Origin of the sequence: Streptomyces sp. NBC_00252 (assembly GCF_036187565.1) — a bacterium.
Lineage (GTDB): Bacteria > Actinomycetota > Actinomycetes > Streptomycetales > Streptomycetaceae > Streptomyces.
This window is the reverse complement of record NZ_CP108087.1, coordinates 7,778,552-7,835,298: the sequence shown is the minus strand read 5'-3', so window position 1 is coordinate 7,835,298 and position 56,747 is coordinate 7,778,552. Positions and strand designations below refer to the sequence as shown.

Genomic DNA, 56,747 nt, shown 5'->3' with positions numbered 1-56,747 from the left:
CGGCCCGCCAGGTTATGGGGACCCGACCGGCCGAAAGGTAGGTTGACGAGCGCCCACTCTTCCTAACCGCACAGGGAGCGCACAAGGTCGACTTCAGGTCGTGCGGGGAACGCGGTTGCACGCCCCCCTCGCTTTGACTGTTCACTGTCAGCCCAGGCCATTCGCACTGCAAACACTCCGTGCGAGTGACGCTCATCAGCCGGTGAGGACTAGTCCTGTCTTGAAATCGACCCCTCGGAGTCCGGATCCGACTGGGGCTCCGCGGGCGGAAGTTGCTCCTGCACCGGTTGCGGCGCCACAGCGGCAACCGGCGCCACGGGTGCCGCGGGCACGGCGGGCGCCGCGGGTGCGGCAGGCGCGGCCGGAGCCGGGGCCGCCCGCTCGAGGAACCGCAGCAGCTCGACCGGGAACGGCAGCACCAGCGTCGAGTTCTTCTCGGCAGCGACCGCCACCACCGTTTGCAGCAGCCGGAGTTGGAGCGCGGCGGGCTGCTCGGACATCTGCTCGGCGGCCTCGGCGAGTTTCTTCGAGGCCTGCAACTCGGCGTCCGCGTTGATGATCCGGGCCCGCCGCTCACGGTCCGCCTCGGCCTGCCGGGCCATCGACCGCTTCATCGTCTCGGGCAGGGAGACGTCCTTGATCTCCACCCGGTCGATCTGCACGCCCCAGCCGATGGAGGGGCTGTCGATCATCAACTCCAGTCCCTGGTTGAGCTTTTCGCGGTTGGAGAGCAGATCGTCGAGGTCGCTCTTGCCGATGATCGACCGCAGCGAGGTCTGCGCCATCTGCGAGACGGCGAAGCGGTAGTCCTCGACCTGCACCAGCGCGTCCGCCGCGTCGACGACCTTGAAGTAGACGACCGCGTCCACCCGGACCGTCACGTTGTCCCGGGTGATGCCCTCCTGCGCGGGCACGGGCATCGTCACGATCTGCATGTTGACCTTGCGGAGCTTGTCCACGAACGGGACGACCATGGTGAACCCGGCCCCGCGCACCTCGGGCCTGAGCCTGCCGAGCCGGAACACCACCCCGCGCTCGTACTGTTTGACGACCCGCGCCGCCGCCATCGCGTACACCGCTCCGACGGACGCGAGTGTCACTCCCGCCGTCACCAGCTCCTCGACCATCACGGCCCCCAGGGTCCGACGTGGCGCATCAGGTGCTTGCTCCGATGCAACGACGGTAACTCCGCGCTCGGCACAAGAGCGAGCCCCCGCACGCCAGTTGCGTACGGGGGCTCACCCGCTGCCGGCTGCAGTCCGGAGCGGAGGACGTTCAGACGGGCGTCAGCCGACGCTCACGCCGTAGTAGCTCAGCGCCTCGGTGACCGGCTGGAAGAAGGTCGTACCGCCGGAGGTGCAGTTGCCACTGCCGCCCGAGGTCAGACCGTAGGCCACGGAACCGCCGTAGAGCGGACCGCCGCTGTCGCCGCCCTCGGCGCAGACCGTGGTCTGGATCATGCCGTAGACGACGTCGCCGCTGCCGTAGTTGACGGTGGCGTTCAGAGCGGTGACCCGGCCGCTGTGCGTGCCGGTGGTGGAGCCGCGGCGGTAGACGGTCGTGCCGACGCTCGGCGTGGCCGCGCTGGAGATGGTCTGGCTGCCGACCGCGCTCGGGTGCGCGACCGAGCTGTTGGTGTACCTGACCAGCGCGAAGTCGTTGGTCGGGAAGCTGTAGCCGACGTTCGTGCCCAGCACCGTGGTCTTCGCGGAGTTGGAGTACCAGGTGGAGGCGACCTCACCGCAGTGGCCGGCGGTCAGGAAGTAGTACGTGCTCCCGCTGTGCACGTTGAAGCCGAGCGAGCAGCGGTAGGCGCCGCCGTAGATGGCGTCACCACCGGTGATCAGCTTCTTGAACTGACCGGCCGTGTGCTTGATCGTGATCGCGTCGGCGGTGCTGCCCGCCTGCGACTTGATCTTCGCGATCTCGGCCTGGGAGACCGTGCTGTCGACGGTGACGACGACACGGTTCGTCTTGCTGTCGACCGCCCAGGCGGTGCCCGGGACATCGGCCTTCAGGACGGACGAGTTGGCCGCGGACAGCTGGGTCGCGCTGAACGTCGGGGAGTCGCTCGCGCTCGCGGTGGGGACGGCGAACGCGGCAGCGGCGACGAATCCGGTGGCCACGGCGATCAGCCTGGTCCGTCTCGCGATTCCGCTGCGCGGGGTGGTGCGCTTGATCCTCACGTTTCGTTCCCTCCTAGGGGAAGTCGGGGGCCCGCGTGGGGTCGGGGCCCGTGAGGCGCAGTCAGGGTCGGGCGTCCGGTTTTCGAACACGCCGTGCCCCTGACAAGCGCTGTGGGGGAGTATTCGGCCGCCCGCCCGATGGGCGCAAGGGCGCCTTTCGGCCGTACGACGTTCAACTGGCCCACAATCTACGCGAGTTGATCACCCGGACGCGGTGGCCCGGAACCCGGCCCGCCGCAGGTCAGCGCCTTGCCTGCCGAAGGGTGCGCTCCCCCGCCTCGATCGCGACGCCCAGCGTATTCCCGGGCGGCGGGAAAGGGCAGATGAAATGTTCGGCGAACGCGCACGGTGGGAGCACGGCGCGGTTGAAGTCCACCGTCGTACGCCCCCTCGGCGTCGGTCCGTCGAGAATCCGTCCCCCGGGGATGTCCGGAAGTCACCCGTCCGGATAGTCCTCCGGCCGGACCGCGGGTCAGCCCTGCCACGCCGGGTCGGGCAGGCCGAGGTGCGAGCGCAGGGTGGTGCCCCGGTACTCCGTGCGGAAGACGCGGCGTTCCTGGAGCAGCGGCACCACCCGGTCCACGAACTCGTCGAGGCCGCCCGGGGTGAGGTGCGGGACCAGGACGAAGCCGTCGGCGGCGTCCTGCCGTACGAAGGTCTCCAGGTCGGCGGCGACCGCTTCCGGGGTGCCGATGAAGGACTGGCGGGCGCTCGCCTCGATCACGGTCTGGCGGATGGACAGCCCCTTGTCGCGGGAGAGCGACCGCCACTTCTCGGCCAGCGCGACGGTGTCGCCGCGCCGGGTCCTGCCCTGGGTGAGCGTCGGGTCCGGCACCGGGTCGAAGTCGGGGAACGGGCCGTCGGGGTCGTAGGAGGAGAGGTCGGTGCCCCAGAGCTGTTCCAGGGCGAGGATCGCGTTCTGCGGGGAGACCTGCTGGCGGCGGATCTCGGCGGCGCGCTCCTGGGCCTCGGCCGCGGTGTCGCCGAGGACGACGGAGACGCCGGGCATGATCCTGAGGTCGTCGGGGTCGCGGCCGTATTTGGCGAGGCGTCCCTTCACATCGGCGTAGAAGGCGCGGCCGTCCTCCAGCGTGCCGTGCCGGGTGAAGACGACGTCGGCGGTCCTGGCCGCGAACTCCCTCCCCTCCCCCGAGTCCCCGGCCTGGATGACGACCGGGTGCCCCTGCGGTGAGCGGGGCACGGTGAACTCGCCCGCGATGTCGAAGTGTTGACCCCGGTGGGCGAAGGGGCGGGGCAGGCCGTCGGGGGTCCAGGAGTCCCACAACTCCCGTGCCACGTCGACGAATTCGGCCGCCCGGGTGTAGCGGTCCGCGCGATCCAGGTATCCCCCGCGCCGGAAGTTCTCGCCGGTGAAGGCGTCGGACGAGGTCACCACGTTCCAGGCCGCCCGGCCGCCGCTGAGGTGGTCCAACGTGGCGAGTCTGCGGGCGAGTTCGTACGGCTCGTTGAAGGTCGCGTTGACCGTGGCGGCCAGCCCGATCCGCTCGGTGACGGCGGCGAGCGCGTTGAGGACGGTGAGGGACTCCGGGCGGCCGACGACGTCCAGGTCGTGGATACGGCCCTTGTGTTCGCGCAGCCGGAGCCCCTCGGCGAGGAAGAAGAAGTCGAAGAGGCCGCGTTCGGCGGTGCGGGCGAGCTGCTCGAAGGAGGAGAACGCGATCTGGGACCGCGACCGCGGATCGGCCCACACGGTGGTGCTGTTGACGCCGGGGAAGTGCGCGGCCAGATGGATCTGCCTGCGGGCGGAGCTCCGTACGGTCATGACGCTCCCCCGGTCACCGCGTACCGGTTGGCGGGCCGGGCCAGGCCGAGGTGCTCCCTGAGGGTGCTGCCCGGGTAGAACGTGCGGAACAGGCCCCGGTGCTGGAGCAGCGCGACCGTGCCGTTGGCCAGCCGCTCCAGGTCGCGGCGGGGTTCGACGGGCGTGAGGTGGAAGCCGTCGACGGTACGGTCGCCGTGCCAGCCCGCGATCAGTTCGGCGAGGTCGACCGGGCCGCCCCGGTACAGCGGGCCGTGCGCGGTCTGCCGGGGGCCGCCCCCGCCGTGGCCCGGTTCGGCCGCGTGCTCGCCGTCGCCGAGGTCGACGACGAGGCTCGCGAGGACCCGCAGGGTGTCGGGGTCGCGGCCGAACTTCTCGGCGGACGCCCGCAGTTCGGCCCGTACGGCGCCGGCCTGCGCGGAGCTGGCGGCGCGGACGAGCGCCACATCGGCGTACCGGGCGGCCGTCCGCCGGGCCTGGCCCTCGGTCGCGTCGACCACGCGGACCGGGTGGCCCTGCGGCGGTCTGGGCACGATCGAGGGACCCTTGACGGAGAACTCGGAGCCCTGGAAGTCGACGTGGTGCAGCTTGTCGCGGTCGACGAAGCGGCCGGTGGCCGTGTCCCGGATCTCGGCGTCGTCCTCCCAGCTGTCCCACAACTCGGCCGCCGCCTCGGCGACTTCACCGGCCTCCTGCCACAGCGCGTCGGCGGCAGCCGCGTGCCGGCGGCCGAAGAGGCGGGCCTCGCCCTCGGTGGTCGACACGTCGAGCCGCCAGCCGGCCCGGCCCCGGCTGACCCAGTCGAGGGTCGCGACCGCGGCCTGCACATGGAAGGGCTCGGTGTGCGTGGTGGTCACGGTCGGCACCAGGCCGATCCGGTTGGTCGCCGGGGCGACCCGGGACAGCACGGCGAGGGCGTCGGGTCCGGGCCGCGCGAAGGTGTCGTCGAGCGTCACGAAGTCGAGGCCGCCGCTCTCGGCGAGCCGCGCCAACTCGACGTAGGAGCCGGCGTCGTAGGCCGACCGCTGGTCGACGGCGGCGGCCAGATGCAGACCGCGGCCGTGCGAGGAGGTCATGTGGGGAGTCCCTTTCTGCGCACGTCACAGCACCTTGGAGAGGAAGGCCCGGGTGCGTTCGTGCCGGGGTCGGTCGAGTACGTCGGTGGGGGCGCCCTGCTCGACGATCCGGCCGTCGTCCATGAAGACGACGGTGTCGGCGACCTCGCGGGCGAAACCGATCTCGTGGGTGACGACGATCATCGTGGTGCCCTGGTGGGCCAAGTCCTTGATGACGTCGAGGACTTCACCGACCAGCTCGGGGTCGAGCGCGGAGGTCGGTTCGTCGAAGAGCAGCAGCTTCGGCTCCAGGGCGAGCGCGCGGGCGATCGCGACCCGCTGCTGCTGGCCGCCGGACAGCTGCTTCGGGTAGGCGTCGGCCTTGTCGGCGAGCCCCACCCGGTCGAGGAGCAGGCGCGCGCTCTCAAGTGCCGCCTTGCGGGGGCGTTTCAGCGCGGAGACGGGCGCCTCGACGATGTTGTCCAGCACGGTGAGGTGCGGGAACAGGTTGAAGTTCTGGAACACGAACCCGATCCGGGTGCGCTGTTTCAGGACCTCGCGCTCGCGCAGTTCGTACAGCTTGTCGCCGGAGCGGCGGTAGCCGACGAGGGTGCCGTCGACGCTGATCGTGCCCTGGTCGACCTTCTCCAGGTGGTTGATGGTGCGCAGCAGCGTCGACTTGCCGGAGCCCGACGGGCCCAGGATCACGGTGACTTCGCCCGCGCGCACCGCGAGGTCGATGCCCTTGAGCACGTCGAGCGGTCCGAAGCTCTTGTGGACGGACCTGATGTCGACCATGACGGTCATGGTGTGAATCCCTTGTGCTGGCAGTGGAGTTGGCGGTCGGGGGCTACACGGAGGCCCGACACGCGAGGTCGCGCAGGAACGCCAGCAGGGCCCGCGCGGTGGCGTCGTTCTGCCGGAAGGCGGGCCCGCCGGTGCGCGGCCGGGTGAAGGCACCGGGCGTGCGGACGTCGGTGTAGGGCCCGAGCGCGAACCGCCGGGGATGCGGCTGCCCGGACCGGTCCAGCAGCCGCCCGTCGGTGCGGTCCACCCGCAGCAGCCCCTCGGGGCTCTCCACGGCCCCGTCGGCGTGCAGATCCCGCAGCAGCGGGTCGACGGTCCGCCCGACCGTGGGCTCCGGCAGCCGCGCCTCGACCAGTGCCCGCGCCTCGACCGTCACCCCGGGCACGGTCGCGCTCGACGCCCGGAACACCCCGTCCTCGGCCGCTACGGCCATGTCGGCGCCGACGAACCGCACGATGCCGGCCCGGGACAGCGCGAGGAGCTGACGCAGCCGGGGTCCCGGCGGCCCGGACGCGAGATAGCTGAAGAACCCGTGCCACCAGGGTCCGACGTCACCGAGCCGGATCAACTGCCCGTAGACGGACAGCAGTCCGAGGAAGACCGCCAAGTCGGGGCTGTTGGACGGGTCGTGACGGCGGCTCAGGTCACCCTCGACGTAGGCCCGCAGCCCGTCCTGGAACTCCTCCTGGGACGCGTACGTGACCCCGGCCAGCGGGTGGTCGAGGGCCGCGAGGTCGAGCCGGTCGGCGGGGTCGGGCACCGCGGACGCCACGAGGATCTCGCGCTCCGCCGGCTCGCAGGCCGCGTACTTCTCCTCGAAGTCGGGCCAGGCCATGCCCGTCCGCTCGGGGTGCACACCGAACAGCCGGTGGTAGTGCGCGAACCCCAACTCCTTCTCGATCAGCGGCCACACGTCCCGCCGGAAGTCGAAGCCGTCCGGCCGCGCGAGGACCGCGTCCACCTCGGCGGGCCCGAAGAACCGTGGCAGCGGCGGCCGTTCACCGCTCCACTCGTAACCGATCTTCGAGTGGTACGGCACGCCGCGCCGCGACCCGACGTACAGCACCGGCTCCTGCCCCGAGGGGACGTAGGTGTCGCCGTCGTAGCGTCCGCCCCTGCCCTCGGTGAGCAGGACCATCAGGTCGACGAAGGCGAGGCCGAAGCCGCGGACGAGGACGGGCTCGCCGGGGGCGAGGGCGGAGAGGTCGCTGTCGGCGGTGAAGTCGGGCGGCAGGTGGACCAGGTCGTGTTCGCGGGCGTATGCCGCCAACTCGCTCTGGTCGATGTCGAGTTCGGCGTCGAGGTGGCCGAGGGCGAGGACGACGAGGTCGGCGAGGAGCGGGCGCGGGCGGCCCTCCAGCCACACCTGCTGGCGTCCCTCGCGCGGGCCGCTGACCCTGAGGGCGCGTTGCGGGTGGTGGTGGACGGCGACGCCCGGGGGCAGGGCGGCGACGGCCTGTTCGTGCACCCAGCGCAGATAGGAGCCCTGGAGCCGGCGGTCGGCGAAGGTGCTGCCGTCGATCTCCGCCCATTCGTGCAGGGTGGGTCCCGGGCGTACCGGGCCCTCCATGACCACCGTCTCGTCGGTGAACATGGTGACGTCCTCGGCGTGCGAGTTCATCCACAGCAGCGGGGACTGGGCGGCGCGCCAGATGCGTCCGGCGCCCGGCGGATGGGGGTCGACGAGATGGATGTCTAGGCCCGAACCGTCGTACAGCTCGGGCGCGTTGGCGGCGATGCGCTCGATGAGACCGGTCCCCCGCGGCCCGGCCCCGACGATCACCAGGGTGCGTCTCGACGTGCTCATCGGGTGCGCTCCGAGCCGCGCGCGTAGTGCTTCTCGACGTAGTACTGGCCGACGCCGAGCACCGAGGTGACGACGGTGTACCAGATGGTGGCGACCATCAGCAGCGGGATCACCTGGTAGGTGCGGTGATAGATCAACTGCGCCGAGAACAGCAGGTCCTGTACGGCGATGACGCTGACGATCGACGTGCCCTTGAGGGTGCCGATGAGCATGTTCCCGGCGGGCGGCACGATGGAGCGCATCGCCTGCGGCAGCACGATCCGCCACCAGCGGCGCCACCGGCTCAGCCCGAGCGCCTGCGCGGCCTCGACCTGGCCGCGGTCGACGGAGAGGATGCCGCCCCGGACGACCTCGGCGGCGTAGGCGGCCTCGTGCAGGGTGAGGCCGATGATCGCGACGGCGATCGGTGTGAACAGGTTGACGGTCTTCACACCGAGCAACTCGGGGTACAACGCGCCGATGTTGAACCACAGCAGCAACTGCACCAGGATCGGGATCGACCGGAACAGCCAGACGTAGCCCCAACTGACGGCCCGCAGCACGGGGTTGGCGGACAGCCGGGCCGCCGCGAGCAGCGCGCCGAGGACGAAGCCGAGCACCATCACCACGGCCGTCAGCCACAGGGTGAGCCACAGGCCGCGCAGGACGGAGTCCGAGGTGAAGTAGTCGCCGACCACGCCCCATTGGAACGCCTTGTTGCGGACGACGGAGGCGACGGCGAACCCGAGCAGGACCAGGACGGCGACGGCGGCCGTCCACTGCCCGAGACGGCGCTGCGGGACGATCCGCGGGGAGCCTGCCAGCTCCGGTATGTCCGGTGCGGCGGCTGACTTGGCGAGGGTGTCGGAAGACATGCGAAGACTCCGTGACGTCGGTCGAACACGGGTGGTGCCTTCACACGGGGCGCCTCGCGGCGCGGTACGGCCTAGCCCCTCAGCAGGGCCGTCCACCGAGAGTACGGCGCCGTTTCCCCCCGCTGTCAAGGCTGTCCATACTGTGAGCGGTACGTCTCAAGTCGGTTGACGCCCAACCGGATGCCTGTTCCACTTACCCCATGCATCCACAGCAGTGGCTGGTCAAGCGCTCCCACATCGACCTCGGTCGAGTGTGGTCCTCTTCCTGTTGAGCTGACCCACTGCGCGCCCTGATCTCTTGATCCCTTGATCGATCGGGCGCTTCTCGCGTTCTCCCCCGCACCTTCTCCGTCGCCTTCACACGCGCACTCCTCACCCTCCCCTCGGGTCCTCTTCACTCTTGCTCTCAGGAGACCGCACACGATGCGTACGTCCTCGCGCACCCGTTATCGGCATTTTGCGCCTTTTGCCCTGATCACCTCGGCGGCCCTGCTGCTCACGGCCTGCGGCTCCGGCTCGGACGACGCGTCCGGCACCACGGCGAACGCGGCGGCGGCCAAGGCCGACAAGATCCCCACCACGGACGTCGTCTCGGCCATCCCGAAGGACGCGGCGGCGGCGAAGCTGCTCCCGTCCGGCACCACGAGCCTGACCGTCGCGGTGTCCGTCGGCGGCCAGCCGCCCGGCACCACCTACCTCGACGACGGCAAGACGCTGACCGGCCAGGACGTCGACTTCGCGGACGCCGTCGCGAAGGTCCTCGGCATCAGGCTCACGACGGAACAGGCCAGCTTCGAGGCGATCCTGCCCGCCCTCGACAGCGGCAAGTACGACTTCGGCGCCAGCAACTTCGGCGTGACCGACGAACGGCGCAAGACGATCGACTTCGTCACCTACATCAACGACGGCCAGGGCTTCGCCACCCGCTCCGACAGCAAGCTCGCCAAGGTCACCGACCTCAAGCAGCTCTGCGGCCTGAACGTCGCCACCGGCGCGGGCACCACCTTCGAGGCCACCCTCGAGGAGAACAAGAAGGTCTGCACCGACGCCGGCAAGAAGGCGTACAGCGTGCAGACCTACAGCGAGTCCGGCGCGATCTGGTCGTCCCTCCAACAGGGCCGCAGCGACGTCGTGATGTCCACGATCAACGGCCTGCGCTACGCCGTCGCCCAGCAGACCGGCGTCAAGTTCCTCAACGAGTTCCACCGCCTCGACGTCGGCTTCGCCTTCAAGAAGAACACCAAGCTGGCCCCGGCCTTCCAGGCGGCCGTGAACAAGCTGATCGCCGACGGGACGTACGACAAGATCCTGAAGAAGTGGGGTACGACGGGCTCGGCGATAGCGAAGTCGCAGATCTCGCCGCCCGAACTGAAGAACTGACCGGGCCTGGAGGGGGCCGAGTTCACGGGCCGGCCCCCTCTTCCCGCTAGCGCGACAGGGCGGCCGTACGACGACGCGGGGTGGCCCTGACCCCGATCACCCGGTCCATCAACGCCCCCAACACGTCCCGCACGGAGTCCCGTTGGCGTGCGTCGCACTCCAGCACCGGCACGTCCGCGCCCAGCCCCAGCGCCTCCCGGACCTCGTCCACGTCGAAGCGCTCGGCGCCGTCGAAGCGGTTGACGGCCAGGACGAACGGCGCGCCCTGCGACTCGAAGTAGTCGACCGCCGGGAAGCACTCCTCGATCCGCCGGGTGTCCACCAGGACCACCGTGCCGAGCGCGCCCTCCACCAAGTCGTCCCAGAGGAAGGAGAACCGGTCCTGCCCGGGCGTGCCGAACAGGTACAGCGCGATCGTCGGGTCGAGGGTGATCCGCCCGAAGTCGAGGGCGACGGTCGTGGTGGTCTTCGCCTCGACACCCACCAACGAGTCGACGCCGACGGAGACTTGGGTGATCGCCGCCTCCGTGTCGAGGGGTTCGATCTCCGAAATGGCCCCGATGAACGTGGTCTTGCCGACCCCGAGGCCGCCGCTGACCACGATCTTCACGGCCAGCGGCACGATCTTGTCAGAGCGCCCGGACATGGTCCCTGATCCTTTCGAGCATCGGGAGCGGCAGCTCCGCGGGTTGCCGGCAGGCGAGTTGCCCGGCGACGACGAGGTCGGAGATCAGCACCTTGGCCACTCCGAGGGGTACGCCGACCCGGTGCGCCACCTCGGCGACGGTCGTCGGCTGTTCGCACACCGCGACGATGTGGCGCCGCTCGAACGCGAGCGACGGATCCGGCACGCCGACGGCGACGACCAGCGTCTCCAGCCGCAGATCGGCCTGGAGAGGCTCGGACCGGCCGCCGGTGATGATGAACGGCCGGACGAACGTCGCGTCCTCGTCAGGTTCTACGTCCCTGGGCTGTTCACCGTTCACCGGGGCAACGCCTGCCGCAGATCGGCGATGAGCGCCGGGGTGAGCAGATCACCCGCCCGCTCCGCGAGCACCGCCATCTCGTAGCCGACCAGGCCCAGTTCACCGCTGCTGTCGGCGAGGACGCCGAGACAGCTGCCGTCCCGGATCGCCGAGACGAGCAGGAAGCCGCGGCCCATCTCGATCATGATGAGCTTGACCCCGTCGAAGCTGTACCGCTTGGACGCGCTGCGGGCCAGACTGCTCAACCCCGAGACGATCGCGGCGAGATGGTCGGCCTCGGTGCGGCCGAGCCCGTCCGAGACGGCGATGAGCAGCCCGTCGGAGGAGACGGCGACCGCGTCGCGCACGCCGTCGGTGCTCTTGACGAAGTTGGCGAGCAGCCAGTTGAAGGTCTGCGAGTCCTGCGGGGTGTCGACGGTGGTCACTTGGCGGCACCCTCGTTCGTCTCGACGTTCTTCGCGGCGCTCTTCTCGGACTTGTGCTGCTTCTCCTTCTCGACACTGATGCCGCCCCGCATATGGGCGCTGCGCAGGGTGGAGAGCATCCCGGAGACCTGTTCAGGGGTCCGTTCCGGGTTGGCCGGTGCGGCGGGAGCGGTGCGGCCGCTCAGATCGGTCTCGCTCACCGCCGCCGCGATACCGCTGCGCTGCGGCCGCTTGACCAGGCCGTTGCGGGTGCGTGCGGCGGACGAACCGCCCTTCGCGGCGACCGGGGAGGCCACCGCTTCGGTCTCCGGGCTCGCCGTCTTCTCCGCCTCCGCCTTCCTCGGGGCGGGAAACATCGGCGCCTCCTCGGCCCCCTTCTCCGTCAACAGCCCCGCGGGGATGAGGACCCGGGCGACGACACCGGCCGCCGGTGCCTCGCCGAGCCGTACCTCGATGCCGCACTTGCGGGCGAGGGCGCCGACCACGAAGTGGCCCAGGAACCGGGTGGGTTCGGCCATGAAGCTGGCGGTGCCGGACAGCCGTACGTTCGCCTCGGCGAGTGCCTGGGTGTCCATGCCGAAGCCGTGGTCGACGATCGCGACCAGATACCCGGCGCTGGTGCGCCGCCCCTCGATCTCCACGTCGGAGTCCGGCGGCGAGAAGCTCAGCGCGTTCTCCACCAACTCGGCCAGCAGATGGGCGATTTCGACGACGACGGAGCCGGTGACGAACGCGGGCTCGATCCGGCGCAGGGTGACCCGGCGGTACTCCTCGACCTCGGACAGCGCGGCGCGCAGCACGTCGTTGACGGAGAGCGGGGTGGACCAGGGGCGGGGGCTGGACTCTCCGGCGAGCACGAGGAGGCTTTCGGCGTTGCGGCGCATACGGGTGGCCAGGTGGTCGAGTTCGAAGAGGTTGGCGAGGGTCGCGGGGTCGGCGTCCTCGTGCTCCAGCTTGTTGATGAAGCTGATCTGGCGGCGCACCAGGTTCTGGTTGCGGCGGCCGAGGCTCACCAGGGAGTCGGTGGCGTTGCGCCGCAACACGGCCTGTTCGGTGGCGAGTTCGAAGGCGGACCGCTGCACCCGGTCGAACGCGTCGGCCACCTCCCGGACTTCGGCCCCCGCCCTGTCGGCGACGGCGAGCGGAGCGGGCGGCTTCGGCGCCGCCCCGGACGACCCGTCCTGTACGGCGGCCACGGCCTGCGGCAGCCGGCTGCCGGCCACCTCCCGTGCCTGCTGGGCGAGTTCGACGAGCGGGGTGGACACGGACCGTACGCAGTCGAGGGCCAGCGCGGCGAGCGCGACGACCGTGCCGAGGGCGAGCAGCAGGAACAGCAGCAGGTCGCGCTGGGCCGAACTCTCCAGCTGGGCGGCCCTGTTCTCGACGTCGGTGCCGAGGGTGATCTGGACGCTCCGCATCCCGTTGATGGTGGAGGTCATGGAGTCCCACCAGGCCATGGGCGGGATCGAGCTGGACTTCAGCTTCCCGGTGCCGTGCACCGCCTTGCTCTCGAACGCCAGCGCGCGTTCGGCGTCGGGCGTGGTCAGGGCGGTGTTCAGCCGGCGTTCCTGCACGGCGGTGGCCGACCGGGGGAAGGCGTCGAGGGCGGCGAGGCGTCCGGCGCGGATCTCCATGAAGCGGCTGTAGTCGTCGCCGCGGAACTTCCCGGCGCGCACCGAGCCGAGCACGATGGCGCGCTCCTCGCCGGTGAACTCCTTGGCGTTGCCCAGGACTTGGAGGGCCTGGTAGGCGTCGCGCAGGGGGCCGTCGTGGACGTCCTCGAGGCCGAGGTCGAGCCGGTCGAGGACGGTGATCGTGGTGGTGAAGTAGTCGAAGGTGTCGTTCACCACGCCGGAGCCGTCGTCTGCGTCCTTGCGGATGTCGGCGAGGCCGTCGAGCCGGCCGAGGGACTCGCGCACCGAACCGGCGGCGGAGTCCTCACGTCCCTTGAGCGCCACGTCCAGCTGCCGGCGCGCGGTGTCGGTCGCCTTGCGCTGCGCGGGCAGCTTGGCGCTGAACTGCTGGACTCCGCCGACGTATCCGGTGGTGAGTCCGCGTTCCTTCTGCAGTTCGTGCACCAGTCCCTGAAGGGTGATCTCCAGGCGGGCGTTGTCGGCGGTCGCGGAGGCGTTGCGATAGGCGGAGATCTGTTCGGCGGCCGCGATACCGAGCAGGACGAGCAGCACCGCGAGGGCGAGGATCAGAATCCTCAGCAGCCTGACGCGGATGCTGGTGGTCGCTTTTGTTGTGACGTCCACTGAAGTGCCTTAAGTGGGTGGCGAGTTGGGCGGGGGGATCGAACCTGGGGCAGAAATGGTTCTGCTCCCGCCCAACGACACTCACGGCGCACCGGTCACCGGATCATGTTTTTGTTTTACCGCGGTGAAACACGGTCGCCCGTCCCCGCAGGTCACCCATGATCCGGATACGGCGCGTATACAACCGTGGTGACGGCCCGTCACCGCCATCGGCCGCCGACAAACAGCCGTGGTTCAGCAGGCGTTGATCAGCAGCCGTCGATCAACAGTCGCAGCACGACACGCATTCACAGCACTCGCAGCATTCGCAGACGTCGCAGCACGAGCAGTCGCAGCTGGAGCAGCAGCCCTCGCGCCGCCGCCGCGACCACGGCCCCTCGAACTCGTCGGCGCAGCACACCTTGCAGGTGCAGCAGAGCCCGAGGGCGGCGGCGCACCCGGCCAGGAACCCGCGCTTGTCGGGCCGCGGGGGCTCACCGCCGTAGGGATTGCCGCCCTGGCGCGGATCGCCCGGCAGATAGGGAGTCCGCGGCGGCCCGAAGGCGGCCTCGGGTCCGTGTCCGCACGACTGGGTGCCGAAGGCCCGGTCGACCGAGCGGGCCAGTTCGTGCGCGAGGAGCAGATGCGCCAGCTTGCCGTCGGTGAACTCGGTCTCGCGCAGGGCGAGGCGTATCCCGTGCAGCGCGTCGTCGGCGAGGCGGCGGGCCTCGGCGAGCGGGGTGCCGGTCGCGGTGAGCGGGTTCCAGGCACCCGACGCGGCGTCGGCCTCCTGGTCCTCCACGGCGTCCAGGAGATGCGCGAGCCGGCCGAAGAGGCGCCCGGCCTCGGCGAGGGGCGCGGCGTTGGCGGGCCGTCCGGCCAGGATCGCGGTGTGCGCGAACGCGGCGGCGGTGGCGGTCTCGGTCGGTTCGGTGACGGTCAGGATCGGCGTCCCGGGCCCGGCCAGGGACTCGATGCCGAACTGCCGCTCCACCGCGTCCACGAGCACGGCGGCGTCGAACCCGACATCGGCGCCGGTCCGCGCCCCGGCCCGCCCCCAGCTCCCGGCGACCCGGCGCGCGGCGAGCGCCACCGGCCTGCGGGCCAGCAGCCCGTCCCCGTCGGCGACATGGTCACGCACCTTCGCCGAGGCGAGCACCAGCGAGACGGCCGCCGCGAGCCGCGCCCCCTCGCCCTGCGCGACGGACGCGGTCCGCATCCCGCGCAACGGGCACGGGCCGGCCGTACGCCGCCATCCTCCGCCCGCCCGTTCGACCTGAGCCTCCGTCAACACCGAAAGGATCAGGCCGTCGTAGTTGGTGACCACTCTCGCGAGCTGACCGTGATCTCCGCGCAGTGCGAGACACAGCCCGCACAAATGCGCCATCCACTGCGTCTTGAGACTCTCACCGAGCCGATGTGAGCAAGGCCGGACCATTCCGAACACGACAACCCCCCGTGGCGTGAACGACAACTGACTGGGCATCCGAAGATCGATAGGGCAGCTGACCGGGCGTTGAGCAGACGCTTCACTTCGACCACTCCGTTCACTCGTACGCACCAGCCGTCACCCGGACGCCGTGAAGAATCATATTTCACTCTCAGTCAGCAGCCGTATCAAGCAACACCCTTGATACACGGGGGCCCTCGACGTATTGGCTGTGCACCAGTAGCGTCACAAACCCCCCGCGCGGCGTCTATCCACTTGGCGCGCGATCCGCATCATGGATGACCATAGGGATGCGGAAAGCAAGAAAGACCGCTGTGAGAGGAGGCGTCCATGGGATCGGTACGCAAGGCGAGTGCCTGGCTTGGGCTCGTTGACGACAACGATGACGAGCGCTACTACGACGACGACTACTCCGAAGGGACCGAGCAGCCCGGGGATGCCTGGGTCACGGATCCGCGGGTGAAGGTGGCCGAGGACGTCGCCGAGGTGAAGGGCCGCCGGATCGGCACCGTCACCCCGGACAGCTTCCGCGACGCCCGCGCCATCGGTGAGCTGTTCCGGGAAGGTGTCCCGGTGATCGTGAACCTCACGGCGATGGAGGCGACCGACGCCAAGCGCGTGGTCGACTTCGCGGCCGGCCTCACCTTCGGCCTGCGCGGCACCATCGAGCGGGTCGCGAACCGTGTCTTCCTGCTGACCCCCGCCAACACGGAGATCGTCAGCGGCGACCCCGCCGTGCGCCGTGAGGACGGGTTCTTCAACCAGAGCTGAGGCAGGGCCGCTCATCGGCCCTGCCTCCCGCAGGGTTGTACGGGACGTCGGGTCTTCCTAGCGGAAGGCGTCGAGTCCGGTGAGCGCCTTGCCCAGCACGAGCTGGTGCATCTCGACGGTGCCCTCGTACGTGAGCACCGACTCCAGGTTCGTCGCGTGCCGCATCACGGGGTACTCCAGCGAGATCCCGTTGGCACCGAGGATCGTCCGCGCCGTACGGCAGATCTCGATGGCCTCCCGTACGTTGTTCAGCTTGCCGAAGCTGACCTGCTCGGGACGCAGGCGCCCGGCGTCCATGCGCCGCCCCAGATGGTGGGCGAGCAGAATCCCCTTGTGCAGTTCGACCGCCATGTCGGCGAGCTTGGCCTGGGTGAGCTGGAAGCCGCCGATCGGCCGCCCGAACTGCTCCCGGGTCTTCGCGTACTCCACCGCGGACTCGAAGGAAGCGCGCGCCGCGCCCATCGCACCCCACACGATTCCGTAACGAGCGTGCGACAGACAGCTGAGCGGACCCTTCAGTCCTACGACCTCCGGCAGCACGGCATCGGCCGGCAACCGCACGTCGTCGAGGACGAGTTCGCTGGTGACGGACGCGCGGAGTGACCACTTGTGCTTGATCTCGGGCGCCGAGAAACCACTGCTGTCGGTCGGTACGACGAAGCCGCGGATGCCGTCGTCGGTCTGCGCCCATACGACGGCCACGCCGGCGACCGACCCGTTGGTGATCCACATCTTGCGGCCGTTGAGGACCCAGTCGCCCGCGTCGCGCTTGGCGTAGGTGCGCATGCCCGCGGGGTCGGAGCCGTGGTCGGGTTCGGTGAGGCCGAAGCAGCCGATGACCTCGCCGGAGGCCATGCGCGGGAGCCAGGTCTGCTTCTGCTCCTCGCTGCCGAAGCGGTGGATGGCGTACATCGCGAGGGAGCCCTGCACCGACACGAGGGACCTGATGCCGGAGTCCGCCGCCTCCAACTCCAGGCAGGCGAGGCCGTATTGGACGGCGGAGGCGCCTGCGCAGCCGTAGCCGTCGAGCGACATGCCGAGGGCGCCGATGCCGCCGAGTTCCCGGGCGAGGTCCCTGATGCCGGGCAGCTCCCCCTTCTCGTACCAGTCGGCGACGTACGGCAGGACCCTGTCGGCGGCCCAGGTCCTGACCGTGTCCCGGATCGCCAGGTCCTCGGGGTCCAGGAGGTCGTCGAGGCCCAGGGGGTCGGTGGGGTCGAAGGGGGGCAGCTTGGGGGACGCAGCCATGACAGGGCCTCCGGCGTTTTAACTATCAGCGCTAGTTATGGGGACGGGTCGACGTTACGGCGACGGGTGTTCCGCGTCCAGCGTGTCCCCTCACCGCCTTTCTCACCCGCCCGCCTGTGCGGGGCGCGGAGAGGTGGGCGTTTGCCGTGGGGGTGTGTCGCCGTTGGCGGGTGCGGGTGCGTTCGTCGGCATCCGCGTCCAGCGTCCGCACCTGAAGCACCCGTCGGTCAGGCGGAGACTCGGGGTTGGGTTGATTCCCGGGGGGCCGGGACCGCCGCCAGCGAGGCCTCGCAGTGCATGATCCGGGGGAGGCGCAACGCCATCACCGCGCCCAGCAACAGCAGCGCCGCGCTCACGAGGAGCGTGACGTGGAGGCCGTGGACGAAGGCGTGCCGCGCCGCGTCGCGCAGGGCGGCGCCACGGGCCCCGCCGAGCCGCCCGGCCACGTCGTACGCCTCGCCCAGCGAATGCCCCGCGGACGCCGACGCGGACGCCGGTACACCTGGAACGGACGACAGCCCGGGCGCGTAGGCCGCGTTCATGACGCTGCCGAGGAGCGCGATGCCGATGCCGGCGCCGAGTTGGTAGGAGGTCTCCCCTATCGCCGCCGCGCCGCCCGCCTGCGCGGGGGGCGCCTCGCTCAGCATCGACTCGTACGCCCCGAAGAGCGTCATCTCCAGACCGAACCCGAGCAGCAGGAACCCGAAGAGCAGCAGCCCCGTGTTATCCCGCTCGCCCATCGCGATCAGCGTCAGCACCGAGAACGCGGTGAGGCAGAACCCGAAGCACACCATCCGGCGCGGACCGAACCGCCGGAGCATCCGCGCCCCGAACAGCCCCGCCGCCATCGCCGCGAACGTCAGCGGCAGCAGTCGTAGACCCGTCTGGAGGGGCGACAGGCCGAGCACCAGTTGCAGGTACTGCGCCGCGATCAGCTCCAGGCCGACCAGTGCCAGCATCGCCAGCACGATGCAGCCCACCGACGTGCTGAACGCCGGCCTGCGGAACATCTTCAGGTCCACCAGCGGATGCGTACGGCGCCGCTGCCGTCGTACGAAGAGGACCAGCAGCACCGCGCCCACCAGCAGCGGGGCCACGGTCCACGCGCTCTCCACCGGCTCCCCGCCGCCGAGCCGCTTCACGCCGAAGACGACGCCGAAGAGACCGCCCGCGGCCATGAGCGCGCCGACGACGTCCCACGGGCCGTTGCGGTCGCCGCGGGACTCGGGGAGCAGGAGCCGGCCGATCGGCAGGCTGATCAGCATCAGGGGGATGTTGACGAGGAAGACCGAGCCCCACCAGAAGTGTTCGAGCAGGAAGCCGCCGAGCAGCGGGCCCACCGCCGCGCCCACCGCGGCCACCGCGCTCCACACGCCGATCGCCACCGCGCGCTCGCGGCGGTCGGGGAAGACCTGGCGGAGGATCGAGAGCGTGGCGGGCATGATCATCGCGCCGCCGACGCCGAGGAGGGCCCGCGCGAGGATCAGCACCTGGGCGTCGTGCGCGAGGGCGGCCAGCCCGGAGGCGACGCCGAAGAGGCCGTAGCCGAGAAGGAGAATCCGTCTGCGGCCCACTCTGTCGCCGAGCGTGCCGAAGAGGATGAGGAGCGAGGCGCAGACCAGCGGATAGACGTCGACGATCCAGAGCAGCTCTATCGCGCCGGGTTTGAGGTCCTCGGTGACGGCGGGCACCGCGACATGCAGCACGGTGGCGTCGAGCGCGACGAGGAGCAGGCTGACGCAGAGGACGACGAGGACGACCCAGCGGTTGGCACCGGCCCCGGCCGCCCGACGGCGCAGCGCTGCGGCGGCCGTGGTCGTCCCGGACATGTACTACCTCCCAGATGTTCCCTCGCGTTCGGCGGGGCTCACGGGGTGGGGACTCCCCGTGACTGCGGCCGGAGAGGAGCGGTGTCTCCGACCCGCGCAACGAAGGCGAGTGAGCCGTCAGCGTACGCGAGTTCACGCCAATGCCACGTGGCGGACCTCTCACACTCCCCGGAGAACACGTGTGGCGTACACCACTCGCCCTTCCGTGGACCACGCCCCCGCCCGGCCGGCCGGTTCCGGGGTCCCTCGATAATCGGGTCCGTGACCGATCTTGCAGCACCTCTGCGCCGGGCGGCCCCGGCCCTCCTCGGGTACGCCGCCGTCCGCACCCTGGGCCTGGTGGTGCTCGCGGTGTGGAGCGCCGCGCGCGGCAAGAGCGCGTACACCCTGCTGACGGCCCGCTGGGACGCCCTCTGGTACACCCGCGTCGCCGACCTGGGGTACGGCTACGAGGTCCGCCTCCCGAACGGCGACGTCCACTCGAACCTCGCCTTCTTCCCGCTGCTGCCCTGGCTGGAAAGAGCCCTGCACGCGGTGTCCCCGCTGTCGTACGCCGACGGCGGTTTCGTGGTGAGCCTGCTCGCCTCGCTCGCGGCGGCCTGGGGGATCTTCGCGGTCGCGGAGCACGTGTACGGCCGCAGGGCCGGGGTGTGCGCCGTGCTGCTGTGGGCCGTGCTGCCGGTGGGGATCGTGCAGTCGATGGCGTACAGCGAGTCGCTGTTCACGGCGCTCGCCGCGTGGTCCCTGTACGCGGTCCTGACCGGCCGCTGGCTGACGGCGGGCACGCTGGCCCTGCTGGCCGGGCTGACCCGGCCCGTGGGGCTCGCGGTGGTGGCTGCGGTGTGGGTCGCCGGCATCACGTCGTTCACCGGATTCGGCTCGCGCGCGGGGACATCCACGGCCGTCACCCCTTCCGCTTCCACGGCCGCCCCCTCTTTCGTGCGGGACCGCAGCGCGGCGCCCGCACCCGGCGCGCGCAGCTGGCGATGCGCCCTCGGGATGCTGATCGCGCCCCTGGGCGCCGCCGGGTACGTGCTGTGGGTCGGGCATCGCACCGGCAAGGGTCCGCTGGGCTATCTCGACGTGCAGGCGGGCTGGCGGAACGGTTTCGACGGGGGCGCGGCCTTCGCCCGTTTCGTCGGCGAGAAGTTCACGTCGTTCCCGTCGGCGCTCGCCGGGGTCGGCCTGATCGTCGGAGTCGGCCTGGTGCTCTGGCTGTACGTCGTGGGCGTCCGGCAGGGCCAGCCGCCGCCGCTCCTCGTGTACACCGGGGTCGTGACCGCGCTCGCGCTGTGCGCGTCGAGCTACTTCGGCTCGAAACCGCGCCTGCTGATGCCCGCCTTCCCCCTGTTGCTCCCCCTCGCGCTCGCCCTGGCGCGGGCGCGTACGTCCAGGTCAGCGTGGGTGGTGGGCGGTGTCGCGGTGGCGTCGGCGGTGTACGGCGCGTTCTGGCTGAACGGCTCCGGTCCACCATGATCGACCCGGGTACGGTCGATGAGCGCCCGGCCAATTCCACCCCAGCATTTGGTGAACTAATTCATAAGGGCCATAAAACTCGACCCCGGCATGATCAAAGGAATTGAAGGACGGAGCCCTCCGGGATTGCGGAATCCTCGGAAATAAACCTGCTCCTGAGAGCTTTCCCACATCACATCGTCATCACAAAGCCGCTGATTCGACGGGGATCCACACTCACTCGCTGTAACGTCGATTGGGTGCGTACCGAACGAAACCTCACCCGTCTGGACCGGGTGTTCGCGAGGCTGGACCGTGAACCTGAACGGCCGGCCCACATCGATGTGCCGAGGATGAGCCGGCACAGGGTCGTGCTGTTCGCGGCGACCCTGGCCTTCTATCTGGCGATCGTGTGGCTCGTCGTGACCACGTCCTGGCTGGTCCGGTTCGACTGGCAGGTCATGTTCTTCCGGCCGTACCAGCAGTGGGCGGGCATCCACTGGTTCGTGGACTACTACGTGGTCCTCGGCCAGCGCGGCCCGACCGCGGTGATGGTCGCGGCCTGGCTGGGCTGGCGCTCGTGGCGGCAGCACACGCTGCGCCCGCTGCTGACCCTGGGCACCTCGCTGCTGCTGCTGAACATCACGGTCGGCGCCGCCAAGCTCGGCATGGGCCGGCTCGGCCCGCACTACGCGACCGTCATCGGCTCGAACGAGATGGGTCTCGGCGGCGATATATTTCCCAGCGGCCACACCGCCAACGCGGTCGTGACCTGGGGAATCCTGGCCTATCTGGCCTCCACCCCGGCCACCCGCCGCTGGCTGTCCGCCGCGTCCGCGGTGACCTCGCTCGGCGTCGGTCTCGCCACGGTCTACCTGGGCACGCACTGGCTGAGCGACGTGCTGCTCGGCTGGGCCGCCGGTCTGCTGATCCTGCTCGCCCTCCCGTGGTGCGAGCCGCTGATCGCCCTGGCCGAGACCCGGATCTTCGACCTGCGCGACCGCTGGCGCGCCCGCAGCGGCCGTACGGCACCCGCTCCGGCGCCCGCGTCCCCGGTCACCGCGCCGGTGCTCCTCAAGCCCCGCGCCTCCTCCGGCGAGGAGGTCCCGGCGGCCCGCGAGACGGTCGGCGCGAGCCGATCGGCGCGGCCTGCCGCCCATCTCGCCCCGGGCCCGCACACGACCCGCTCGGAGCGCACCCCGGTCACCCCGATCGGCAGCCGCCGCCCGCCGCACCCCGACCGGGTGGCGCGCGGCACCAGCACCGCCACGGCCCGCCCGGCGACGGGCGGCTGACCCCACCGAGCCGCGGGGCCGGTACGCACACTCCCGCCCCGCATCACGAAGGCCCCGGTTCCTCCAGCGGAACCGGGGCCTTCGGCGTGTCCGCGCTCAGCCCTTCCAGGCGCGCGCCACCGTGCCGTCCTTGACCTCGAAGTTGAGCCGTCCCACGCGGAACTCCATGGTGATGATCGCCCCCGGCGGCAGCGACCGCACGGTCGGCCACCCGCGCTCGCGTGCGAGCCGCTCGGCCTCTGTCGCGTCGAGGCCCACATAGCTGTTCGGACTGTCCTGGGGCTCTGCCGGTGGAGTCGGAATGGATGCCATGCCCGCCACGCTAGCCCCTCTCCCGCTCTCTCCGTCCCTCTCCGGTCACACTTCTGTCACAGGATCAGGACGTGTGTTTTGTTCGGCCTCCCTCACACGTATGAGCGGTTCCGTACGCCTTCCGGAGGCATTCGATCGTAATTCCCGTCTGTCGGTCCGGCCGGACGAATAGCCCGGCGGAAAGTGCCGCGAGAACCGGCCGCGCGTCCCATTCCATTCCGATTCCGTGCGGTACGGCGGGAGCTGACGCAGCATAAGAGTTTCACTGTTCCGCCACAGAATCGCCGTCGGCTCCCGGGGCCCGCTCCCGGTCCAGCGCCCGGGTCAGCCGGTCCCTGGCGGTCCTGATCCTCTCGGTCAGCCCGGCCGGTTCCAGGACCTCGAACTCGAAGCCCGTCATCATCACGTGGACCACCATCAGGTCGAGGTTCGGGGCCCCGGTCCGCAGCAGGCAGGCGTCCGGTCCGTCGGCCTCCAGGGTCCCGGCGGACGGTGAGATCCGTTGGGCCGCCTCCTGGAGGGGCACGAGCAGCCGGACGAGGGCGTGTGCGGCGTACGCGCGCGTGGAGATGCCTTTCGAGACGTGTACGGCGAGGTCCTCGGCCGGGGGCTCGCGCGGGGTGAAGCGCGGCCCGTGCGGCGGCCTGGGCGTGATGCGGTCGACGCGGAAGGTGCGCCAGTCGGCGCGCTCCAGGTCCCAGGCGACGAGGTACCAGCGCCGCTCGGTGCAGACCAGGCGGTGCGGTTCGACGCTGCGGCGGGTGGGGGTGCCGTCGTGGCTCTCGTAGTCGAAGCGCAGCCGTTCCGCGTCCCGGCACAGCGCGGCCAGCTCGGTCAGCACGGCCGGGTCGACGGCGGACGGCAGCGCGTTGTGCAGCATCGGCACGGTGAACGCGTTGAGGGCGCCCACCCGGCGGCGCAACCGGTTCGGCAGCACCTGTTCGAGCTTGGTGAGAGCGCGTACGGAGGTCTCGCCGATGCCCTCGATGCCCTGCCCTGCGGCGGTGCGCAGACCGACCGCCACGGCGACCGCCTCGTCGTCGTCCAGCAGCAGCGGCGGCAACTCGGCGCCCGCGCCCAGCTGGTAGCCGCCCCCGGTGCCGGGGCTGGCGTTGACCGGGTATCCCAGCTCGCGCAGCCGGTCCACGTCCCGGCGGACGGTCCGCGCGGTGACCCCGAGCCGGTCGGCCAGGTCGGCGCCGGACCACTCGCGGTGGGCCTGGAGGAGCGAGAGGAGGCGCAGGAGTCGTGCCGAGGTCTCCAACATGGTCGAAGTCTCCACCAAGGCCGGCCGGTATCGGGGGCGTCCTTGTGGTGACGGCGATCTGTGTCAGGGGCTGTAGGGCAGTTGCGGCACCTCGAAGCACGTGCGGTTCATGTCCCCTTGTGGGACCCACCCTTTGCCGTCCTGCCAGCGGGCGACCGAGAGACACGTCCTGTGTGTCCTCGGCGGTGCGGCGAGCCGCTCGAAGGAGACGGGGGCCAGCAGGCCGTCGGCGGTGTAGTTCTCGCTCCGGTCCATGTAGGCGTCGACGCACGCGCGTGTGACGCCCGTTTTCGCGCACGACCTCGCCGCGTCCGTGAACCACATCGCCGCCGCCCACCCCTCCACCTGCCACTGGGAGTGCGTCTTGAGCCCCTTGGTCGCGTCCCGGAAGTCCCGTACGGCCGCCTGGGAGGTGTCGTCGAAGTCGCGGCTGGAGCCGGTCGCCCAGAGGGCGTTGCGGCAGCGCGGTGAGTTCTTGTAGTCCTCCGGGACGGTGGATGTCCAGTTCTGGACGTTCGTCACCTTGGCGACCACGTTCGCGCCGACCTCGTCCATCGCCCGGCACAGCTGGGCGTTCCCGTGGGTGTCGATGGCGTCGAAGACCAGGTCGGCGCCCTGCTGCTTCAGGTCGGCCGCCGCGGCACGGAAGTTGGGCAGCGCGAAGTCGACCTGCTCGGTGACGACCTTGTACCCCTCGGCCTTCAGCCCCTGTTCGACCAGCCGGGCGTAGGCGGCGGACGCGGCTTGGTTGTACGACACGACGGCGGCGGTACGGGCGCCCTGCTCGCGCTTGAAGTATCGGTAGACCTCGGTACCGCCGTACAACCGCCCGCCCCAGCCCGGGGTTCCGGCGCGGGGCGCGAGGCTGCCGTAGATGCCGTAGAGGTGCGGGTACGTGTCGTAGGCGGCGCCGATGGGCTGGCCGCCGATGTCGGGCACGCGCGCGTGGGAGACGCGGGAGGCGCCCGCGTAGTCGAGGGCGGTGGTGGCGACCAGGGCCACGACCTTGTCCTCGTCGATCAGTTGGTGCACGCACGCGTTGTTGCCGACGCCGCTGCCGCCGTCGTCGCACAGGCGCACCTCGACCGGGTGGCCGTCGATGCCCCCGCGCGCGTCGAGGCGGTCGAAGTACGCCTTGGCGCCGTCGCGGGGGCCGGTGAAGGTGTCGCCGCCGACCGGGCTGGTCGCGCTGGTGATGATGCCGACCCGGATCGGCGTGCCGCCGGCGACCGTGGGCGTACGGCTGTCGCCGTGATCGAAGTCGCTCTCCGGGAGGCGGCTGCCGCAGGCCGCGCTCCCCAGGAGCAGCAGCACCGCGGCAGCGGCCTCAGCAGCCCGAACCCGGCGACTGCGAGGCATCGCCGCTCAACGCCACCAGCGCGCACAGGGTGTTGACGGACACCTTCCAGGTGCCGCCCTGCTGGACGCTCGTCCCGGAGGCGTTCGGGAGGGCGGTGGCGCCGTTCAGGGTGAGGCTGTAGGTCACGGTCGCCTGGGTCGCGGAGGTGAACTCGACCTTCTGGACGTCCGCTTGAACCTGCCCGCCGCGTTTGTCACCGCTGAAGGCCTTCAGCACCGGGCCCATTTTGTCGCCGTTCTCCAGGACGGCCTGTTTGTCCGTGCTGGAGCTGGCCGGGTCGAAGAACTTCTTCCAGTTGGCCTCGATCTGAGTGGTCGCGGCGGCCGGGTCGGCGGGCGCGGTGGCCGGTGCGCTCGCCGTCCGCTCGACGGACGGGGTGGGCGGCGGCGCGCTGCTCCCGCCGCCGCTGTCGTCGCTGCAGGCCGCCAGTGCCGGGCCGAGCACGAGGACCATGGCCGCCGCGACTACCGTGCCCCGCACGCGCCTTGTGTTCCTTCGCCTGAGGTCGCTCCCGAGAACCATGTGGCTCACCGCCGGGTGTCGTTCCGGGCCGTGCACGCCCGGTGTTTTCAGGTCAGGTGTCAGAAGGCATAGTGCAAGCCATTGGCTGGCATGGACAGACACATGACATGTGGGAGCCGGAAATGCGGACACCCCGACTGCGGACCGTGCACCCCGCCCTGTGGGCCGGCTGGACCGCGCTCGCCGCCGGTGCCGTCCTGTGCGTGCTCGGCTGGTACGGCGTATCCGGCGAGCGCTACGCGGAACGCCAACTCCCCTACCTGGCCTCCTGCACGGTCCCCGGTGCCGCCCTGATCGTCGCCGCCGCGATCCTCCTCACCCACGGCCGCTCCGCCCTCGCCGCGTCCCGCGTGGTGGAGCTGTACGGCCTTCTCGTGGCCGCGGGACCCGCCGACACCGAGGAGTCCGCGCGGGCCGCCGTCGCGCCCCTGGCGGTCAGCGGGGACCTGCTGATGGTGCCGGGCGGCACACTGTGGCACCGGGCGGACTGCCCGTTGGTCGCCGGGAAGCCGGAGGCGGTACCGGTGGACGCGAAGCTCGTGGCCAACGGCGAGTTGAGCCCCTGCCCGATCTGCGAGCCCGCCGAAGCCGACGACTGATGACCCTGATGTCGACCTTCACCTACGACCTCACCCTCGCCGGGCTCTCGGTCGGCAGCGCCGCCGCGCTCACCGGGATCGGCCTGATCGTGACGTACCGCGCGACCGGCGTCCTCAACTTCGCGCACGGCGCGGTCGCGATGGTGTGCGCGTACGTGTTGCGGCAGTGCGTGGTCGGGTGGGGCTGGCCGCTGTGGCTGGGCGCGGTGGTGACCCTGCTGTTCCTGGCCCCCGGCATCGGGGTGGCGCTGGAACGGTTCGTCTTCCGGCCGTTGGCGGTCCTGGGCGGCGATCCGGCGCAGACCCTGGTCGCGTCCATCGGGGTCTTCGTGCTGCTGGTCGGCGGGGCCGCGCTGGTGTGGGGGCAGGGGGCGCGGGACGACGCGCCGGAGCTGGTGTCGGCCGATCCCTGGGGGCAGTTGGCGGTGGTGCTCGTGCTGGCCGCCGGAGTCGGGGCGGTGATCCGCTGGACGCGGTTCGGGCGGGAGCTGCGGGCCGTCGTGGACGATCGTCAGCTCGCGGTCCTGGGTGGGGTGGACGCCGACCGGGTGGCCGCCGCGGGCTGGGCGTTCGGGTCGTTCACGGCGGGGCTGACGGGCGTGCTCCTCGCGCCGTCCGTGCGCCTGGACCCGTACGGTCTGCCGCTGCTCGTCATGGAGGTGATGGCGGTCGCCGTGGCGGCACGGATGCGGAGTCTGCCGGTCGCCGTGGTGGTGGCGCTGGGGGTCGGGGTCGGGCAGAGCCAGTTGACGCGGCTCCATCTGCCGGGCGACGAGGGCCGGTTGATGCAGGCGGTGGGCGCGAACCTGTTCGTGGTCGCCCTGCTGGTCGCGGCGCTGGTGCTGCCCGGTGTCGGCACGAAGGACGCCCTCCCGCGCACGGCGACGGCCCGTGTCGCCACGCCTCCCGGCGCCTGGATCGTGGCCGGGGTGCTGTTCCTCCTCCCGCTCGGCTTCGCCGGCTCGGACCTGCACACCTCGGTCCAGGTCCCGGCGCTGGGCGTGGTGCTGCTGTCGCTGGTGGTGGTCACCGGGCGCGGCGGGCAGCTCTCGCTGGGGCAGGCGGCGTACGCGGGCCTGGGTGCCCTGTTCACCGCACTGCTGGCGGCGGGCCGCTTCCCGGGGCTCCCCCGCGTCCCTGAACTGGCCGCGCTCGCGCTCGCCGTCCTCCTGGTCGCGCCCCTGGGCCTGCTGACCGGCTGGCCCGCGATCGGCCGCCACGGCCTGGCCCTCGCCCTCGCGACCTTCGCGGTCGGCGTCGGGGTCAGCCGCTTCGTCTTCGCCCAGCCGTACGCCACCTCGGGCCTGTCGCTGGCCCGCCCGTCCGGCTTCGACGGCGACCGCGCCTACTACGTCCTCGAACTCGCCCTCCTGGCAGGCGCGTTGCCGGCGGTCCACGCCCTGCGCCGGGGCCGTACGGGCCGCGCCCTCGCCGCCCTGCGCGACCACGAACAGGGCGCGTCGGCGGCGGGCGTCCAGGTCCCGTCCCTGAAACTCCTCGCCTTCGTCGCGGGCGCCGCCCTGGCCGCCCTGGGCGGCGGCATGCTCGGCATGGGCCTGCGCGCCTTCGACCCCTCGGCCTACGACCCCGTGCGCGGCCTGCTGTGGTTCGCGGCGGTGGTCGTGCTGGGCGCCGACAGCACGCTCGGCGCGCTGGCCGCCGCGGCTCTGCTGGTCGGGCTGGACGCGGGGGCGCGGGGCGGGGTGGCGGCGGCGCTGGTCGGGGTGTTGGCGGTGTGCGTGGGAAGGTTTCCCGGCGGTCCTTACGAGGCGGTGCGCGCTGCGGCGGGACGGCTGCGGCCGCAACGGAAGGCGCGGCTCACCGAGTTGGGGATGGGGGTGCGGAGGAAGATACGGCCCGCAGAGGGGCGCACAGGCTCAACGGCGGCTGCCGGTACGGATGTTGCACACCGGCCTGCGGCCACCCCGCACCCCCGTCCCCGCCCCCTCCCTCCCGCCGTCCTCACCGCCCACGCCCTGCACGCCCGTTACGGCGGCTTCACCGCGCTCGACGGGGTCGATCTCGTCGTGCGGGCCGGGCAGGTCACCGCCGTCGTCGGGCCCAACGGGGCGGGAAAGAGCACCCTGTTCCACTGTCTGGCCGGGACCGTGCGGCCCGCGCGGGGGCGGGTCCGGCTGGGCGGACGGGACATCACGCGGCTGACCGCGCACGCGCGCACCCGGCTCGGGATCGCCCGGACCTTTCAACAGCTCGCCGTGTTCCCCTCGTTGACCGTCGCCGAGAACGTGCGTGTCGGCGCCGAGCAGGGCCGGGTCACCGAACCGGGCGCCGTGGAGCGGGCGTTGCGGTTGTTCGGGCTGGACGGGGAGGTGCGGTCGCTGCCCGCCGCCGGACTGCCCACCGGGACGCTGCGCCGGGTCGAACTGGCGCGGGCGTTCGCCGGCGGCCCGCGCATACTGCTGCTCGACGAGCCCGCCGCCGGACTCGACACCGCCGAAGTGGCCGCGCTGACGCAGGTGTTGAGGGCGCTGGCCGCCGAGGGCACCGCCCTGCTCGTCGTCGAGCACGACCTCGACCTGGTGGCCGACCTCGCGGACGTGGTCCATGTGATGACCGCGGGCCGCATCGTCGCCTCCGGCCCACCGGATCACGTCCTCGAGCACGGCGCCCTCAACGCCCCGGAGGCCGCACGGGAGTTCCCCGCATGACCATCTCCCTCCGCCGCGCCCGCGTCCGCTACGGCCCCCTCGAAGCGCTGCACGGCGTCACCCTCGCGGCCCCGACCCGCGGACTCACCGTCCTGCTGGGCCGCAACGGCTCCGGCCGTACGACCGTGCTGCGGGCCCTCGCCGGTACGGTCGCGCTGTCGGGCGGGGCTGTGGTGTGGGACGGCGCCGAGGTGACCCGTGTGCCCGCCTATGAACGGGCGCGCCGGGGGCTGTGTCTGGTGCCGGAGCGGCGGGCCGTGTTCGGGTCGCTCACCGTGCGCGAGAACCTCGAACTCGCCGCGCGGGACTGCTCCGTGGCCCTCGACGCGTATCCCCAGCTGGTCCCGCTGCTCCCCCGCCGGGCGAGCACGCTCTCCGGGGGTGAGCAGCGGATGCTGGCGCTGTCGCGGGCGTTGCTGGCACAGGCGCGTGTGGTGCTCGTCGACGAGCCGGCGCAGGGCATGTCACCCGCGGTCGCGGCGCACACGTACGAGGTGCTGGCCGGGCTGGACGCATGTGTGGTCGTGGCCGAGCAGCGGTTGCCGCCCGTGCTGCGCGGCCGGGGCGCCCTGGTGTACGAACTGCGGCGCGGGACGGTCGTGTTCGGCGGCGAGGCGGCCGAGCGGGAGTGACGCGCGCCCCCGCCCGGTCGAGGGACCGGACGGGGGCGGCGCGGGCGGTGCTGCTCAGAGGTCGAGCTGCTGCCCGGGCACGATCAGATCGGGGTCACCGCCGATGACGGCCTTGTTTGCGGCGTAGACCTTCCGCCAGGTGGTCCCGTGCTGGGCGGCGATGCCGCTCAGGGTGTCGCCCTCGCGGACGGTGTAGTCGCCGCGGGACGTGCCGCGCGAGGCGTTGTTCGTCCCGCGGGCCGGCGTCTTCGCGGGCTTCGACGGGGTCGCCTTCTCGGTCGACTTCCTCGTCGTCGACTCGGAGGTCGATTCGGTGGTCGACTTCTTCGTCCCGGTGGACTTCTCGCTCACCGTGCCGGACGAGCCCGCGGGTGCGCTGCCGCTCGCTCCGGCCCGTACCGAACAGACCGGCCACGCGCCCCATCCCTGGGCGCGCTGGACCTTGCCGGCAACGGTGATCTGCGCGGACTTGGACGCCTGGTCGGCGGTGGCCGCGTAGGCCGAACCACCGTAGGCGCGCCAGGTCCCGGCGGAGAACTGGAGTCCTCCGTAGTAGCCGTTGCCGGTGTTGATGTGCCAGTTGCCGCCGCTCTCGCACTGGGCGATGCGGTCCCACACTCCACTGTCGGCCGCCGCGGCGTTGCCGCTTGCGGCCAGCAGTCCGAGGGGGGCGAGCAGAGCCGCCCCGGCGAGGACCGCCGTCGTACGCGCCTGCCCCATGGGGGACTTATGAGCGTTCTCGCGAGTGGTATCGGCACATTCGGACATGTAGTTCCCTCTCCAACAACCCGGGGTCCCCCAAGGCGGTCCGCGGCTCCCACGCATCGACGTGGTTTCCGCGCTCCTCCCCGTCCGTCGGAAGTGGTGCTGTTTGCTGGCTTGTTCGGCCGACGGACGTGTCCCGAGCGGTGCTCGCTGCACACGGCGGAGGAATGTACGGAGGTCAACGAGCCGGTGTCGACCAACTGCCTGTCCCCGCAGGCCAGTTCACTGTTACCGGGGGTATCGGCACTTTTCGGCCACCCACTACATCCACCGATTTCACGATTTTGCGACCAGTTGCCGACACGCGCTGTGACCCGGTTCACGCAACCAACTCCCTTGACCTTTCGTGCAGTTGACATGGAGTGCTCGATTCCGTACGCGTTGTGACCGTCCGCGTCGGTTGGTTCGATTCGGTTCGCTCTGAAGCGTGACTCCCGCCACAGATCCTCCGTTGTCATCTTCATGAGCCCGGGACCCACCGGGCACCGCATTCCGAGGGAGCCACCCGTGCCGCGCATGCTCGACGTCAGCGACGACGTACGCGCCGAGATCGGCGACGATGAAGCCGACCGGCTGCTCGCCGGAGACAACGCCCCGGGCAGTTACGACTGCACGTCGTGCCGCACCCAGGGCGACTCCGCACAGGAGCGCACCAGCACCGTCCTGTTCATCGGCGACGAGACCGCCGTCCTCGCCTTCGCCCACGCCACCTGCCTGCCCTCCCAGGTCGTGCAGGTCACCGAGGAACAGCTGCAGGGCGCGGTCCGCTCCATCAGCGGCAACGCGCACGCCCCGGCCGGCGAACCGGAGCTGGCCGTGCCCGAGCAGGCCGTGCTCGGGGTGACCAGCGGACTCGTCCTGATCTCAGGGGAGTTGCACCCCGCCCTGGTCGTCGAGCCGACCGCGCCGATCGTGCGGCCCGGCTCGACCGGCGTCGGTGACGACTTCCTGCCGCTGCTGATCGAGCAGGGCTTCATGCCGCTCAGCGAGATCACCACCGTGCCGCCCGTGCTGCACGGCTGGTCGGTGCTGCTCGCCGCGGGCCAGCTGCACGCGGTGCTCCAGCCGAGCGCCAACGGCGGTTCCCCGGTGGCCTGGTGGCAGGCGCACCAGCCGCTCCAGGTCACCGACAGCTGGCGGGCCGCCGCCAACAAGCACCAGCAGGTGCTGATGTTCGCGGCACCGGTCGGCTCCATCGGCCGCCAGCCCCGCGAGGACCTGCTCCGCGGCGCCCTCGACAAGGCCGCGGCAAACGGCCAGCTGGTCGGCTCCGCACTCCCGCTCGCGGGCACCTGAGCCGCATCCCTTCAGGTCACGTGTCGTTTGGACATACGTGCACGCATACGACGTACCCCGCAGCCGGAACTACCAGCCGATCCCGTCCTCGCGAACGGACCGGGACAGCCCCGGCGGTCCCTCGGCCACGCCGATCTACGACCGGCTCTACTCGGAGTGGGTCAAGACCTTCCGTTCGCTGCCGGGCGACCGCAGCGGCGAGGAGGAGCTGGGCTTCACCGCCTTCGGGCACAGCCCGCACAGCACCGGCACGTTCGGCGGGGGTTCCCTGGGCGGGGGCTCGTACAGCGCGTACAGCGCGGGGGCCTACAGCGCCCGGCAGCAGTCCCAGTGGCAGCGCGTCGGGCAGCTGAGCCAGGTCGCCCAGCAGCACCAGCACGGCCACACCGGGATGCACCACATCCCGGCGGCCCTGCCGCCCGGCCCGCGCCGAGGCATCTGACGTCACGTACGAGGAGGGCGGCCCCAGTGGAGACTGGGGCCGCCCTCCTCGTCGTAGAACGGTCGTGAACAGCCGTACGGCTGCGGCTACTTCTTCTTGCCGCGCTTCTCGCGGACCCGGACCGAGATGTGGATCGGGGTGCCCTCGAAGCTGAACTCCTCGCGCAGACGGCGCTCGATGAAGCGGCGGTAGCCCGCCTCGATGAAGCCGGAGGCGAAGAGGACGAAGCGCGGGGGCTTGGTGCCCGCCTGGGTGCCGAAGAGGATGCGGGGCTGCTTGCCGCCGCGGATCGGGTGCGGGTGGGCCGCGACCAACTCGCCCAGGAACGCGTTCAGCCGGCCCGTCGGGACGCGCGTCTCCCAGCCCGCGAGGGCGGTCTCGATACCCGGGACCAGCTTCTCCATGTGGCGGCCGGTGCGCGCCGAGATGTTGACCCGGGGCGCCCACGCGACCTGGGCCAGCTCGGTCTCGATCTCGCGCTCCAGGTAGTAGCGGCGCTCCTCGTCGAGCGTGTCCCACTTGTTGAAGGCGAGGACGATCGCGCGGCCCGCCTCGACGGCCATGGTGACGATGCGCTGGTCCTGCACCGAGATGTTCTCGGAGGCGTCGATCAGGATGACCGCGACCTCCGCCTTCTCGACGGCGGCGGCGGTGCGCAGCGAGGCGTAGTAGTCGGCGCCCTGCTGGAGGTGGACGCGCTTGCGGATGCCCGCCGTGTCGACGAACTTCCAGGTGACACCGCCGAGTTCGATCAGTTCGTCGACCGGGTCGCGGGTGGTGCCGGCGATCTCGTTGACGACGACGCGCTCCTCGCCGGCCACCTTGTTCAGCAGCGAGGACTTGCCGACGTTCGGGCGGCCGATCAGCGCGATCCGGCGGGGGCCGCCGACCGCGGTGCCGAAGGTCTGCTCGGGCGCCTCCGGCAGCGCCTCCAGGACGGCATCCAGCATGTCGCCGGTGCCGCGCCCGTGCAGCGCGGAGACGGGGTGCGGCTCGCCGAGCCCGAGGGACCACAGGTAGGCGGCGTCGGACTCACCGCTGAGACCGTCCACCTTGTTGGCGGCCAGCACGACGGGCTTGCCGGCCTTGCGCAGCAGTCGTACGACGGCCTCGTCGGTGTCGGTGGCGCCGACCTTGGCGTCGACGACGAAGACGACCGCGTCGGCGGCCTCGATCGCGTACTCGGCCTGCGCGGCGACGGAGGCGTCGATCCCGAGGACGTCCTGCTCCCAGCCGCCGGTGTCGACGACCTTGAAGCGGCGCCCGGCCCACTCGGCCTCGTAGGTCACACGGTCACGCGTGACGCCGGGCTTGTCCTCCACGACGGCCTCGCGGCGGCCGATGATGCGGTTGACGAGAGTCGACTTGCCGACGTTCGGGCGGCCCACGACGGCGAGGACGGGCAGCGGCCCGTGTCCCGCCTCGTCGATGGCGCCCTCGACGTCCTCGATGTCGAAGCCCTCCACGGCGGCGAGCTCCATGAACTCCGCGTACTCGGCGTCGCCGAGCGCCCCGTGGTCGTGCTCCGCGCCGGAGCCGTCGGGCTGGATCTGGTCGTTCATGAAGTCGGTACCTCGTTCATCGTGGTGATCGGTGGAGCCCCCGGATTTCGGGTGATCCACTACTCAAGTGTCTCTTAGCGCCCGGTGAGGCGCCTGGCGTCGTCCAGGTGGGCGGCCAGCTGCTTCTGGATGCGCTCGGTCGCCTCGTCCAGTGCCTTGCGCGTACGGCGGCCGGAGCCGTCGCCCGCGTCGAACGGGTCGCCGAAGACGACGTCGACGCGGGAGCGCAGCGGGGGCAGCGCCTTTATCAGTCGTCCGCTCTTCTCGGCGCTGCCCAGCACGGCCACCGGCACGATCGGGGCGCCGCTGCGGACCGCGAAGTAGGCGAGCCCGGCGCGCAGCGACGCGAAGTCGCCCTCGCCGCGGCTGCCCTCGGGGAAGATGCCGAGGACCCCGCCGTCGGTCAGGACGTCCAGCGCCCGGGTGATCGCCGTACGGTCGGCGACCGACCGGTCCACCTTCAGCTGGCCGATGGCGAGCAGGAAGGGGTCGAGCGGGCCGACGAACGCCTCCTTCTTGATGAGGAAGTGCGTCGGCCGGGGTGCCACGCCCATGACCATCGGGCCGTCGATGTTGTGCGAGTGGTTGACGGCGAGGATCACCGGGCCGGTCGCGGGGACCTTCCAGGCGCCCAGCACACGCGGCTTCCACAGCCCGTACATCAGGCCGACGCCGATGCGCCGCCCGACGTCGGCGCCGCGCTGTGAAGGTGCGGTCACTTGGCGGCCCGCTTCTCCCCGACGAGGGTGACGACGCACTCGATGACCTGCTGGAGCGTGAGGTCGGAGGTGTCCACCTCGACCGCGTCGTCCGCCTTCGCGAGCGGCGAGGTCTTGCGGGAGGAGTCGGCCGCGTCGCGCTTCAGCAGCGCCTCGCGGGTCGCCTGCACGTCGGCGCTCTTCAGCTCACCGCTGCGGCGGGCGGCACGCGCCTCCGGGGACGCGGTGAGGAAGATCTTCAGGTCGGCGTCGGGCAGCACGGTCGTCCCGATGTCCCGCCCCTCGACGACGATCCCGTGCTCGGCCTCGGCGGCCAGCGAACGCTGCAGTTCGGTGATCCTGGCCCGCACCTCGGGCACCGCGCTGACCGCGCTGACCTTGGAGGTGACCTCCTGCGTCCGGATCGGACCGGCCACGTCCACGCCGTCGACGCTGATCGTCGGGTTCGCCGGGTCGGTGCCCGAGACGATCTCCGCCTTGCCCGCCGCGTCGGCGATGGCGGTGGGGTCGGTGATGTCGATCCCGTTGCTCACCATCCACCAGGTGATCGCCCGGTACTGCGCGCCGGTGTCGAGGTAGCTCAGCCCGAGCTGCGCCGCCACGGCCTTCGACGTGCTCGACTTGCCCGTGCCGGAGGGGCCGTCGATGGCGACAATCACTGCCGGAGCGGTCCGGGCGGCGCCGTTTTCCACGGGAGGACACCTTCCTGGTGCGGGGTGGTGAGCGAGGCGGAGACGCGAGTGCGCCCCGCACAAGGTTACTGGGTGCGGGTCACTCGTCTGGCCGGACGGTGACCGCTGGAGGCGGGCGGACACGATCGAGCGCTTCGCGCGGTTGCTGAGGGGGCCTGTCCGGTGCCATTCCAACCCAGGCCGTCCAGCACCTCTCGACGCCGGTCGGCGAAATCCAGCCCGTCCGGCGTTTGAGGACGAGGCCCCTTCAGGGCCGAAGCGGGGGCCTGGGGGCGCAGCCCCCAGAAGACGCGAACCCCCACACACCCGCACCACGTCTACTGCCGGATGGCCCAGCCCCGCTCCCGCAACGCAGCCGTCAACACCGGCACAGCCTTGGGCTCCACCCACAACTGCACAAGCCCCGCCTGCTGCCCCGTCGCATGCTCGATCCGCACATCCTCGATATTGACCCCCGCCATCCCCGCATCCGCGAAGATCCGGGCCAACTGCCCAGGCTGGTCATCGATCAGCACAGCCACAACCTCGTACACCCGCGGAGCGGACCCGTGCTTGCCGGGCACCCGGACCTGCCCCGCGTTCCCCCGCCGCAGCACGTCCTCGACACCCTTCGCCCCCGCGTGCCGCTCCCCCGCGTCGGAGGACTGCAACGCCCGCAACGCCCGCACGGTCTCCTCCAGATCCCCGGAGAGATCCGTCAGCAGATCGGCCACCGGCCCGGGGTTCGCGGAGAGGATGTCGATCCACATCCGGGGGTCCGACGCGGCGATCCGCGTCACATCCCGGATTCCCTGCCCGCACAGCCGTACGGCGGCTTCCTCGGCGTTCTCCAGCCGCGCGGCGACCATGCTGGACACCAGATGAGGCATGTGGGAGACCAGCGCAACGGCCCGGTCGTGCGCGTCCGCGTCCATGACGACCGGCACCGCACGGCAGTACGACACCAGTTCCAGGGCGAGGTTCAGCACCTCGGTGTCGGTGTCCCGCGTGGGCGTCAGTACCCAGGGCCGCCCCTCGAACAGATCACCGGTGGCGGCCAGCGGCCCCGACTTCTCGCGCCCCGACATGGGATGCGTACCGATGTACGAGGAGAGGTCGAGCCCGAGCGCCTCCAGCTCCCGGCGCGGCCCGCCCTTGACGCTGGCCACGTCGAGGTAGCCCCGGGCGGCCCCCCGCCGCATCGCGCCGGCGACGACGTCCGCGGCCAGCGCGGGCGGCGCGGCGACGATCGCGAGGTCGACGGGCCCGTCGGGCTCCTCGTCGGTCCCGGCGCCGAGCGCCACCGCCATCCGGACCTGCTCGGGGTCGTGGTCGGTGAGGTGCACGACCACTCCGCGCGAGGTGAGGGCGAGCGCGGCGGACGTGCCGATGAGCCCCGTCCCGATGACGACCGCGGTCCTCACTGGGCGATGTCCTTGCGCAGGGCGGCCGCCGCACCGAGGTAGACGTGCGCGATGTCGGCACGGGCCCGGTCGGACTCGATGTGCGCGAGGACGCGGACCACGCGGGGCATCGCGCCCTCGATGTCGAGCTCCTGCGCGCAGATCAGCGGCACGTCCGCGAAGCCGCTGCCGAGCTTGCGGGCGGCGGCGGCCGGGAAGTCGCTGTGCAGATCGGGCGTCGCCGTGAACCAGACGCTGATCAGGTCGTCGGCGGTGAGGCCGTTCCGCTCCAGGACGGCGGTGAGCAGCGCCCCGACCTGCTCGTCCATGTGGCCGGCCTCGTCCCTGTCCAGTTGGACGGCGCCCCGGACCGCTCGTACCGCCACGGCTCTGCTCCTCGCTGATGTACGGCTCTTGGTCCATCCAGCCTAGTCAGCCCGTCCGGTACCGGTGTGCGGCGCCCGCCCACCGAGACGGTCACAGGGACTGTTGCCGGACCAGTTCCTCCAGGGAGGCGGCCTGCGGCACCTGCCCCTGGGGAGTGAGTTTGTCGACGGCCTGGGGCAGCGTCTGCGCGAGGTCGCTCGCGGCCTGCTCCGGGGTGACACCGGCCTGCTCGGCGACCTTCTGCAGGGTGTCGTCGGGCAGCGCCTGCTGGATCTGGGCGCCGGTGACGGACTGGTTCTGCCCGGTGCCGACCCAGGAGTCCTTCTGTTCGGTCAGACCGGACTTGGTGAGCATGTCCAGCAGCCCGCCCAGCGGATTGCTCCCGCCGCCACTGCCGGCGCCCTGACTGCCGCCGAGGGCGGAGAGCAGCGCGCCGAGGATGTTGCCGCTGCCGGAACCGCCCTGGTTCCCGCCGCCCGATCCGCCCAGAAGACCGCCGAGAAGACTGCCGAGATCGTTGCCCGCCATGGCTCGCACCTTTCGAGAACGGCCGGCCGCTGGTCGGGGCCCGGCCTCGAACCCTGCCAATGTCACCCGAATCGCCCAGTTCCGCTACTTGGGGTGAGATCATCCCGGTTTGCCTCTTTACCCACGGCCCCGAGTCCGCTCTCATGGGCTGGAAGCCCGCCTCGGGGGAGGCCCACAGTGAAGCGTCCCGGACCACTGCTCACACTTCTGGCGGGCCTGGTGCTCGCCCTGTTCATGCTGACGCTCAACGTGACGTCGGGGACGAAGACGGCATCGTCCTCGTACAGCGAGAAGTCACCGTCACCCTCCGCGCCCCAGTCCTCCGCGCCCGCCTCCACACCCACTCCCAGCCCGACCCCGACGAAGACCTCCGCGACAAAGCCCCCCGCGCCGAACGCCGACTACGCCGGCCGCACCGACGACGACGCGGCCTCGGTCGCCGTATCGGTCCGCGACGGCAAGGCGGTCGCGTACTTCTGCGACGGCCGCTACAAGGAGGCCTGGCTCAGAGGCCGCGTGAACAACAACGGCAGCATGAAACTCACCGCCCCGAACGGCGCCGTGCTCGACGGCACGATCGGCCAGGGCAGGAAGATCCGCGGCACGGTCAAGGACGAGGGCCGGCGCTACGCGTTCACCGCGGCCAAGGCGGTCAAGCCCTCCGGACTCTGGCGCGCGACCGCCAAGGTGCGCGGCGCGAAGATCGACGCCGGCTGGGTCGTCCTCCCGAACGGCCGCCAGACCGGCATCGTCACCCGCGACGGCAAGCCCGCCTCCGCACCCCGTATCGACCCGGAGACCGGCGCGGTCACGGTCGACGGACAGCAGCTCACCGCACACCCTGTCACCCCCTGACCCACCGTCCGCCTCAGGGAGCGCTCATGACCGTCGACCCGAACTCCGCCACCCAGGCCTATCCACCGCGCCCACCCGTACGCCCCCACGACAGCCCGGCCCGCTACCTGGTCCCCGCCCTCGTGGCCGCCGCCGTGGCGATCGGGCTCGGTGTCTACGGCAAGGTCCACGACCCGGCGGGCACCGCCTTCAACCTCGCCGGCTTCAGCAGCACGGGCGCGGTGAAGTCCTGGCTGGCGACGACCGCGTTCTTCTTCGCCCTCGTCCAGGTCGTCTCGGCCTTCATGGTCTACGGCAGGCTGCCGGGCCCGAGTTGGGCGCCGGCGCTGCACCGCTGGTCGGGGCGGATCGCGTTCCTGGTGGCGGTGCCGGTGGCCGTGCACTGCCTCTACGCGTTCGGGTACCAGACCTACTCGACACGCGTGATGTGGCATTCCGTCCTGGGGTGCGCGTTCTTCGGCGCCTTCAGTGCCAAGATGCTGCTGCTCCGCTCGGAGCGCCTGCCCGACTGGCTGCTGCCGCTGGTCGGCGGACTGGTGTTCACCGCCCTCGCGCTGATCTGGCTGACGTCCGCCCTCTGGTTCTTCCGCACCGTCGGAGTGACGACATGACCAGCGTCGCAGGGACCCCATGACGACCACTTTCGGAGTGACCACATGACCGACAGCTCGACGCGCCGCACGGTCCTCGTGACGGGGGCGGCCGCCGCGCTCACCGCGGGGTGCAGCAAGTACGGGGACAGCAACGACTCCTCGGGGTCGTCGTCCGTAAAGGCGTCCGGCGGCCAGGAGTTGGCGAAGACGTCCGAGATCCCCGTCGGCGGCGGCAAGATCTTCAAGGACCAGAAGATCGTCGTCACGCAGCCGAAGAAGGACGAGTTCAAGGCCTTCTCGGCGATCTGCACCCACCAGGGCTGCACCGTGGGCACGGTCGCGAACGGCACCATCGACTGCCCGTGCCACGGCAGCAAGTACCGCATCGCGGACGGTTCCGTGGAGGCGGGCCCGGCGCCGAAGCCGCTGCCGGCCGAGCAGATCAAGGTGGAGGGAAATTCGATCCGCCTGGCGTGAGCTGCCGCGTACGCTCCGGGCATGCCGTTCGAACACCTGGTCCGCGACCACACGATCTACGCCTGCGTGATGGGTTCACGCGCCTTCGGCCTGGCGACGGACGGCAGCGACACGGACCGCCGGGGCGTGTTCCTCGCCCCCACTCCCCTGTTCTGGCGCTTCGAGAAGCCGCCGACGCATGTCGAGGGTCCGGCGGAGGAGCAGTTCAGCTGGGAGCTGGAGCGGTTCTGCGAGCTGGCCCTGCGCGCGAACCCGAACATCCTGGAGTGCCTCCACTCGCCCCTCGTCGAGCACGTCGACGCCACGGGCCGCGAACTCCTCGCCCTGCGCGAGGCGTTCCTCTCCCGCCAGGTCCACGAGACGTTCACGCGCTACGCGTTGGGCCAGCGCAAGAAGCTGGAGGCCGACATCCGCGTGCACGGCGCGCCCCGTTGGAAGCACGCGATGCACCTCCTCCGCCTCCTGATGAGCGCCCGCGACCTGCTCCGCACGGGCACCCTGACGATCGACGTGGGCGACCGACGCGACTCCCTGCTGTCCGTGAAACGCGGCGAGGTCCCCTGGCCGGAGGTCGAGTCCTGGATGACCCGCCTGGCCACGGAGACGGACGAGGCGTCCACGCTCTCCCCCCTCCCCGCGGAGCCGGACCGGGCCCGCGTGGAGGACTTCCTGATCCGGGTGCGCCGCGCGTCAGCCCTCCAGCCGGACCCGTACGACGAAGGCGTGCAGGGCGTCGTAGGTACTCGGGGCGTCCGGCAGGGCTGACGCCCCCTGTGCCTCGTCCAACTCGCCGTGCAGGCCCTCCACATCGGCCCGCACCCGCGCGAGGTCGACGTCGGCGGCGCCGTGCTCCCGCTCGACCTTCGCCTCGATCAGCTCCGTGACGTACGGCGGCGCCTGGACCTGCCCGAGGAGCGTGGGCAGGTGGGCCTGTATCTCGCCGCCGCGCATCAGGTGGATGCCGGTGAGGAGCGCGCGGAACGTGTAGAGCAGCGGCTTGAGTTCGCCGGTCTTCTCGAACAGCCGCCACTGGGTCACCGCGAACCCCCGGTAGTGGTGGGCGTGGTGGGTGGTGAGCACGCCCGGTGCGAGCGCGGCCAGTTCCTGGTGGGCGTCGGTGGTGTGCACGACGAGCGGGGAGAGCAGCTGCTCCAGCACATAGCCGTTGCGCCGCAGCATCAGCCGTACGAACTTGCGCAGGTCGTGAGTGACGAGGTCCATCTCGACGCCGTCCCGCAGCCACATCCGCGACCGTGTCTCGTCCGGCTCGCGCAGGCCGAGGAGTTCGGCGGCCGGCAGCAGGTGCACGCCCCGGAGGTCCACATCCGAGTCGCGGGACGGGAAGCCGTAGAGGTGGGCGCCGGAGACGGTGGCGAAGAGCAGCGGGTCGGGCTGCTCCGCCACCACCGGCTTGAGGTCGATGTCCAGGGCGTCGATCATCCCTCAAGCATCCCAAAGCCCCCCGAGCCCCACCAGCTCCCCCCGGTACTCGATCCGCCCCGCCCACTCCTCGGGCCAGGCGTCCGCACCGAGGTGCGCCCCGGCGAACGCCCCCGCGAGGCAGGCGATCGAGTCCGAGTCGCCGGACGTGCAGGCGGCCCGCCGCAACGCGGTGACCGGCTCCTCGACGAACAGGAGGAAGCACAACAGGCCCGTCGCCAGGGCCTCTTCGGCGATCCAGCCCGCGCCGGTGGCGAGGCACGGGTCGGTCTCCGGGGAGACGGTCCGTACCGCGTTCTCCAGCCGGCCGAGGATCTCCAGGCACTCGTCCCAGCCGCGCGCGATGAAGTGCTCGGGCGAGGGGTCGTGGCTCCGGGTCCACAGGTCGCCGAGCCAGCGCTCGTGGTAGCGGGTGCGGTTCTCGACGGCGTACGACCGCAGCAGCCCGACAAGGCCGGTCGGTTCCGCGCCCTGCGCGAGCAGCCGTACGGCGTGTGCGGTGAGGTCGGACGCGGCGAGGGCGGTCGGGTGGCCGTGGGTCAGCGCGGACTGCAACTGGGCGGCGCCGGACCGCTGTTCGTCGTCCAGACCGGGGACGAGCCCGACCGGCGCGACGCGCATGTTGGCGCCGCAGCCCTTGGAACCGATCTGGCTGGCGTCCTGCCAGGGCCGCCCCTCTTTCTTCAGCAGGTTGCAGGCGACGAGGCACGTCCGCCCGGGGGCACGGTTGTTGTCCGGCGACTGGTACCAGTCCACGAACTCCTCACGCACCGGCCGCTCCATCCGCCTGGGCCCGAGCAGCCCCCGTTCCATGGCGGTGCGCAGCCCCCGCCCCAGCGCGAGGGCCATCTGTGTGTCGTCGGTGACGATCGCGGGCCTCGGCAGCTCCATCTCCCGCCAGGGACCGCACTTGGCAAGGATGTCGGGCACGGCGTTGAACTCGGTCGGGAAGCCCAGCGCGTCCCCGAGCGCGAGACCTGTCAACGCCCCTGTGGCGGCACCCTTGTTGACGGTGGTCGAGGTCATGCGGAAGGTCCTTCCCGGGTCGGCCGGAGCAGTGGCGGATACAGGGCGGTGGCGGACCCGGCGCGGTACAGCGCGGCCGGTTTGCCGCGACCGCCCGTCAACTTGGCCCCGCCCGGCACCGGTTCGACGAAACCCGGCGTCGCGAGCACCTTGCGGCGGAAGTTGGGCCGGTCCAACTCCGCGCCCCACACGGTCTCGTAGACCTGTTGCAGCTCGCCGAGGGTGAACTCCGGCGGGCAGAACGCGGTGGCGAGGCAGCTGTACTCCAGCTTGGCGCCCACCCGTTCGTGGGCGTCGGCCAGGATCCGGTCGTGGTCGAAGGCGAGCGGCCCGAGCGCGTCGTACGGCAGCCAGCGGGCCTGTGCCGCGTCGCTGCCCGCGCGCGGTTCGGGCGGGTCGGGCAGCAGCGCGGCGAAGGCGACGGTGACGACCCGCATGCGGGGGTCGCGGTCGGGTTCGCTGTAGGTGCGCAGTTGCTCCAGGTGGAGCCCGGAGACGTCCGACAGGCCGGTCTCCTCGGCGAGTTCACGCCGGGCGGCCGTCTCCGCGGACTCGTCCGGCGCCACGAAGCCGCCCGGCAGTGCCCAGTGTCCGGCGTACGGCTCCTGTCCGCGCTCGACGAGCAGCACGTGCAGGGCGCCGGCACGGATCGTGAGGACGGCGAGGTCGGCGGTGACGGCGAAAGGTTCGAAGGCGTACTTGTCGTAGCCCGGTGTTGTGGTCATGAACAACCACCCCCCTTAATAGTCAGTTCGACCATAAAGGGGGCTGCGGTTCGGCACAACCCCCTCGCCCGAAGAAATCGGCGAAAACGAAACGGCCGGCCCCGGAGAATCCGGAACCGGCCGTCACGGACGAGCCGTGGGCACGCAGGGCCTAGAGGTCGACTTCCTGCATCAGCATGCCGACCTCGGTGTTCGACAGGCGGCGCAGCCAGCCCGACTTCTGGTCGCCCAGGGTGATCGGGCCGAAGGAGACCCGGACCAGCTTGTCGACCGGGAAGCCGGCCTCCGCGAGCATGCGGCGGACGATGTGCTTGCGGCCCTCGTGGAGGGTCACCTCGACCAGGTAGTTCTTGCCGGTCTGCTCGACGACACGGAAGTGGTCCGCTCGCGCGTACCCGTCCTCCAGCTGGATGCCGTCCTTCAGCTGCTTGCCCAGGTCGCGCGGGATCGGGCCCACGATGTGCGCGAGGTAGGTCTTCTTCACGCCGTACTTGGGGTGGGTCAGCCGGTGCGCCAGCTCGCCGTGGTTGGTGAGCAGGATCACACCCTCGGTCTCGGTGTCGAGCCGTCCGACGTGGAAGAGACGCGTCTCGCGGTTGGTGACGTAGTCGCCGAGGCACTGGCGGCCCTCGGGGTCCTCCATCGTCGCGACGACACCGGCGGGCTTGTTCAGCGAGAAGAACTGGTACGACTGCGTCGCCACCGTCAGCCCGTCGACCTTGATCTCGTCGTGCTCGGGGTCGACGCGCAGCCCCTGCTCGACCACGATCTCGCCGTTGACCTCGACGCGGGACTGCTCGATCAGCTCCTCGCAGGAGCGCCGGGAGCCGTAGCCCGCGCGCGCGAGGACCTTCTGCAGGCGCTCGCCCTCCTGCTCGGCGCCCGGGAAGGTCTTGGGCGGCTTGATGTCCTTCTTGCCCGCGTACCGCTCCCGGTTGCGCTCCTCGGCCCGCGCGTCGTACTCACGCGAGGTCGCCGGCGCCCAGCGTCCGCGGCCGGTGCCCTGGCCCTGCTTGGGGCCGCCCTTGGCACCGCCGCGCGCGGCCGCACCGCGCCCCGACTTGGGGCCTTCGTGGGATCCCGTGGGGCCTACGTCGTAGCGGCGCTCCTCGGGACGGGGCTTGCCTGCGCGCTTCGGCTTGTCGTCGCGCCCGCCCGCGCCCCTCGGCTGGGAGCCGCCCCCGCCGGATCCCCGGGAGTTGCCGCCCGCGCCGGAACCGCGGGGGTTGCCGCCCCCACCGGTCCCCCGGGGGTTGCCGCGTCCGCCGCCGCTGTTCCTGCCACTACCACTGCCACTGCTTCGCATCAAAGTTCCGTCGTCGTCGTGTCGTCTGCATCTGCATCCGGTGCATCCGGATCGAACGACGGGACCCCTTCCAGCGTCTCCGCCTCGATCGCCTCAGCCTCAGGGAGGAAGGGCGCGAGCTCCGGGAGCTCGTCCAGGCCTCGCAGGCCCATCCGCTCCAGAAAGTAGTTCGTCGTCACGTACAGGATCGCACCTGTTTCGGGTTCCGTGCCCGCCTCCTCGACGAGACCCCGCTGCAACAGGGTGCGCATCACACCGTCGCAGTTGACTCCGCGGACCATCGAGACCCGGCTGCGGCTGACCGGCTGGCGGTACGCGACGACCGCCAGGGTCTCCAGGGCCGCCTGGGTGAGCCGGGCCTGCTGGCCGTCCAGGACGAAGCCCTCGACGGCCGGCGCGAACTCGGGCCGGGAGTAGAACCGCCACCCGCCCGCGATCAGCCGCAGCTCGAAACCGCGCCCCTGGACGGTGTACTCGTCGGCCAGCTCGCGCAGCGCGTCCGCGATCCGCCGTCTGGGCCGCTGGAGTATTTTCGCGAGGTGTTCCTCGGTCGCGGGCTCGTCCACGACCATGAGGACGGCCTCCAGGGCGGGCTTGAGGTCCAGCTCCGCGACGCCGGACGGGCTCGCCGGTACGCCCGTGGTCTCCTCGCTCACGCCGACTCCTCCTTGGTCTCCTTCACCGGCTCGGACGGCCGGTCGAACTCGTCCGTGACCACGGGCTCGACCTCCCCCTCCCCACCGGTCCAGCGCACGATGAGATCCCCGAGCGCGGTCTCCTGGTCCAGTGCGACGGCCTTCTCCCGGTACAGCTCCAGCAGCGCCAGGAACCTCGCCACCACGGTGAGGGTGTCGTCGGTGTCCTCGACGAGCACGCTGAAGCTGGCCTCGCCGAGCTCCCGCAGCCGGGCGACGACGATCCCGGCCTGCTCCTGCACGCTGACGAGCGGCGCGTGGATGTGGTCGACGTACACCTGCGGCTTGGGCCTGGGCTGCATCGCCTTCACGGCGAGCCTGGCGAAGCCCTCGGGCCCGATCCGGATGACGACCTCGGGCAGCAGCTCGGCGTGGTGCGGTTCGAGCCCGACGGTCCGGGGGTAGCGCCGGGCCTCCTCGTCGAGCCGCCGGTTGAAGATGTCGGCGATCTGCTTGTACGCCCGGTACTGCAGCAACCGCGCGAACAGCAGGTCCCGGGCCTCCAGCAACGCGAGATCGGCCTCGTCCTCGACCTCCGCGGAGGGCAGCAGCCGCGCCGCCTTCAGATCCAGCAGGGTCGCCGCGACGACGAGGAACTCGGTCGTCTGGTCCAGATCCCAGTCGGGCCCCATCGCCCTGATGTGCGCCATGAACTCGTCGGTGACCTTGGACAGCGCCACCTCGGTCACATCGAGCTTGTGCTTCGAGATCAGCTGAAGGAGCAGATCGAACGGCCCCTCGAAGTTCGCGAGCCGAACCTTGAAGACCCCGTCATCGGCCTCGTCGGCCTCCGCGACACCGGCCGCGGGCTCCTCGACAGCCACCACGGGCTCTTCCACGACGGCCTCGGGCTCCGGCTCCGCCACGGCGACCGGCGCCTCGGGCTTGGGAGCCGTGCCCGGCCCCTTGCCCAGCGCACGCCGACGGCCGGCAGGTGCGCCGGGAGCGGGAGCGTCGTTCGAGGTCATGGCCCCCGCAGGCTACCGCTACCGCCCGCGAAGCCGGCGGACGAGAATGCTCGCGTCCCCGCGGGACTCCAGATCGGCCAGGACGACGGCGACCGCCTCCCGCACGATCCGGCCGCGGTCGACCGCGAGGCCGTGCTCACCCCGGAGCATCAGCCGGGCGTGCTCCAGGTCGATCAGTTCCTCGGCGGAGACGTACACGGTGATCTTCTCGTCGTGCCGCTCCCGCCCGCTGGGGCGCCGCTGGGCCTGCGCCCGCTGGCGCTGCTTGCGGGGCTGGGCAGAACCTTCCTGCGCGTCCTGACGTCGCCCTGAGGCGTCCGCGGCGCGGCTGCGGGACTCCCCGCCGTCCGCGTCCGCCGCGACGTGCTCGGCGCCCTCGCCGTCACCGCCCTGGGCGGGTACGGAGTGCGGGGCGTCCTCCCCGGCGGCGGGATCGCTCTCCCCCGCCGGAGCCGGCACCCTGGCCTCGCCGTTGGCCGGGCGCCTGGGGCTGGATGACTGGAGCGCCATCCCCCCTGTCGTACGGAACAGTTCGTCGGCCCCCGGCAGACTCACTCGGCGTGACACCGGGCGAGCACCTCCCTGGCGAGCTGGCGATAGGCGGCGGCACCGACGGAGTTGGAGGCGTACGTGGTGATCGGCTCACCGGCGACCGTGGTCTCCGGGAAGCGCACCGTGCGCCCGATGACCGTGTGGTAGACGTGATCGTCGAACGCCTCGACCACGCGCGCGAGCACCTCACGGCTGTGCACCGTGCGGGAGTCGTACATCGTGGCGAGGATCCCGTCGAGCTCCAACTCGGGGTTGAGGCGCTCCTGGACCTTCTCGATGGTCTCCGTCAGCAGGGCGACACCGCGCAGCGCGAAGAACTCGCACTCCAGCGGCACGATCACCTTGTGGGCCGCCGTCAGGGCGTTCACGGTGAGCAGGCCGAGGGAGGGCTGACAGTCGATCACGATGTAGTCGTAGTCGGCCATCAGCGGCTTCAACGCCCGTTGCAGCGTGGACTCGCGCGCGACCTCGCTCACCAACTGCACTTCCGCAGCCGACAAGTCGATGTTGCTGGGCAGCAAGTCCATGTTCGGGACAGCTGTCTTGAGCAGTACCTCGTCGGCCGACATGCCCCGCTCCATGAGCAGGTTGTAGACGGTGAGGTCCAACTCCATGGGATTGACGCCCAGTCCGACCGACAGCGCGCCCTGCGGGTCGAAGTCGACGAGCAGTACACGCCGGCCGTACTCCGCGAGCGCGGCACCCAGGTTGATGGTCGACGTCGTCTTGCCGACGCCGCCCTTCTGGTTGCACATCGCGATGATCGTGGCGGGGCCGTGACTGGTCAGCGGTCCCGGGATCGGGAAGTAGGGCAGCGGGCGTCCGGTCGGGCCCACGCGCTCGCGGCGCTGACGGGCAGCGTCGGGCGCGAGTGTGGCCGCGTACTCGGGATCGGGCTCGTACTCGGCGTCGGGGTCGTAGAAGTGCCCGTCGGGCAGTTCGTCGTAGTCGGCGAAATGGTTGTGGGGCGCGCCCCTTCCGTCGCCGGCCATGGCGTTCACGTGATGGCCATCCATGCTCTGGTGTGCTGGCTGGGTCACCCCTGGCTTGTGGTGACCCTGGTGGGCTGCGAAGGTTCGCACCGCAACGGAGCCGACAGCCTCGAACCCCGCGGGCTCCTGGCCCCTTGCAGGCATTCCTGGTTGACCACCCCCGGGAGAAAATGTCGACTCATTCACAAGTCGTCTTACCTCCTTGGTGACCAGGGAACTTCTCGATAGGTCAGCGTGGCACCATGCCGACGGTTGGCGACTCTATGGCGTGTCGGGTGTTCGCAGCAACACAATCCGCCGGACCCGGCCCGATGTGTCGGCAATGAAACATCCCTCTGTCAAGGGCGTACGGCAGTCGCACGGCAGGTTTCACCGGTGCACGAATCGGTTCAAGGGTTACGTTCGGCGCGAGTTGACCGAGTGCCGCAAAGTGACCATACACACATCCGGCCGGACCTTGTCGGGCAAGGTCCGGCCAGGCGTGCGGTGTTGACGACCTGTGTTGACGTATCGCCTTTTACTGAACGGTGACTTAGTCGACAGAGTCAGCCGAGCAGCGATTCCAGCTCGACGTGCTCCAGTCCGTGCGCCTCGGCGACCTCGCGGTAAGTCACCTTGCCGTCATGGGTGTTGAGACCCTTGGCGAGAGCAGGATCACGTCGCAGCGCGTCGGCCCAGCCGCGGTTGGCGAGCTCCACGATGTACGGGAGCGTCGCGTTGGTGAGCGCGTAGGTCGACGTGTTGGGCACCGCGCCGGGCATGTTGGCGACGCAGTAGAAGACCGAGTTGTGGACCGGGAAGGTCGGCTCGGCGTGGGTGGTCGGACGCGAGTCCTCGAAGCAGCCGCCCTGGTCGATCGCGATGTCGACAAGAACACTTCCGGGCTTCATCCGCGACACGAGTTCGTTGGTGACCAGCTTCGGTGCCTTGGCGCCCGGGATGAGCACCGCGCCGATGACGAGGTCGGCGTCCAGGACGGCCTTCTCCAGCTCGAAGGCGTTGGACATGATCGCCCGCACCTTGGTGCCGAAGACCTTGTCGGCCTCGCGGAGCTTGTTGATGTCGCGGTCGAGCAGCGTGACGTGGAAGCCCATGCCGACGGCGATCTGCGTGGCGTTCCAGCCGGAGACCCCGCCGCCGATGACGACGGCGCGCGCGGGCTGGGTGCCGGGGACACCGCCGGGGAGGACACCGCGGCCGCCGACCGAGCGCATCAGGTGGTAGGCGCCGACCTGCGGGGCCAGCCGGCCCGCGACCTCGGACATCGGGGCGAGCAACGGCAGGGCGCGGCCCGGCAGTTCGACCGTCTCGTAGGCGATCGCCGTGGTGCCGGACTCGACGAGCGCGTCGGTGCACTCCTTGGAGGCGGCGAGGTGCAGGTAGGTGAAGAGCGTCTGGTCCTTGCGGAGGCGGTGGTACTCCTCGGCGATGGGCTCCTTGACCTTGAGCAGCAGGTCGGTGGTGGCCCAGACCTCGTCGGCGGTGGCCAGGATCTGCGCACCGGCCGAGACGTACTCGTCGTCCGTGATCGAGGAGCCGGCGCCGGCGTTCTGCTCGATGAAGACCTGGTGGCCGTGGCGCACCAGCTCGTGCACGCCGGCGGGGGTGATGGCCACCCGGAACTCGTTGTTCTTGACCTCGCGGGGGATGCCGACCTTCACGTCGATCACGGTCCTTGGCTCAGAGGGTGTGGGGCAATACATCTCATACCCGGGCATGACGGAGCACACCAGGAGACCGCAGGAGAAGGTGCGGCAGAGCCAGTTTAATGAAGGCGTTCTCGGTGTCTAGCCTTTCAATGCATCAATCTTCTGCGGATGTACTACGGATTTCGCAGGCGTTAGCGTCGTGTTCCAGGGGTTCGGAGGCAGATTCCGGGGATTCGGAGGCGGAATCGGCCTCCCCGAGCTCCTCGCCGAGCATCCGCTCCGCGGTCCCCCGGTGCAGCGCGGCGGACGCCGGGTCGCCGAGCCGGTCGAGGGTGTCGGCCAGCCGCAGCTGGAGCGCCGCCTGCAGCCGTACGTCCTCCGCGCGGCGCGCCCACTCGACCGCCTCGTGGCAGGTGGCGAGGGATTCCTCGGGGCGGCCCGCGTACTCCTGGACCCGGGCCAGCTCGCTCAACGCCCGTGCCTGGGCGGGGACATCGCCGTTCTTGCGGTGCCCGGCGACGGCGGCCCGCCAGTTCCTGAGCGCCTCGCCGTAGCGGCCCGCGTAGGTGTGCGCGGCGGCGATCCGGCCGTAGAGCCGGGCGGCGTCCGCGCGCTCGTCCCGCGCCTGCCGCTGGGCGAGCGCGCGGCCGAACCAGTCGGCGGCCCGGTCGTAGTCGCCGAGCTCCTGGTGCGCGCCGCCTACGGATTCCATCGCGCGGCCGGTCGCATACGGGTCATTTGCTTCGCGTCCGGCGTCCAGCGCGGCCCGGTAGCGGGCCAGTGCCTCGGTCGTGCGGCCGGTCTGCGCGTCCAGATCGGCGAGGTTGAGCAGCGCGGCGGCCTTCTCGCGGGGCAGGTCCCGCCGCTCGGCCACGTCCAGGACGAGCCGGTGGATGCCGTAGAGCTCGGGGGCCGCGGCCTGGGTGCCGATGTGGGCGACCATCGCGCGCACCAGCTGGGACATCAGGCGTCGGGCGAGGGTGTCGAGCTCGCCGTCGGCGACCGCGAGGCGGGCGGAGGCGAGCAGGGCGGGCCGGCGGACGTGGAGCCAGTCGGCGGCGGCCCGGGGGGTCGGGAAGCGCAGCGCGCGGGGCGTTCCGAGGAGCTTCTCGCGGGCCTGCGGGCTGTCCGTCTCGGTGATGGCGCGGCAGGACTGCAGCAGCCGTACGGTGCGCTCCAGCATGCGGGCGCGGGCCAGCTGGAGTTCGGCCGGGCGGTCCTGGGCCTCGGCGAGGGCGTGCAGGAGGGGCTGGAGGCAGCCGGGGACCTCGTACTGCGGGAGCGGCGAGTCCAGGGCCCGCAGCAGGCCGGCGTCGACGAAGTCGTCCAGGGTGGCGCGGGCGCCGTTGACGGAGCAGCCGGCGAGCGCGGAGGCGGTCTGCGGGTCGACCAGGCCCGCCGGGGCGAGGGAGAGCAGTCGCAGTATCCGGGCGGCGGGGCTAGGCAGGGAGCCGTAGACGAGCCGGAAGACGCGGCTGAGGGGGGTGCCCTCGTCGGTCTCGGCGTGCAGGTGCTTGGCGAGGTCGGCGACGGCGGCCTGCGGGCGGGCGGCGAGCCAGCCGCCGGCCAGGGTCAGCGCGGCGGGCTGGGACTGGCACACCTCGACGAGACCCTCGGCGGCGACCGGGTCGACGGTGATGCGGACCGCGCCGGTGTAGCGGGTGAGGAGTTCCAGTGCGGACTTGGTGTCGAGACCGCCGAGGGTGCAGGGGCGGACGTCGGCGATGCCGGTGAGCGGGCCGCCGGAGACGGCGACGACGAGGCAGTCCGGGGAGTCCGGGAGCAGCACGTCGACCTGTTCGGCGTCGGCCGCGTCGTCCAGCAGGAGCAGCACCCGGCGGTCGGTGAGGGCTTCGCGCAGGATGTCCGAGAGGTCGTCCTCGGAGGCGCCGGCCGGGGTCGGCAGCTCCAGCGCGGTGAGGAGCTCGCGGGCGGTGCGCTCGGTGGGGACGGGGGTGCCGTCGGGCTCGCTGAGCCGGGCCCGGAGCACCCCGCCTTCGTAACGGTCAGCGACCTGCCGGGCGAGTTCCCCGGCGAGCGCGCTGCGGCCGGAGCCGGGCTTGCCCGCGATGAGGAGGACCCGGGCGCGGGGCGCCTTGCGGCCGGCGATGGTGTCCAGGCCCGCGCGCTCGATGTCGGCGCGCAGCTCCTTCAACTCTCTTGCGCGGCCCAGGAATTGGCCCTCGGTAGAAGTGTCCTCTGACAGCTTCACGCCGCCGGTGTCCACCGCCTGATCCGTCACGGGCCACACTCCCGTCCCACTGCACGCGCATAGCCCGCCGGGACTCCGGATCGGGTGATTCCAGAGCCTAGTTCACGCTCTGCGACGAACCGTGCGGAGCGCGGCGGGCACGTCCCCCGATCGGATCAGCCGATGGTCACACCGGAAGACGCACGGGGGCGCGAAAAGGCTGAGGCGCGGGTGCGGTGGGGGCGGGGTGTGGGTTCAGTGGACGCGTGGGTTCAGGACTCGAAGGGACGCGCGGGCCACGGTGCCTCGGCGGGGCGCAGCGCGTCGATGCCGTCGCCGTGCCGGGCGGCGACCAGGGAGAGGACGCCGACGGCGAGGCAGTTGTTGTGCAGCTCGCCGGCGAGGACCCCGCGGACCAGGTCGTCGACAGACACACGCGCGTGCTCCATGTCGGCCTCCTCGTCCTCGACCTCGAAGCGCTGTCCCTCGGCCTCGGACAGGTCCCGGGCCAGGAAGATGCGGATCGCCTCGTCGCAGCCGCCGGGCGTGGTGTAGACGTCGGTCAGCACCCGCCAGTCCTCGGCCTTGACGTGTGCCTCCTCGTACAGCTCTCGCTGGGCGGCGTGCAGCGGGTTCTCACCGGGGATGTCGAGCAGTCCGGCCGGGATCTCCCACAGCTTCTGCCGTACGGGGTGGCGGTACTGCCGGATGACCAGCACCCGGTCCTCCTCGTCGAGGGCGAGGACGGCCACCGAGCCGGGGTGCACTTGGTAGTCGCGGTGCACGACCGCGCCGCCGGGCATGACCAAGTCGTCGGTGCGCACGGAGGTCTTGTTGCCGACGAAGGGGGTCGTGGTCGCCCGGATCTCCCACTCCTCCGGGGTGTCCTTGATCGTCATGCGCTGTCCCTCCACACGTACACGGAACTCGTTCCCGAGAACACACGTTCCCGGACGTCGCCTGAAAAACGGCCGGGGTGCACACCTCTTGAAGGCGCGCACCCCGGTCACCGTACAACCCTCGTACTACTCGCCCGTCTTGCGTGCCACGGCCGCCTTGACCAGGCCCGCGAAGAGCGGGTGCGGCCGGGTCGGGCGGGAGCGCAGCTCGGGGTGGGCCTGCGTCGCGACGAGGTAAGGGTGCGCCTCGCGCGGGTACTCCACGTACTCCACGAGCTTGCCGTCCGGGGACGTGCCGGAGAACTGCAGCCCGGCCTTCTTCTCCAGCTCGGCGCGGTAGGCGTTGTTGACCTCGTAGCGGTGGCGGTGCCGCTCCTCGACGTACTCCTTGCCGTCGTAGACCTCGCGCACGATGGAGCCCTCGGCGAGCTTGGCGGGGTACATGCCCAGGCGCATGGTGCCGCCCATGTCGCCCTCGCCGGCGACGATGTCCAGCTGCTCGGCCATGGTGGAGATGACCGGGTGGCCGGTGGCCGCGTCGAACTCGGTGGAGTTGGCGTCCGCGATGCCGGCGAGGTTGCGCGCGGCCTCGATCACGATGCACTGGAGGCCCAGGCACAGGCCGAGCAGCGGGATCTTGTGCTCGCGGGCGTACTGGATGGCGCCGACCTTGCCGGAGACACCGCGGTCGCCGAAGCCGCCGGGGATGCAGATCGCGTCCACGTCGGCGAGCTGCTTGGCGGCGCCTGCCGGGGTCCTGCAGTCGTCCGAGGTGACCCACTTGATCTTCACGCGGGCCTTGTTGGCGAACCCGCCGGCGCGCAGCGCCTCGGTGACCGACAGATAGGCGTCGGGCAGGTCGATGTACTTGCCGACCAGCGCGAGGTTGATCTCGTGCAGCGGGTTGTGGACGCGGTCGAGCAGGTCGTCCCAGGTCCGCCAGTCCACGTCGCGGAACGGCAGGTCCAGCTTGCGGACGACATAGGCGTCCAGGCCCTCGCTGTGCACGGTCTTCGGGATGTCGTAGATCGAGCGGGCGTCGGGGCAGGCCACCACGGCGGCCTCGTCGACGTCGCACATCAGCGAGATCTTGCGCTTGATCGCGGTCGGCACCTCGCGGTCGGAGCGCAGCACGATGGCGTCCGGCTGGATACCGATGTTGCGCAGGGCCGCGACCGAGTGCTGGGTCGGCTTCGTCTTCAGCTCTCCCGAGGGGCCGATGTACGGGAGGAGGGAGATGTGCACCACGAACACGTTGTCCCGGCCGACCTCGTGGCGGACCTGGCGGACCGTCTCGAGGAAGGGCAGCGACTCGATGTCGCCGACCGTGCCGCCGACCTCGGTGATGACGACGTCGACCTCGTCGGTCGCCATGCGCCGGATGCGGTGCTTGATCTCGTTGGTGATGTGCGGGATGACCTGCACGGTGTCGCCCAGGTACTCGCCGCGCCGCTCCTTGGCGATCACCGTCGAGTAGACCTGGCCTGTAGTGACATTGGCACTGCCGTCCAAGTCGCGGTCCAGGAAGCGCTCGTAGTGTCCGATGTCGAGGTCGGTCTCGGCACCGTCGTTGGTGACGAACACCTCACCGTGCTGGAAGGGGTTCATCGTGCCGGGGTCGACGTTCAGATACGGGTCGAGCTTCTGCATCACGACGCGCAGGCCCCGCGCCTTGAGGAGCATGCCCAGGCTGGAGGCGGTGAGGCCCTTGCCGAGCGAGGAGGCGACACCCCCGGTGACGAAGATGTGCTTGGTCGTCGTTGATTTGGGTGGCATGGCCAAGAGGGGGCTCCCGTGGTCGCGGTTCGAAGTGCGGTCGGGGGTTTTGTGCCCACCGGTCCACGGGCTACCAGGGTATCAGCGCCCGGACGAGATGGCTTCCGGCCACGCTCCGCAGCCGGTTCGACACACACAGGACGCCCGTCGACACAGACGCGCCCCGGTTACCTGGTTCTCACCGGTTGCTCACCCGTTCGGCCCAGGTCCGTTGGCGAGAGCGGCACACAGATCATCTACGTGCGTCGTATCCTGCTCGGACACTCGCTGCCGAGCCGGTCCGGAACACGGCACCACCCCCGCCCGTATCTCCCGGAACAACGAGAGCTCGTCAGTTCGTTGAGCAACGACCCTCATTTGCTTCATGACTCAACGACGCACTACAAACGATCCCTTGACCGCACACAGCGACCGCCCCTTTTCCATGGGGCGACGTGGCCGTTCGACTGGAGTTGCACGTGGCCGGGCGCATCGAAGATTACGCACTCATCGGAGACATGCAGACCGCTGCCCTGGTCTGCCGGGACGGCACGGTGGACTGGCTGTGCCTGCCCCGTTTCGACTCCCATGCCATCTTCGCCGGTCTGCTGGGCACCGAGGAACACGGCTTCTGGCGGCTGGGCCCGGCCCACGCCTCCGACGCGCAGCCGCCCACCGCGGCCCGGCGCGGCTACCGCGGCGACTCGCTGATCCTGGAGTCCGAGTGGGACACCCCGCGAGGCACGGTCCGCGTGACCGATTTCATGCCCCCTCGCGACGGCGCCCCCCAGCTGATCCGCATCGTGGAGGGCGTCTCCGGCCGCGTCCCGATGCGCTCGGCCCTCCGCATGCGTTTCTCCTACGGCCGGGTCGTGCCCTGGGTGCACAAGCACGAGGGCCGCACGGTCGCCGTCGCGGGCCCCGACTCCGTGTGGTTCGACACATCGGCGGAGACCTACGGCAAGCAGCTCACGACGTACGCCGACTTCACCGTCGCCCCCGGTGACCGCATCGCGTTCACCATCTCCTGGGAGCCCTCGCACAAGCAGCCGCCGCCCCTCCCCGAGCCGGAGCAGTCGCTGGAGGCCACGGAGGACTTCTGGCGCGACTGGGTCGAGCAGTGCACGTACCACGGCCCCTACCGCGAGGCCGTCGTCCGCTCCCTGATCACGCTGAAGGCCCTCACCTACGCCCCGACGGGCGGCATCGTCGCCGCGCCCACCACCTCCCTCCCGGAGGAGATCGGCGGCGTCCGCAACTGGGACTACCGCTACACCTGGCTCCGCGACGCGGCCATCACCCTCTCCTCGCTGCTGCGCACCGGCTATCGCGAGGAGGCCCGCGCCTGGCGCGAGTGGCTCCTGCGCGCCGTCGCGGGCGACCCGGAGAACCTGCAGATCATGTACGGCATCGCCGGCGAGCGCGAGCTCGGCGAGGCGGAGCTGGACTGGCTGCCGGGCTACGAGAACTCCGGACCGGTCCGGGTCGGCAACGGCGCCGCGCACCAGCTCCAGCTGGACGTCTACGGCGAGGTCACCGAGGCCCTGCACCTGGCCCACATGACGGGCCTGGCCCGCAACGACTACGCCTCCCTGCTCCAGCTGAAGCTGATCCGCTACCTGGAGAAGCACTGGGACGAGCCGGACGAGGGCATCTGGGAGGTGCGCGGCCCGCGCCGCCACTTCGTGCACTCGAAGGTGATGGCCTGGGTCGCGGTCGACCGCACGATCAAGCTGATCGAGTCGGGCGACGCGGACGGCCCGCTGGAGAAGTGGCGCGAGCTGCGCGACGACATCCACCGGGACGTGTGCGAGCGCGGCTACGACAAGGAGCGCAACACCTTCACACAGTCGTACGGCTCGAAGGAGCTGGACGCCTCGCTGCTGCTCATCCCGCAGATGGGCTTCCTGCCCCCGGACGACAAGCGCGTGATCGGCACCATCGAGGCGATCCAGCGCGAGCTGTCCACCCCGGACGGCTTCATCCTCCGCTACCCGACCTCGGGCACGGACGAGGGCGTCGACGGCCTCCCCGGCGACGAGGGCGCGTTCCTGGCCTGCTCGTTCTGGATGGCGGACGACCTCGCGATGATCGGCCGGGTCGACGAGGCCCGCAAGCTCTTCGAGAAGCTCCTGTCGCTCCGCAACGACCTGGGCCTCCTCGCCGAGGAGTGGGACCCGCGCCTGCAGCGCCAGGTCGGCAACTTCCCGCAGGCCTTCAGCCACGTCCCCCTGATCGACACGGCCCTGCGCCTGACGGCCTCGGGGGCCTACGGCGGCTGACCCCGCGAGCGCACGCCCCGGGCCCGAGATGTGCCCGGGGCGTTCCCGCAGGTACCGTCCGCTGCATGGACAGCCGTACGGACAGCACATTCGACAGCCAGGGCGCCGGCATCACCGTTCAGCGGGCGCTGGAGCTGCCCGGGCTGCGCAGCGGGCTGCCGGAGATCCTGGCGGGCGCCGACCGCCTCCAGCGGACCGTGCGCTGGGTGCACGCGGGCGAGGTCCCGAACATCGCCTCCCTCCTCAAGGGCGGCGAACTCCTCCTGACCACGGGCTACGGCCTCGGCACGCGCCCCGCGGAGCAGCGCGCGTTCGTCCGCACCCTGGCCGAGCGCGGCATCGCGGCCCTGGTCGTCGAACTGGGCCCGCGTTTCACCCGCCTCCCCGCGACCCTCGTCGAGACGGCCCGGACGACCGGCCTGCCGCTGGTCCAGCTGCATCGCGAGGTGCCGTTCGTCGCGGTCACCGAGGAGATCCACACCGAGATCGTCAACGGTCACTACGCGCTGCTCCAGCAGGCCGAGGAGGTCCACCGCCGCTGCACGGAGGCCCTGCTCGGCGGCGGCGGAATCCCCCAAGTCCTGGGCATCCTGGCCGACTTCAGCGGCAACCCGGTCTTCCTGGAGACCCCGGACGGCCAACTCCTGTACGCGGCGGGGTCGGGGCCCGAGGGCGCGGACCCGCTCCAGGTGTGGGAGGGGCTGCGCGGCCAGCACAAGGACGCCTCGCCGCCCGCCGGTTCGGTGCTGGTGGACGTGCCCGGGGGCGGTCCCGGTACGGGTTCGGTGCGGGCACGGATCGTGCTGCTTCCGGTACGGGCGCCGCTCGCGCCGGTGCACCGCATCGCCGCCGAGCGGGCCGCGGGCAGCCTCGCCGTGGTGCTCATGCAGGCCCGCCAGGAAGAGGAGTTGGCGGCGCGCGGACGCGGCGACTTCCTCACCGACCTCGCCGAGGGCCGCATCGCCGCCGAGGACGCCCCGGCGCAGGCCAGGGTCCTGGGCTTCAAGCCCGGCACCAGCCCACTGCTCCCGGTGGTCATGCGGCTCGGCGACGCACTCGCCGCACCCGGCGGCGGCTGGGCGGTCCTGGCCCGCGCGGTCGCCGAGGAGTTGGCCTCGGTGGGCGTCCCCGTCCTGCTGGGCGTACGACCGGTCGAGGGCCGCGTCCCTCTCCTCCTCGGCCTGCGCTCGGAGTCGGAGCGGTCGGCGGTCGCGGACCGGGTGGCGGCCGCGCTGCGGGCGGGGGTCGAGCGCGCCGGGATGCAGCGGCCGGGCGCACAGCCGCCGATCGTGGTCGTCGGGGTGGCCGGCGGCTGGGCTGCGGCGTCGGCGGGGCTGCGGCACGCGGCCGAGACGGCGACGGCGGCACAGGGCCTGTCCGACCGGCCTTGGTACGACGCACGGCGCCTGGACATCGAGCTGCTGTTGTGGCGGCTGCGCGACCACCCGGACCTCGCGGCCTTCGTGGACCGCGCGATCGGCCCGCTCCGGGACCACGACAACCGCTCCAGGCCGCCGCTGCTGCCCACCCTGGAAACGTACTTGGCGCACGCGGGCCGCAAGGCGGAGACCGCCCGCGAGCTGCACCTCAACCGGCAGACCCTCTACAACCGGCTCGCCCGGATAGGGGAGTTGCTCGGCACC

General features: G+C 71.2%; 52 protein-coding genes and 1 pseudogene (1 of these 53 cut by a window edge). 15 read left to right on the top strand and 38 right to left on the bottom strand.

Translation table 11 applies throughout. The annotated features are described in order from the left end of the window. Positions 1-209: 209 nt before the first annotated feature. The 8 genes and pseudogenes from OHT77_RS34835 to OHT77_RS34800 form a co-directional block, all read right to left on the bottom strand. Complete coding sequence (locus OHT77_RS34835) at positions 210-1,127, bottom strand: slipin family protein (RefSeq protein WP_328834434.1); 918 nt, start codon at positions 1,125-1,127, stop codon at positions 210-212. A gap of 159 nt (positions 1,128-1,286) precedes the next feature. Next, on the bottom strand, positions 1,287-2,186 hold the full coding sequence (locus OHT77_RS34830) for a S1 family peptidase (RefSeq protein WP_328832367.1): 900 nt from the start codon (positions 2,184-2,186) through the stop codon (positions 1,287-1,289). 241 nt (positions 2,187-2,427) lie between these two features. After that, a pseudogene (locus OHT77_RS34825) lies at positions 2,428-2,601 on the bottom strand (DUF1684 domain-containing protein); the annotation flags it as partial. A gap of 57 nt (positions 2,602-2,658) precedes the next feature. Continuing rightward, a complete protein-coding gene (locus OHT77_RS34820) occupies positions 2,659-3,969 on the bottom strand; it encodes an NtaA/DmoA family FMN-dependent monooxygenase (RefSeq protein ID WP_328832366.1) in 1,311 nt (436 codons plus the stop codon). Then, positions 3,966-5,042, bottom strand: coding sequence for an LLM class flavin-dependent oxidoreductase (locus tag OHT77_RS34815; RefSeq protein ID WP_328832365.1), 1,077 nt, complete (start codon positions 5,040-5,042; stop codon positions 3,966-3,968). Before OHT77_RS34815 ends, OHT77_RS34820 begins: the two co-directional genes overlap by 4 nt. A gap of 24 nt (positions 5,043-5,066) precedes the next feature. Continuing rightward, positions 5,067-5,828 (bottom strand): amino acid ABC transporter ATP-binding protein, encoded by a 762-nt coding sequence (locus OHT77_RS34810; RefSeq protein WP_328832364.1) that lies wholly within the window; start codon positions 5,826-5,828, stop codon positions 5,067-5,069. 43 nt (positions 5,829-5,871) lie between these two features. Next, positions 5,872-7,635 (bottom strand): FAD/NAD(P)-binding protein, encoded by a 1,764-nt coding sequence (locus OHT77_RS34805; RefSeq protein ID WP_328832363.1) that lies wholly within the window; start codon positions 7,633-7,635, stop codon positions 5,872-5,874. Beyond that, complete coding sequence (locus tag OHT77_RS34800; protein WP_328832362.1) at positions 7,632-8,489, bottom strand: amino acid ABC transporter permease; 858 nt, start codon at positions 8,487-8,489, stop codon at positions 7,632-7,634. Before OHT77_RS34800 ends, OHT77_RS34805 begins: the two co-directional genes overlap by 4 nt. A 423-nt stretch (positions 8,490-8,912) precedes the next feature. Here OHT77_RS34800 and OHT77_RS34795 point away from each other — a divergent pair, with 423 nt between their 5' ends. Further along, complete coding sequence (locus tag OHT77_RS34795) at positions 8,913-9,869, top strand: ABC transporter substrate-binding protein (RefSeq protein ID WP_328832361.1); 957 nt, start codon at positions 8,913-8,915, stop codon at positions 9,867-9,869. Between the two features lie 46 nt (positions 9,870-9,915). Here OHT77_RS34795 and OHT77_RS34790 read toward each other — a convergent pair whose 3' ends face one another. The 5 genes from OHT77_RS34790 to OHT77_RS34770 all read right to left on the bottom strand — a co-directional run bounded on the left by OHT77_RS34790 (position 9,916) and on the right by OHT77_RS34770 (position 14,964). Further along, complete coding sequence (locus OHT77_RS34790) at positions 9,916-10,515, bottom strand: GTP-binding protein (RefSeq protein WP_328832360.1); 600 nt, start codon at positions 10,513-10,515, stop codon at positions 9,916-9,918. Further along, the gene (locus OHT77_RS34785) at positions 10,499-10,855 is read right to left on the bottom strand and encodes a DUF742 domain-containing protein (protein WP_033286270.1); all 357 of its coding nucleotides are present in this window, start codon (positions 10,853-10,855) and stop codon (positions 10,499-10,501) included. The genes OHT77_RS34790 and OHT77_RS34785 overlap by 17 nt, the downstream gene beginning before the upstream one ends. Next, a complete protein-coding gene (locus OHT77_RS34780) occupies positions 10,852-11,280 on the bottom strand; it encodes a roadblock/LC7 domain-containing protein (RefSeq protein WP_328832359.1) in 429 nt (142 codons plus the stop codon). The genes OHT77_RS34785 and OHT77_RS34780 overlap by 4 nt, the downstream gene beginning before the upstream one ends. After that, entirely contained in the window at positions 11,277-13,538 is a 2,262-nt protein-coding gene (locus OHT77_RS34775) for a sensor histidine kinase (RefSeq protein ID WP_328832358.1), read from the bottom strand. Before OHT77_RS34775 ends, OHT77_RS34780 begins: the two co-directional genes overlap by 4 nt. A gap of 262 nt (positions 13,539-13,800) precedes the next feature. Then, entirely contained in the window at positions 13,801-14,964 is a 1,164-nt protein-coding gene (locus OHT77_RS34770) for a DUF5685 family protein (RefSeq protein WP_328832357.1), read from the bottom strand. A 333-nt stretch (positions 14,965-15,297) separates the two neighbouring features. On the opposite strand from OHT77_RS34770, the gene OHT77_RS34765 reads away from it, so the two are divergent. Continuing rightward, the gene (locus OHT77_RS34765) at positions 15,298-15,738 is read left to right on the top strand and encodes a cell division protein SepF (protein ID WP_019059292.1); all 441 of its coding nucleotides are present in this window, start codon (positions 15,298-15,300) and stop codon (positions 15,736-15,738) included. Between the two features lie 57 nt (positions 15,739-15,795). Here the strand turns inward: OHT77_RS34765 and OHT77_RS34760 are convergent, their stop codons facing one another. Further along, a complete protein-coding gene (locus OHT77_RS34760; RefSeq protein WP_328832356.1) occupies positions 15,796-16,986 on the bottom strand; it encodes an acyl-CoA dehydrogenase family protein in 1,191 nt (396 codons plus the stop codon). A gap of 227 nt (positions 16,987-17,213) precedes the next feature. After that, positions 17,214-18,815, bottom strand: coding sequence for an MFS transporter (locus tag OHT77_RS34755; protein ID WP_328832355.1), 1,602 nt, complete (start codon positions 18,813-18,815; stop codon positions 17,214-17,216). A 261-nt stretch (positions 18,816-19,076) separates the two neighbouring features. Here OHT77_RS34755 and OHT77_RS34750 point away from each other — a divergent pair, with 261 nt between their 5' ends. Both OHT77_RS34750 and OHT77_RS34745 read left to right on the top strand, forming a co-directional pair. Continuing rightward, positions 19,077-20,291, top strand: a complete 1,215-nt coding sequence (locus OHT77_RS34750) for a hypothetical protein (RefSeq protein WP_328832354.1) — start codon at positions 19,077-19,079, stop codon at positions 20,289-20,291. Positions 20,292-20,530: 239 nt separating this feature from the next. Next, on the top strand, positions 20,531-21,565 hold the full coding sequence (locus OHT77_RS34745; protein ID WP_328832353.1) for a phosphatase PAP2 family protein: 1,035 nt from the start codon (positions 20,531-20,533) through the stop codon (positions 21,563-21,565). A 96-nt stretch (positions 21,566-21,661) separates the two neighbouring features. Here OHT77_RS34745 and OHT77_RS34740 read toward each other — a convergent pair whose 3' ends face one another. From OHT77_RS34740 to OHT77_RS34725, 4 genes are all read right to left on the bottom strand, one after another. After that, the gene (locus OHT77_RS34740) at positions 21,662-21,877 is read right to left on the bottom strand and encodes an I78 family peptidase inhibitor (protein WP_266767229.1); all 216 of its coding nucleotides are present in this window, start codon (positions 21,875-21,877) and stop codon (positions 21,662-21,664) included. A gap of 262 nt (positions 21,878-22,139) precedes the next feature. Further along, a complete protein-coding gene (locus OHT77_RS34735; RefSeq protein WP_328832352.1) occupies positions 22,140-23,144 on the bottom strand; it encodes a helix-turn-helix transcriptional regulator in 1,005 nt (334 codons plus the stop codon). A gap of 63 nt (positions 23,145-23,207) precedes the next feature. After that, positions 23,208-24,503 carry an ABC transporter substrate-binding protein gene (locus tag OHT77_RS34730; protein WP_328832351.1) on the bottom strand — a complete coding sequence of 432 codons (1,296 nt, stop codon included), beginning with the start codon at positions 24,501-24,503 and terminating at the stop codon, positions 23,208-23,210. Next, positions 24,472-25,026: a hypothetical protein gene (locus tag OHT77_RS34725; protein WP_328832350.1), complete on the bottom strand. Its 555-nt coding sequence runs from the start codon at positions 25,024-25,026 to the stop codon at positions 24,472-24,474. Before OHT77_RS34725 ends, OHT77_RS34730 begins: the two co-directional genes overlap by 32 nt. A gap of 122 nt (positions 25,027-25,148) precedes the next feature. On the opposite strand from OHT77_RS34725, the gene OHT77_RS34720 reads away from it, so the two are divergent. The 3 genes from OHT77_RS34720 to OHT77_RS34710 are packed head-to-tail and all read left to right on the top strand — an operon-like array spanning position 25,149 to position 28,926. Beyond that, on the top strand, positions 25,149-25,625 hold the full coding sequence (locus OHT77_RS34720; protein ID WP_328832349.1) for a hypothetical protein: 477 nt from the start codon (positions 25,149-25,151) through the stop codon (positions 25,623-25,625). A gap of 8 nt (positions 25,626-25,633) precedes the next feature. After that, a complete protein-coding gene (locus OHT77_RS34715) occupies positions 25,634-28,294 on the top strand; it encodes an ABC transporter permease subunit (protein ID WP_328834433.1) in 2,661 nt (886 codons plus the stop codon). Further along, complete coding sequence (locus OHT77_RS34710) at positions 28,291-28,926, top strand: ATP-binding cassette domain-containing protein (RefSeq protein ID WP_328832348.1); 636 nt, start codon at positions 28,291-28,293, stop codon at positions 28,924-28,926. Before OHT77_RS34715 ends, OHT77_RS34710 begins: the two co-directional genes overlap by 4 nt. 54 nt (positions 28,927-28,980) lie before the next feature. Here the strand turns inward: OHT77_RS34710 and OHT77_RS34705 are convergent, their stop codons facing one another. Then, positions 28,981-29,694, bottom strand: coding sequence for a transglycosylase family protein (locus tag OHT77_RS34705; protein WP_328832347.1), 714 nt, complete (start codon positions 29,692-29,694; stop codon positions 28,981-28,983). A gap of 504 nt (positions 29,695-30,198) precedes the next feature. Between OHT77_RS34705 and OHT77_RS34700 the strand changes: the two genes are divergently transcribed. Both OHT77_RS34700 and OHT77_RS34695 read left to right on the top strand, forming a co-directional pair. Further along, the gene (locus OHT77_RS34700) at positions 30,199-30,987 is read left to right on the top strand and encodes a hypothetical protein (RefSeq protein WP_328832346.1); all 789 of its coding nucleotides are present in this window, start codon (positions 30,199-30,201) and stop codon (positions 30,985-30,987) included. A 37-nt stretch (positions 30,988-31,024) separates the two neighbouring features. Beyond that, complete coding sequence (locus tag OHT77_RS34695) at positions 31,025-31,429, top strand: hypothetical protein (RefSeq protein ID WP_328832345.1); 405 nt, start codon at positions 31,025-31,027, stop codon at positions 31,427-31,429. An 86-nt stretch (positions 31,430-31,515) separates the two neighbouring features. Here OHT77_RS34695 and der read toward each other — a convergent pair whose 3' ends face one another. The 6 genes from der to OHT77_RS34665 form a co-directional block, all read right to left on the bottom strand. Beyond that, on the bottom strand, positions 31,516-32,991 hold the full coding sequence (gene der / locus OHT77_RS34690; RefSeq protein WP_266767238.1) for a ribosome biogenesis GTPase Der: 1,476 nt from the start codon (positions 32,989-32,991) through the stop codon (positions 31,516-31,518). A 74-nt stretch (positions 32,992-33,065) separates the two neighbouring features. Then, positions 33,066-33,749, bottom strand: coding sequence for a lysophospholipid acyltransferase family protein (locus OHT77_RS34685; protein WP_328832344.1), 684 nt, complete (start codon positions 33,747-33,749; stop codon positions 33,066-33,068). Next, positions 33,707-34,402 carry a (d)CMP kinase gene (cmk, locus tag OHT77_RS34680; RefSeq protein WP_328832343.1) on the bottom strand — a complete coding sequence of 232 codons (696 nt, stop codon included), beginning with the start codon at positions 34,400-34,402 and terminating at the stop codon, positions 33,707-33,709. Before cmk ends, OHT77_RS34685 begins: the two co-directional genes overlap by 43 nt. Positions 34,403-34,719: 317 nt before the next feature. Then, positions 34,720-35,805 (bottom strand): prephenate dehydrogenase, encoded by a 1,086-nt coding sequence (locus tag OHT77_RS34675; protein WP_328832342.1) that lies wholly within the window; start codon positions 35,803-35,805, stop codon positions 34,720-34,722. After that, positions 35,802-36,170 carry a chorismate mutase gene (gene aroH / locus OHT77_RS34670; protein ID WP_266767242.1) on the bottom strand — a complete coding sequence of 123 codons (369 nt, stop codon included), beginning with the start codon at positions 36,168-36,170 and terminating at the stop codon, positions 35,802-35,804. Before aroH ends, OHT77_RS34675 begins: the two co-directional genes overlap by 4 nt. Before the next feature lie 91 nt (positions 36,171-36,261). Further along, positions 36,262-36,699: a YidB family protein gene (locus tag OHT77_RS34665; protein WP_328832341.1), complete on the bottom strand. Its 438-nt coding sequence runs from the start codon at positions 36,697-36,699 to the stop codon at positions 36,262-36,264. 177 nt (positions 36,700-36,876) lie between these two features. On the opposite strand from OHT77_RS34665, the gene OHT77_RS34660 reads away from it, so the two are divergent. Genes OHT77_RS34660 through OHT77_RS34645 form a run of 4 tightly spaced genes read left to right on the top strand, consistent with a single transcriptional unit; the run spans position 36,877 to position 39,389 of the window. Then, on the top strand, positions 36,877-37,554 hold the full coding sequence (locus tag OHT77_RS34660) for a hypothetical protein (RefSeq protein WP_328832340.1): 678 nt from the start codon (positions 36,877-36,879) through the stop codon (positions 37,552-37,554). Positions 37,555-37,580: 26 nt separating this feature from the next. Then, on the top strand, positions 37,581-38,165 hold the full coding sequence (locus OHT77_RS34655) for a DUF6529 family protein (protein WP_328832339.1): 585 nt from the start codon (positions 37,581-37,583) through the stop codon (positions 38,163-38,165). Positions 38,166-38,210: 45 nt separating this feature from the next. Further along, on the top strand, positions 38,211-38,624 hold the full coding sequence (locus OHT77_RS34650; protein WP_328832338.1) for a Rieske (2Fe-2S) protein: 414 nt from the start codon (positions 38,211-38,213) through the stop codon (positions 38,622-38,624). Between the two features lie 21 nt (positions 38,625-38,645). Further along, positions 38,646-39,389 (top strand): nucleotidyltransferase domain-containing protein, encoded by a 744-nt coding sequence (locus tag OHT77_RS34645; protein WP_328832337.1) that lies wholly within the window; start codon positions 38,646-38,648, stop codon positions 39,387-39,389. On the opposite strand, the gene OHT77_RS34640 is transcribed toward OHT77_RS34645, so the two are convergent. The 12 genes from OHT77_RS34640 to OHT77_RS34585 form a co-directional block, all read right to left on the bottom strand. Continuing rightward, positions 39,315-40,064, bottom strand: coding sequence for a nucleotidyltransferase domain-containing protein (locus tag OHT77_RS34640; protein WP_328832336.1), 750 nt, complete (start codon positions 40,062-40,064; stop codon positions 39,315-39,317). The two genes, OHT77_RS34645 and OHT77_RS34640, sit on opposite strands and share 75 nt — an antisense overlap. A gap of 3 nt (positions 40,065-40,067) precedes the next feature. Next, positions 40,068-41,090 carry an ADP-ribosylglycohydrolase family protein gene (locus OHT77_RS34635; RefSeq protein ID WP_328832335.1) on the bottom strand — a complete coding sequence of 341 codons (1,023 nt, stop codon included), beginning with the start codon at positions 41,088-41,090 and terminating at the stop codon, positions 40,068-40,070. After that, a complete protein-coding gene (locus OHT77_RS34630) occupies positions 41,087-41,815 on the bottom strand; it encodes an NUDIX hydrolase (RefSeq protein ID WP_328832334.1) in 729 nt (242 codons plus the stop codon). Before OHT77_RS34630 ends, OHT77_RS34635 begins: the two co-directional genes overlap by 4 nt. Positions 41,816-41,966: 151 nt before the next feature. Continuing rightward, positions 41,967-43,121: a pseudouridine synthase gene (locus OHT77_RS34625; RefSeq protein WP_328832333.1), complete on the bottom strand. Its 1,155-nt coding sequence runs from the start codon at positions 43,119-43,121 to the stop codon at positions 41,967-41,969. Continuing rightward, a complete protein-coding gene (gene scpB, locus OHT77_RS34620; protein WP_266767252.1) occupies positions 43,121-43,777 on the bottom strand; it encodes an SMC-Scp complex subunit ScpB in 657 nt (218 codons plus the stop codon). The genes OHT77_RS34625 and scpB overlap by 1 nt, the downstream gene beginning before the upstream one ends. Further along, complete coding sequence (locus OHT77_RS34615) at positions 43,774-44,784, bottom strand: segregation and condensation protein A (RefSeq protein ID WP_328832332.1); 1,011 nt, start codon at positions 44,782-44,784, stop codon at positions 43,774-43,776. Before OHT77_RS34615 ends, scpB begins: the two co-directional genes overlap by 4 nt. A gap of 18 nt (positions 44,785-44,802) precedes the next feature. Next, positions 44,803-45,351, bottom strand: a complete 549-nt coding sequence (locus tag OHT77_RS34610; RefSeq protein WP_328832331.1) for a hypothetical protein — start codon at positions 45,349-45,351, stop codon at positions 44,803-44,805. Next, positions 45,336-46,472: a ParA family protein gene (locus OHT77_RS34605; RefSeq protein ID WP_078532803.1), complete on the bottom strand. Its 1,137-nt coding sequence runs from the start codon at positions 46,470-46,472 to the stop codon at positions 45,336-45,338. The genes OHT77_RS34610 and OHT77_RS34605 overlap by 16 nt, the downstream gene beginning before the upstream one ends. A 401-nt stretch (positions 46,473-46,873) precedes the next feature. Next, positions 46,874-47,989, bottom strand: coding sequence for an alanine dehydrogenase (ald, locus tag OHT77_RS34600; RefSeq protein ID WP_328834432.1), 1,116 nt, complete (start codon positions 47,987-47,989; stop codon positions 46,874-46,876). Positions 47,990-48,131: 142 nt separating this feature from the next. Beyond that, a complete protein-coding gene (locus OHT77_RS34595; RefSeq protein WP_328832330.1) occupies positions 48,132-50,219 on the bottom strand; it encodes a tetratricopeptide repeat protein in 2,088 nt (695 codons plus the stop codon). 221 nt (positions 50,220-50,440) lie between these two features. After that, positions 50,441-51,067, bottom strand: a complete 627-nt coding sequence (locus OHT77_RS34590; RefSeq protein ID WP_328832329.1) for an NUDIX hydrolase — start codon at positions 51,065-51,067, stop codon at positions 50,441-50,443. Positions 51,068-51,193: 126 nt separating this feature from the next. Beyond that, positions 51,194-52,843 (bottom strand): CTP synthase, encoded by a 1,650-nt coding sequence (locus OHT77_RS34585; RefSeq protein WP_328832328.1) that lies wholly within the window; start codon positions 52,841-52,843, stop codon positions 51,194-51,196. Between the two features lie 458 nt (positions 52,844-53,301). Between OHT77_RS34585 and OHT77_RS34580 the strand changes: the two genes are divergently transcribed. Both OHT77_RS34580 and OHT77_RS34575 read left to right on the top strand, forming a co-directional pair. Next, positions 53,302-55,104, top strand: coding sequence for a glycoside hydrolase family 15 protein (locus tag OHT77_RS34580; RefSeq protein ID WP_266776269.1), 1,803 nt, complete (start codon positions 53,302-53,304; stop codon positions 55,102-55,104). A gap of 65 nt (positions 55,105-55,169) precedes the next feature. Continuing rightward, a protein-coding gene (locus OHT77_RS34575; RefSeq protein ID WP_328832327.1) for a PucR family transcriptional regulator crosses the window boundary here: on the top strand, positions 55,170-56,747 show its 5' portion. 69 nt of this gene lie beyond the right edge of the window; 1,578 of the gene's 1,647 nt are visible here — the first part of the coding sequence; its start codon is at positions 55,170-55,172; its stop codon lies off the right edge, out of view.

Coding starts and splice junctions, on each gene's coding strand:
- OHT77_RS34725 (WP_328832350.1), bottom strand. CDS start 25,026: ATGGTTCTCGGGAGCGACCTCAGGCGAAGGAACACAAGGCGCGTGCGG.
- OHT77_RS34820 (WP_328832366.1), bottom strand. CDS start 3,969: ATGACCGTACGGAGCTCCGCCCGCAGGCAGATCCATCTGGCCGCGCAC.
- der (WP_266767238.1), bottom strand. CDS start 32,991: ATGAACGACCAGATCCAGCCCGACGGCTCCGGCGCGGAGCACGACCAC.
- OHT77_RS34835 (WP_328834434.1), bottom strand. CDS start 1,127: ATGGTCGAGGAGCTGGTGACGGCGGGAGTGACACTCGCGTCCGTCGGA.
- OHT77_RS34585 (WP_328832328.1), bottom strand. CDS start 52,843: ATGCCACCCAAATCAACGACGACCAAGCACATCTTCGTCACCGGGGGT.
- OHT77_RS34630 (WP_328832334.1), bottom strand. CDS start 41,815: ATGACCACAACACCGGGCTACGACAAGTACGCCTTCGAACCTTTCGCC.
- OHT77_RS34735 (WP_328832352.1), bottom strand. CDS start 23,144: ATGTTGGAGACCTCGGCACGACTCCTGCGCCTCCTCTCGCTCCTCCAG.
- OHT77_RS34760 (WP_328832356.1), bottom strand. CDS start 16,986: ATGGCTGCGTCCCCCAAGCTGCCCCCCTTCGACCCCACCGACCCCCTG.
- OHT77_RS34615 (WP_328832332.1), bottom strand. CDS start 44,784: ATGACCTCGAACGACGCTCCCGCTCCCGGCGCACCTGCCGGCCGTCGG.
- OHT77_RS34625 (WP_328832333.1), bottom strand. CDS start 43,121: ATGCGAAGCAGTGGCAGTGGTAGTGGCAGGAACAGCGGCGGCGGACGC.
- OHT77_RS34805 (WP_328832363.1), bottom strand. CDS start 7,635: ATGAGCACGTCGAGACGCACCCTGGTGATCGTCGGGGCCGGGCCGCGG.
- OHT77_RS34795 (WP_328832361.1), top strand. CDS start 8,913: ATGCGTACGTCCTCGCGCACCCGTTATCGGCATTTTGCGCCTTTTGCC.
- OHT77_RS34815 (WP_328832365.1), bottom strand. CDS start 5,042: ATGACCTCCTCGCACGGCCGCGGTCTGCATCTGGCCGCCGCCGTCGAC.
- OHT77_RS34655 (WP_328832339.1), top strand. CDS start 37,581: ATGACCGTCGACCCGAACTCCGCCACCCAGGCCTATCCACCGCGCCCA.
- OHT77_RS34705 (WP_328832347.1), bottom strand. CDS start 29,694: ATGTCCGAATGTGCCGATACCACTCGCGAGAACGCTCATAAGTCCCCC.
- OHT77_RS34605 (WP_078532803.1), bottom strand. CDS start 46,472: ATGCCTGCAAGGGGCCAGGAGCCCGCGGGGTTCGAGGCTGTCGGCTCC.
- OHT77_RS34790 (WP_328832360.1), bottom strand. CDS start 10,515: ATGTCCGGGCGCTCTGACAAGATCGTGCCGCTGGCCGTGAAGATCGTG.
- OHT77_RS34765 (WP_019059292.1), top strand. CDS start 15,298: ATGGGATCGGTACGCAAGGCGAGTGCCTGGCTTGGGCTCGTTGACGAC.
- OHT77_RS34590 (WP_328832329.1), bottom strand. CDS start 51,067: ATGACGATCAAGGACACCCCGGAGGAGTGGGAGATCCGGGCGACCACG.
- OHT77_RS34645 (WP_328832337.1), top strand. CDS start 38,646: ATGCCGTTCGAACACCTGGTCCGCGACCACACGATCTACGCCTGCGTG.
- OHT77_RS34800 (WP_328832362.1), bottom strand. CDS start 8,489: ATGTCTTCCGACACCCTCGCCAAGTCAGCCGCCGCACCGGACATACCG.
- OHT77_RS34640 (WP_328832336.1), bottom strand. CDS start 40,064: ATGATCGACGCCCTGGACATCGACCTCAAGCCGGTGGTGGCGGAGCAG.
- OHT77_RS34720 (WP_328832349.1), top strand. CDS start 25,149: ATGCGGACACCCCGACTGCGGACCGTGCACCCCGCCCTGTGGGCCGGC.
- OHT77_RS34730 (WP_328832351.1), bottom strand. CDS start 24,503: ATGCCTCGCAGTCGCCGGGTTCGGGCTGCTGAGGCCGCTGCCGCGGTG.
- OHT77_RS34635 (WP_328832335.1), bottom strand. CDS start 41,090: ATGACCTCGACCACCGTCAACAAGGGTGCCGCCACAGGGGCGTTGACA.
- OHT77_RS34650 (WP_328832338.1), top strand. CDS start 38,211: ATGACCGACAGCTCGACGCGCCGCACGGTCCTCGTGACGGGGGCGGCC.
- OHT77_RS34715 (WP_328834433.1), top strand. CDS start 25,634: ATGTCGACCTTCACCTACGACCTCACCCTCGCCGGGCTCTCGGTCGGC.
- OHT77_RS34810 (WP_328832364.1), bottom strand. CDS start 5,828: ATGACCGTCATGGTCGACATCAGGTCCGTCCACAAGAGCTTCGGACCG.
- OHT77_RS34710 (WP_328832348.1), top strand. CDS start 28,291: ATGACCATCTCCCTCCGCCGCGCCCGCGTCCGCTACGGCCCCCTCGAA.
- OHT77_RS34755 (WP_328832355.1), bottom strand. CDS start 18,815: ATGTCCGGGACGACCACGGCCGCCGCAGCGCTGCGCCGTCGGGCGGCC.
- OHT77_RS34740 (WP_266767229.1), bottom strand. CDS start 21,877: ATGGCATCCATTCCGACTCCACCGGCAGAGCCCCAGGACAGTCCGAAC.
- OHT77_RS34665 (WP_328832341.1), bottom strand. CDS start 36,699: ATGGCGGGCAACGATCTCGGCAGTCTTCTCGGCGGTCTTCTGGGCGGA.